The sequence below is a fragment of the Pseudomonas syringae group sp. 26L6 genome, from assembly GCF_032587815.1.
GTDB classification, from domain to species: Bacteria; Pseudomonadota; Gammaproteobacteria; order Pseudomonadales; family Pseudomonadaceae; genus Aquipseudomonas; species Aquipseudomonas amygdali.
This window is the reverse complement of record NZ_JAWHPJ010000030.1, coordinates 57,672-100,474: the sequence shown is the minus strand read 5'-3', so window position 1 is coordinate 100,474 and position 42,803 is coordinate 57,672. Positions and strand designations below refer to the sequence as shown.

General features: G+C 59.9%; 35 protein-coding genes, 2 tRNA genes and 1 pseudogene. 28 read left to right on the top strand and 10 right to left on the bottom strand.

The features are described 5' to 3' along the window. Positions 1–274: 274 nt before the first annotated feature. The gene (gene cytX / locus RYA97_RS15720; protein ID WP_117140133.1) at positions 275–1,564 is read left to right on the top strand and encodes a putative hydroxymethylpyrimidine transporter CytX; all 1,290 of its coding nucleotides are present in this window, start codon (positions 275–277) and stop codon (positions 1,562–1,564) included. Here cytX and RYA97_RS15715 read toward each other — a convergent pair. Then, on the bottom strand, positions 1,533–2,279 hold the full coding sequence (locus tag RYA97_RS15715) for an RsiV family protein (RefSeq protein ID WP_004654549.1): 747 nt from the start codon (positions 2,277–2,279) through the stop codon (positions 1,533–1,535). The two genes, cytX and RYA97_RS15715, sit on opposite strands and share 32 nt — an antisense overlap. A gap of 207 nt (positions 2,280–2,486) precedes the next feature. Here RYA97_RS15715 and RYA97_RS15710 point away from each other — a divergent pair, with 207 nt between their 5' ends. The 10 genes from RYA97_RS15710 (at position 2,487) to RYA97_RS15665 (ending at position 12,348) form a co-directional block, all read left to right on the top strand. Further along, entirely contained in the window at positions 2,487–3,104 is a 618-nt protein-coding gene (locus tag RYA97_RS15710; RefSeq protein WP_005743014.1) for an NUDIX domain-containing protein, read from the top strand. Further along, complete coding sequence (locus RYA97_RS15705) at positions 3,095–3,547, top strand: DUF1249 domain-containing protein (protein WP_002551796.1); 453 nt, start codon at positions 3,095–3,097, stop codon at positions 3,545–3,547. Before RYA97_RS15710 ends, RYA97_RS15705 begins: the two co-directional genes overlap by 10 nt. Positions 3,548–3,743: 196 nt before the next feature. Then, positions 3,744–4,118, top strand: a complete 375-nt coding sequence (locus RYA97_RS15700) for a hypothetical protein (protein ID WP_057401738.1) — start codon at positions 3,744–3,746, stop codon at positions 4,116–4,118. A gap of 87 nt (positions 4,119–4,205) precedes the next feature. Further along, positions 4,206–5,012 carry a 3',5'-cyclic-AMP phosphodiesterase gene (gene cpdA / locus RYA97_RS15695; RefSeq protein WP_032706911.1) on the top strand — a complete coding sequence of 269 codons (807 nt, stop codon included), beginning with the start codon at positions 4,206–4,208 and terminating at the stop codon, positions 5,010–5,012. A gap of 88 nt (positions 5,013–5,100) precedes the next feature. Next, complete coding sequence (locus RYA97_RS15690) at positions 5,101–5,718, top strand: YqiA/YcfP family alpha/beta fold hydrolase (RefSeq protein ID WP_005731105.1); 618 nt, start codon at positions 5,101–5,103, stop codon at positions 5,716–5,718. 76 nt (positions 5,719–5,794) lie between these two features. Beyond that, on the top strand, positions 5,795–7,699 hold the full coding sequence (gene parE, locus RYA97_RS15685) for a DNA topoisomerase IV subunit B (protein ID WP_002551799.1): 1,905 nt from the start codon (positions 5,795–5,797) through the stop codon (positions 7,697–7,699). Further along, on the top strand, positions 7,696–8,673 hold the full coding sequence (locus tag RYA97_RS15680; RefSeq protein ID WP_316892661.1) for an esterase-like activity of phytase family protein: 978 nt from the start codon (positions 7,696–7,698) through the stop codon (positions 8,671–8,673). The genes parE and RYA97_RS15680 overlap by 4 nt, the downstream gene beginning before the upstream one ends. Next, complete coding sequence (locus tag RYA97_RS15675; protein WP_005778866.1) at positions 8,670–9,203, top strand: TIGR02281 family clan AA aspartic protease; 534 nt, start codon at positions 8,670–8,672, stop codon at positions 9,201–9,203. The genes RYA97_RS15680 and RYA97_RS15675 overlap by 4 nt, the downstream gene beginning before the upstream one ends. Positions 9,204–9,213: 10 nt before the next feature. After that, positions 9,214–11,469, top strand: coding sequence for a DNA topoisomerase IV subunit A (gene parC / locus RYA97_RS15670; RefSeq protein WP_005778869.1), 2,256 nt, complete (start codon positions 9,214–9,216; stop codon positions 11,467–11,469). Between the two features lie 183 nt (positions 11,470–11,652). Then, the gene (locus RYA97_RS15665) at positions 11,653–12,348 is read left to right on the top strand and encodes a membrane integrity-associated transporter subunit PqiC (protein ID WP_029241083.1); all 696 of its coding nucleotides are present in this window, start codon (positions 11,653–11,655) and stop codon (positions 12,346–12,348) included. A 397-nt stretch (positions 12,349–12,745) separates the two neighbouring features. Here the strand turns inward: RYA97_RS15665 and RYA97_RS15660 are convergent, their stop codons facing one another. Then, positions 12,746–14,287 (bottom strand): HAMP domain-containing protein, encoded by a 1,542-nt coding sequence (locus tag RYA97_RS15660; RefSeq protein WP_010193646.1) that lies wholly within the window; start codon positions 14,285–14,287, stop codon positions 12,746–12,748. A 130-nt stretch (positions 14,288–14,417) separates the two neighbouring features. Between RYA97_RS15660 and serB the strand changes: the two genes are divergently transcribed. Further along, positions 14,418–15,632 (top strand): phosphoserine phosphatase SerB, encoded by a 1,215-nt coding sequence (serB, locus tag RYA97_RS15655; protein WP_004654576.1) that lies wholly within the window; start codon positions 14,418–14,420, stop codon positions 15,630–15,632. Positions 15,633–15,698: 66 nt separating this feature from the next. Here serB and RYA97_RS15650 read toward each other — a convergent pair whose 3' ends face one another. The 4 genes and pseudogenes from RYA97_RS15650 to RYA97_RS15635 all read right to left on the bottom strand — a co-directional run bounded on the left by RYA97_RS15650 (position 15,699) and on the right by RYA97_RS15635 (position 21,156). Further along, positions 15,699–17,483, bottom strand: coding sequence for a hypothetical protein (locus RYA97_RS15650; RefSeq protein WP_005743003.1), 1,785 nt, complete (start codon positions 17,481–17,483; stop codon positions 15,699–15,701). A gap of 259 nt (positions 17,484–17,742) precedes the next feature. Next, positions 17,743–18,606: an archaetidylserine decarboxylase gene (gene asd / locus RYA97_RS15645; RefSeq protein WP_004654580.1), complete on the bottom strand. Its 864-nt coding sequence runs from the start codon at positions 18,604–18,606 to the stop codon at positions 17,743–17,745. 156 nt (positions 18,607–18,762) lie between these two features. Next, positions 18,763–19,575, bottom strand: a pseudogene (locus RYA97_RS15640) (rhodanese-like domain-containing protein); the annotation flags it as partial. Positions 19,576–19,620: 45 nt separating this feature from the next. Beyond that, complete coding sequence (locus tag RYA97_RS15635; protein WP_044295572.1) at positions 19,621–21,156, bottom strand: HDOD domain-containing protein; 1,536 nt, start codon at positions 21,154–21,156, stop codon at positions 19,621–19,623. Positions 21,157–21,363: 207 nt separating this feature from the next. Between RYA97_RS15635 and motA the strand changes: the two genes are divergently transcribed. Together motA and motB are read left to right on the top strand one after the other, a co-directional pair. Next, positions 21,364–22,215, top strand: a complete 852-nt coding sequence (gene motA / locus RYA97_RS15630) for a flagellar motor stator protein MotA (RefSeq protein ID WP_002551809.1) — start codon at positions 21,364–21,366, stop codon at positions 22,213–22,215. Positions 22,216–22,218: 3 nt separating this feature from the next. Further along, complete coding sequence (motB, locus tag RYA97_RS15625; protein WP_044295570.1) at positions 22,219–23,244, top strand: flagellar motor protein MotB; 1,026 nt, start codon at positions 22,219–22,221, stop codon at positions 23,242–23,244. Between the two features lie 61 nt (positions 23,245–23,305). On the opposite strand, the gene rsgA is transcribed toward motB, so the two are convergent. Beyond that, positions 23,306–24,337: a small ribosomal subunit biogenesis GTPase RsgA gene (rsgA, locus tag RYA97_RS15620; protein WP_002551811.1), complete on the bottom strand. Its 1,032-nt coding sequence runs from the start codon at positions 24,335–24,337 to the stop codon at positions 23,306–23,308. 108 nt (positions 24,338–24,445) lie between these two features. Between rsgA and orn the strand changes: the two genes are divergently transcribed. Both orn and RYA97_RS15610 read left to right on the top strand, forming a co-directional pair. After that, positions 24,446–24,982 (top strand): oligoribonuclease, encoded by a 537-nt coding sequence (orn, locus tag RYA97_RS15615; RefSeq protein ID WP_002551812.1) that lies wholly within the window; start codon positions 24,446–24,448, stop codon positions 24,980–24,982. A gap of 96 nt (positions 24,983–25,078) precedes the next feature. Continuing rightward, positions 25,079–25,690, top strand: a complete 612-nt coding sequence (locus RYA97_RS15610; protein ID WP_005742997.1) for a trimeric intracellular cation channel family protein — start codon at positions 25,079–25,081, stop codon at positions 25,688–25,690. 271 nt (positions 25,691–25,961) lie between these two features. Here the strand turns inward: RYA97_RS15610 and queG are convergent, their stop codons facing one another. Further along, complete coding sequence (queG, locus tag RYA97_RS15605; RefSeq protein WP_044343246.1) at positions 25,962–27,056, bottom strand: tRNA epoxyqueuosine(34) reductase QueG; 1,095 nt, start codon at positions 27,054–27,056, stop codon at positions 25,962–25,964. Positions 27,057–27,119: 63 nt separating this feature from the next. Between queG and RYA97_RS15600 the strand changes: the two genes are divergently transcribed. From RYA97_RS15600 to RYA97_RS15545, 12 genes are all read left to right on the top strand, one after another. Beyond that, the gene (locus RYA97_RS15600) at positions 27,120–28,610 is read left to right on the top strand and encodes a bifunctional ADP-dependent NAD(P)H-hydrate dehydratase/NAD(P)H-hydrate epimerase (RefSeq protein ID WP_005742995.1); all 1,491 of its coding nucleotides are present in this window, start codon (positions 27,120–27,122) and stop codon (positions 28,608–28,610) included. Between the two features lie 29 nt (positions 28,611–28,639). Then, a complete protein-coding gene (gene tsaE, locus RYA97_RS15595; RefSeq protein ID WP_220273530.1) occupies positions 28,640–29,068 on the top strand; it encodes a tRNA (adenosine(37)-N6)-threonylcarbamoyltransferase complex ATPase subunit type 1 TsaE in 429 nt (142 codons plus the stop codon). 2 nt (positions 29,069–29,070) lie between these two features. Next, entirely contained in the window at positions 29,071–30,501 is a 1,431-nt protein-coding gene (locus RYA97_RS15590; protein ID WP_197710600.1) for an N-acetylmuramoyl-L-alanine amidase, read from the top strand. After that, the gene (gene mutL, locus RYA97_RS15585) at positions 30,498–32,444 is read left to right on the top strand and encodes a DNA mismatch repair endonuclease MutL (protein ID WP_005742991.1); all 1,947 of its coding nucleotides are present in this window, start codon (positions 30,498–30,500) and stop codon (positions 32,442–32,444) included. The genes RYA97_RS15590 and mutL overlap by 4 nt, the downstream gene beginning before the upstream one ends. Then, positions 32,445–33,416: a tRNA (adenosine(37)-N6)-dimethylallyltransferase MiaA gene (gene miaA / locus RYA97_RS15580; protein ID WP_011167564.1), complete on the top strand. Its 972-nt coding sequence runs from the start codon at positions 32,445–32,447 to the stop codon at positions 33,414–33,416. Positions 33,417–33,507: 91 nt separating this feature from the next. After that, complete coding sequence (hfq, locus tag RYA97_RS15575; protein ID WP_002551819.1) at positions 33,508–33,768, top strand: RNA chaperone Hfq; 261 nt, start codon at positions 33,508–33,510, stop codon at positions 33,766–33,768. A gap of 12 nt (positions 33,769–33,780) precedes the next feature. Next, entirely contained in the window at positions 33,781–35,082 is a 1,302-nt protein-coding gene (gene hflX, locus RYA97_RS15570) for a ribosome rescue GTPase HflX (RefSeq protein WP_316892660.1), read from the top strand. A gap of 96 nt (positions 35,083–35,178) precedes the next feature. Then, positions 35,179–36,378 carry an FtsH protease activity modulator HflK gene (hflK, locus tag RYA97_RS15565; protein WP_002551821.1) on the top strand — a complete coding sequence of 400 codons (1,200 nt, stop codon included), beginning with the start codon at positions 35,179–35,181 and terminating at the stop codon, positions 36,376–36,378. Continuing rightward, entirely contained in the window at positions 36,378–37,247 is an 870-nt protein-coding gene (gene hflC, locus RYA97_RS15560; RefSeq protein WP_002551822.1) for a protease modulator HflC, read from the top strand. The genes hflK and hflC overlap by 1 nt, the downstream gene beginning before the upstream one ends. 270 nt (positions 37,248–37,517) lie before the next feature. Beyond that, positions 37,518–38,705 carry an ATP phosphoribosyltransferase regulatory subunit gene (locus RYA97_RS15555; RefSeq protein ID WP_005778895.1) on the top strand — a complete coding sequence of 396 codons (1,188 nt, stop codon included), beginning with the start codon at positions 37,518–37,520 and terminating at the stop codon, positions 38,703–38,705. Between the two features lie 54 nt (positions 38,706–38,759). Then, entirely contained in the window at positions 38,760–40,052 is a 1,293-nt protein-coding gene (locus RYA97_RS15550; RefSeq protein WP_002551824.1) for an adenylosuccinate synthase, read from the top strand. Positions 40,053–40,223: 171 nt separating this feature from the next. Then, a complete protein-coding gene (locus RYA97_RS15545) occupies positions 40,224–42,158 on the top strand; it encodes a methyl-accepting chemotaxis protein (RefSeq protein ID WP_316886625.1) in 1,935 nt (644 codons plus the stop codon). 108 nt (positions 42,159–42,266) lie between these two features. Here RYA97_RS15545 and RYA97_RS15540 read toward each other — a convergent pair. Together RYA97_RS15540 and RYA97_RS15535 are read right to left on the bottom strand one after the other, a co-directional pair. After that, a tRNA-Leu gene (locus tag RYA97_RS15540) sits at positions 42,267–42,353 on the bottom strand. Between the two features lie 160 nt (positions 42,354–42,513). Next, positions 42,514–42,600, bottom strand: a tRNA-Leu gene (locus tag RYA97_RS15535). Positions 42,601–42,803: the final 203 nt, after the last annotated feature.

The window sequence follows — 42,803 nt, the reverse complement described above, 5'->3', positions numbered from 1 at the left end:
GCTCTGCGTCGTCAAGAGGACGCGGAGCGTCCAGAAAGGCATGCGACGCAGAGCGTCGCACGATAGTTGCGATTATCGTTCCGCACGCTCCAGCGTGGGAATGCAGTTCTCGACGCTCTGCGTCGTCAAGAGGACGCGGAGCGTCCAGAAAGGCATGCGACGCAGAGCGCCGCACGATAATTGCGATGATCCCACGCTCTGCGTGGTAGCGCTGTTCTGGAAGCTCCGCGTCCGATCCCGAATCACCGATCAACACCCCACACGAGAAAAAAACGTGAACACACCTGGCACCTATTCTCCCGACACCCCCATCCCTGCCAGCCAGCGGGTGTTCGGTGGGCGGGATCTGTTCTCCCTGTGGTTTTCCCTCGGCATCGGTTTGATGGTGCTGCAAACCGGGGCCTTGCTGGCACCGGGGCTGGGCATGTCCGGCTCGCTGCTGGCGATTTTCCTCGGCACGCTGGTGGGCGTTTTACTGCTCGCCAGTGTCGGCGTGATCGGCAGTGACACCGGTTTGTCTTCCATGGCAGCCCTCAAACTCAGCCTGGGCAGCAAAGGCGCGTCGCTGCCTGCAGTGTTGAACCTGCTGCAACTGATCGGTTGGGGGTCGTTCGAGATCATCGTCATGCGCGACGCCGCCAGTCTGTTGGGCGGTCGGGCTTTTTCGCAGGGCAGTCTGTGGACCAGCCCGCTGCTCTGGACGCTGTTTTTTGGAGTGCTGGCCACTCTGCTGGCGGTCAGCGGACCATTAACCTTTGTGCGCCGATTCTTGCGCAAGTGGGGGATCTGGATACTGCTGGCCGCGTGTTCATGGCTGACCTGGAACCTGCTGACCAAGGCTGATCTGGCAGCGCTGTGGTCGACATCCGGGGACGGTTCACTGCCGTTTGCTTCGGGGTTCGACATCGCCATCGCTATGCCGCTGTCCTGGCTGCCGCTCATTGCCGACTACTCGCGCTTCGGCCAACGCGCGAAAAGCGTCTTTGGCGGCACGGCCGCAGGCTTTTTCATCGGTAACTTCTGGCTGATGAGTCTGGGCGTTGCCTATACGTTGGCGTTCGCCCCTGGCGGCGAGGTCAATGCCTTGCTGCTGGCACTGGCCGGCGCAGGTCTGGGTATCCCGCTGCTGCTGATTCTGCTGGATGAGACGGAAAATGCGTTCGCCGATATTCACTCGGCAGCGGTCTCTAGTGCTTTGCTGTCACGTATCAAGGTCGAGCATTTGGCATTGATCATCGGCGTGATCTGCACGCTGATCGCCTGTCTGGCACCGCTGGCCCAATACCAGAACTTCCTGCTGCTGATCGGCTCGGTGTTTGCGCCGCTGTTCGGCGTGGTGCTGGTCGACCATTTCATCCTGCGTCGTCGCAGTGGTCAGGTAGCGGAGGGCGGTTTGCGCTGGATGAGTCTGCTGGCGTGGCTGGGCGGGCTCAGCACCTATCATCTGCTGGCCGGTTTTTACCCGGATGTCGGTGCAACACTGCCAGCGCTCATCGTCGCTGGCGTGCTGCAGCTGTTGATCGGCGGTGCGATCAACCGCGACCGGGGAACAGTTCCGGCTTGAGGATGCCATTGAGCTGAGGGTAAGGAATCTTCAGCTCGATGTGACCCATCGAATACGGCGCGATGGTATCCACCGAGTACTTGAGGATCACCGCGCCGTACGTCAGCGCGATATGTGGCGTGCGCTTGAACGGCCAAGTCTTCATGAACTCGCTGTCTTCATTCATCTTGGTCGAGACCAGCCAACCCTGGTGGGCCAGTTGGGCCTTCTGCCAGAACTCGCTTTCCTTGCCCGGAATGATCATGTCAGCCAGGGTCAGGACTTTCTGCTGCTGACGCGAATAGTTGATGAACGCCCGGCCGGGGTTGCCGTGGGCACCACCGGTATCCAGATAACTGGAAAGTTCGACAACCACGATACCGTCATGCTGCTCACGTACCTTGGCTTGCAGATAACTGCTGTTGCGGCCCTGGGCCTGGCTCAGGAACTGCTCCTGATAGGCTTTAATGGACGCAGGCGGCGAGGCGCTGCTGTCGGCAACGGTCAGTTGCAGCAAGGTCTTCTGGACGATGGCGTCCAATCGCGGCTCATCGGGAAAATGCACGGTATCGATGTTCACCAGCGGGCAGTCCGCCGTGGTGCAGCCTGGCTTGATCAGCTCGGAGGCATCGCGCTGGACTTGCAGCGGTGTGCGCATGTTGGGCGTGAAGAGGCTTTGGCAGGCGCCGAGCAACAGGGCCAGGCAAGCCAGTGAAGTGATCCTCAATAACGACATGTTGATCCTTGGCAGTGTCAGTAAAGGCGGTTGCGTTGTGCGTATGCAGGCTGGTTGGACTGTAAACAACGTCTTCGGTTCGATCATGGCAGATTAGAATTGTTTTAAGTCCCGGCCGTCTACCCTGCATCTTCAAGGGGGCTGCATCTTAACGTCGATGCGCGTTAGGATGGCCCGATGTCAAAAACGGCGGCAAGCGAGAAACCCATGACCCAGACCACACGATCTGCACCAAGCGCTTTTGAAACCATACAGCGCGAAAACTGCTTCAAGGGCTTCTATAGGCTGGACAAGCTGCATGTGCGCCACGAACTGTTCGACGGTGGCATGAGCGAGGAAATCAGCCGCGAGCTTTTCGTTCGCCACGATGCGGTTTGCGTACTGCCTTACGATGCCAAGCGTGACGAAGTGGTGCTCATAGAGCAGTTTCGCGTCGGGGCCATGGAAAAGACCAGCAACCCGTGGCTGATCGAACTGGTCGCCGGGCTGATCGACAAGGATGAGCAGCCGGAAGAAGTTGCTCATCGCGAGGCAGAGGAGGAAGCTGGACTGGTGTTCCGCTCGCTTTGGCCCATCACCAAATACTTTCCTTCTCCGGGTGGCAGTAATGAGTTTGTTCACTTGTACCTGGGGCAGTGCAGCAGTGAGGGGGCAGGCGGAATTCACGGGCTTGAGTCCGAAGGCGAAGACATCCGGGTGACGGTCTGGTCATTCGATGACGCAATGCAGGCGATGAAAGACGGAACAATCAAAAACGCGTCGACGATCATCGCCTTGCAATGGCTGGCGCTGAATCGTGCGGAGATAAGGGGTTTATGGTCGTGAATCTATTGCGCGAGCGCTACCGTGTCGACCTTGCCGGACTGCAGGCTGCGTGTGAGGCCAACTACGCGCGCCTGATGCGCCTGCTGCCCGACATGCGCAACGAACAGCGCTCACGCCGCGTCGCCGTTACACAGGGTGACCAGATGCTGGGCGTACTGGCCGTCGAGGTATTGCTCGACTGCCCGTACACCACCACCCTGCAAGTCCGCCAGGAACACAGCCTGCCGTGGCTGCCGGTGCCGGTGCTCGAAGTACAGGTCTACCATGACGCACGCATGGCCGAAGTCATCGGCGCCGAGCATGCGCGGCGCTTTCGCGGGATTTATCCCTACCCCAACGCCGACATGCACCAGCCAGACGAAAAGGCCCAGCTCAATTTGTTTTTGGGGGAATGGCTGAGTCATTGCCTGGCGTGTGGGCATGAGTTTGAGGCGGTGCGTTAACGCCTCTTCAATTGTTATCGCACTACTGCTCCTTGGCTTCGCCCTGTATTTATCCCACACGGATTGCCCGATAAGTGACGTCAGCTGACAGCGGGCAGGCTCCAGTCTTGTAGGTGGTTTCTGAAAATCCCCCGGCACCTTGGATTTGAAACCACATGCCTTACATTCGACCTGAATTTATTTGCAGGTATAACGAATGAGTGACTTAGGCACCCCACGATGTCTGTTAGCGTGCTTCTCGGGAGTCACCCTCAGCCTTTTCAGCTATCTCGGGTTGATAACCCTGGCAGGCAGCGCTCTGCGTTGGGAACACTTTCTATATACGGCCATTACCGGAGTGGTCATCGGTATTCTGTCTTTGAGGCTCATGCCGTGGATCGTTCATCTGGCTGGACTGGCAGGAATGATCCTTGGCGTTGTCCTGGAGCTTTTGTTGGCGGGATATCTCTGGCCTGGAATGCCTTATGAGCGGGTGCTGAGCTATCTCTTGGGTGCGGGACTGGCGGGCATGGTGTCGGCCGGACTTATTGCTTTAATTGTGCTCAAGCACCGAGCAAATCAGCAAATGTGACCAAATGCTCGTCTGCGCTCACATTCCCGGTTTACCCGCCCGCTGCCACATCACATAATCGCGCTGAATCCTCTCTGGGAGACGGTCTTGCCAAGCGCAGCCCCTTCATCGTCAGTTTTGCTGGTGCAGATATCCGACAGCCACCTGTTCGCCGAGGCGGACGGGGCGTTGTTGGGTATGAGTACCCGCGACAGTCTGGAAAAAGTCGTTGATCTGGTCCTCGCCGAGCAGCCGCAGGTTGATCTTGTGGTTGCAAGCGGGGATATCTCCCAGGATGGCAGTGTCGAGTCTTACGAAGCGTTTCGCCGGATAAGTACGCAGATCGCCGCCCCCGCGCGCTGGTTTGCCGGTAATCATGATGAATTGCCGCAGATGGAGCATGTCGCACAGGCTGAAGGGCTGCTTGAGCCGATCATCAACATCGGCCGGTGGCGGGTGACGCTGCTGGATTCGGCAGTGCCCGGTTCGGTGCCAGGTTTTCTGGCTGCTGGGCAATTGCAGTTGCTGGAGCAGTCGCTGAGCGAAGCGCCTGACCGGCATCATCTGGTCTGCCTGCATCACCACCCGGTGGCCATCGGCTGTGAATGGATGGCACCCATCGGTCTGCGCAATGCTGACGCGTTGTTTGCGGTGCTGGATCGATTCCCGCAGGTTCGGGCCGTATTGTGGGGGCATGTACATCAGGAGTTCGACCAGATGCGTAACGGCGTGCGCCTGCTGGCGTCGCCCTCGACCTGCATTCAGTTCGCGCCGGGCAGTGCCGATTTCAAGGTGGACACCACGGCACCGGGCTATCGCTGGCTGCGACTGCATGACGACGGACGGCTGGAAACCGCTGTTTCCCGAGTGGTCGGCATGCAGTTCGAAGTCGATTACGGCGGCACCGGCTACTGAATGAGCGGGCGGACACGTTTCCAGTGAGGTGTTGTAGCGTAAGTCCCTGTAAACTACACGGCTTTGCCTTGCACTCGGGAGCGACAGCGTGACCAGCGACACACCTTCACTGCTATACATCCATGGCTTGAACAGCTCGGCCCTGTCGAGAAAGGCCTGTCAGTTGGCCGCGCTGATGAAGTCATTGGGTCTGGCTGATCGTCTGCAAGTCCCTGAACTGCATCACCATCCGCGTCAGGCTATGGGGCAGCTTGAAACCGCTATAAAGGAGCTGGGACGGCCATTACTGGTCGGCAGCTCGCTCGGCGGCTACTATGCGACTCATTTGGCGCAGCAGCATGGCCTCAAGGCGGTGCTGATCAACCCGGCAGTCAACCCGCATCAGCTGTTTGACGGGTTTCTCGGCGTGCAGCAGAACCTGTACACCGGCGAGCAGTGGCAGTTGACCGAAGACCATATTCAGGCACTGGCCGAGCTGGAGGTTCCTGCTCCCCAGGACCCGCAGCAGTTTCAGGTGTGGTTGCAGACCGGTGACGAGACCCTTGATTATCGTCGCGCCGAGAAGTTTTACCGGGCCTGTGCCTTGCGCATTCAGGCGGGCGGCGACCACAGTTTTCAGGGTTTTGCCGAGCAAATGCCAGCGTTGTTGAGCTTTGCCGGGTTTGCCCCCGATCTGTTGCAGAAGATCGACCTGTCGGCGCTATAGGCGATCGATGCCCGGCCTACTGAATGCAAGAACATTGAACCCCCGAAATTCCATGAAAGATTGATAACGAGAACCCATGGCCAATCCCAGCGCTAGCTCTTATAACGCAGACGCCATCGAAGTCCTCTCGGGCCTCGATCCGGTTCGCAAACGTCCGGGCATGTACACCGACACCTCGCGGCCCAACCACCTGGCTCAGGAAGTCATCGACAACAGTGTCGACGAAGCTCTGGCTGGTCACGCGCGCTCGGTACAGGTCATCCTTCATGCCGACAACTCGCTTGAGGTGTCCGACGACGGCCGCGGCATGCCGGTGGACATTCACCCGGAAGAAGGTGTGTCCGGCGTCGAGCTGATCCTCACCAAGCTGCATGCGGGTGGCAAGTTCTCCAACAAGAACTACCAGTTCTCCGGCGGCCTGCACGGCGTAGGGATTTCCGTGGTCAACGCGCTTTCCACTCAGGTTCGGGTGCGGGTCAAGCGCGATGGCAACGAATATGAAATGACCTTCGCCGACGGCTACAAGGCCACAGAGCTGGCGGTTATCGGCACTGTCGGCAAACGCAACACCGGGACCAGCGTCTATTTCGCGCCCGATCCGAAGTATTTCGATACCCCGAAGTTCTCCGTCAGTCGTCTCAAGCACGTACTCAAGGCCAAGGCGGTTCTGTGCCCGGGCCTGCTGGTCAGCTTTGAAGACAAGTCCACTAACGAAAAAGTCGAGTGGCATTACGAAGACGGCTTGCGCTCGTATCTACAGGATTCGGTCAGCGACTTCCTGCGACTGCCGGACGAACCGTTCTGCGGCAGCTTCGCCGGTAACAAGGAAGCGGTCGACTGGGCGCTGCTCTGGCTGCCCGAAGGTGGCGACAGCGTTCAGGAAAGCTACGTCAACCTGATCCCTACGGCGCAGGGTGGCACCCATGTGAACGGCTTGCGCCAGGGCTTGCTGGATGCGATGCGCGAGTTCTGCGAGTTCCGCAACCTGTTGCCGCGTGGCGTCAAGCTGGCACCGGAAGATGTCTGGGAGCGAATTGCCTTCGTCCTGTCGATGAAAATGCAGGAGCCGCAGTTCTCCGGGCAGACCAAGGAACGTCTGTCGTCCCGTGAGGCGGCGGCGTTCGTTTCCGGCGTGGTCAAGGACGCTTTCAGTCTGTGGCTCAACACCCACTCGGAGCTGGGCCTGCAACTGGCTGACCTGGCGATCAACAACGCCGGTCGCCGCCTCAAGGCCAGCAAGAAGGTCGAACGCAAGCGCATTACCCAAGGCCCCGCATTGCCGGGCAAGCTGGCTGACTGTGCCGGACAGGATCCGGCGCGCTCCGAGCTGTTTCTGGTCGAAGGTGATTCCGCCGGTGGTTCTGCCAAGCAGGCGCGGGACAAGGAATTTCAGGCCATCCTGCCCCTGCGCGGCAAGATTCTGAATACCTGGGAAGTGGACGGCGGCGAAGTGCTCGCCAGCCAGGAAGTGCACAACATCGCGGTTGCCATCGGGGTTGATCCGGGCGCGGCGGACATCAGCCAGTTGCGTTACGGCAAAATCTGTATTCTCGCCGACGCCGACTCGGATGGTTTGCACATCGCCACCTTGCTGTGTGCGCTGTTCGTCCAGCACTTCCGCCCGCTGGTCGACGCCGGGCATGTGTATGTGGCCATGCCGCCGCTGTACCGGATCGACCTTGGCAAGGAAATCTACTACGCGCTGGACGAAAGCGAGCGCGACGGAATTCTTGACCGTCTGGTGGCTGAAAAGAAACGTGGCAAACCACAGGTCACCCGATTCAAGGGCTTGGGTGAAATGAACCCGCCGCAATTGCGCGAAACCACCATGGACCCGAACACACGGCGTCTGGTGCAGCTCACGCTGGATGATTTCGCTGCTACGTCGGAAATGATGGACATGTTGCTGGCGAAGAAACGTGCAGGTGATCGCAAGTCCTGGCTTGAATCGAAGGGCAACCTCGCCGAGGTCCTGACTTGATACGAGCCTGGCTCGCCGCCCTGACCCTGGTTGCCGCGCCGGTTTTCGCCGCGCCGCTTGAGGTCCTGAAACTGCAATCCGAGCACCCGGTAGACGACATGGTCGGCGGCAATCTGTCGGGTCTGGCCATGTGCAATGGCCAGCTGTGGACAGTTTCCGACCGTGACGACAATGTGCTGTACAGCCTTGATGTGTCGCAAAATACCTGGAAGGCAGAAGCACACCGCATTGACGCACCTGCGCCGCACAGCTATCTGCCGCTCAAGCTGCGTTCGCTGGCAGGCCTTTCCGCGTTGGTGCGTGGTGGTGATCTGGATTTCGAAGGCGTGAGTTGTGATGCAGCCGGTAACCGTTATCTGGTCAGCGAGGCCTATGGCACGGTGCTCAAGGTTCCGGTCAGTGGTGCACCGTTCTGGCTGGACTTGCCGCAGGCACTGATAGAACGGGCGCGCGGCCAGGGCATGTTGCAACACTTCAATGCGATTTTCGAAGGGATTGCCGTGAACGCCTCTGGCGACCGCATCTGGCTCGCCGCCGAGCGCGAGAAGCGCGGGCTGCTGGTTGTGCAGCGCGACAAGGAACAATGGAGCTGCGGGCAAAGCTGCGTGCTGCTGTCCGAAGACGGTAAAGACCTGCTGCCCGCAGAGCAGGGGCACAAGACCGTGTCTACGGACTTTTCCGATCTGTCGCTCTACAACGGCAAGCTGTTCACGCTCGAACGTGCGGCCTATCGCATCTGTCGGCGTGGGCTTGAGACCGGGCAGATCGAACGTTGCTGGTCGTTCGCCAAGGAAGCGATGGTGCCTTCGCGTCGCTATGATCAGCCCTACGGCCTGACCGAGGCGCTGGTCGTGGACGAGAAGGGCGCGTGGATCGGCATCGACAATAACTTCGGTGCGCGCGCCGATGGTGAAAAACGCCCGATTGTCTGGCGGTTCGCTGCGCCTGAAGCGGGCTGGAGCGCCGGTCAGTGAGCCAGCCCGCGAATCAACCGCAACCCGGCAAGCGCGCTGGCAAGATATTAATGATCGTGGCCTGGGCTGCTGGCCTGTTTCTGGCGACGCGCTTTTTCGGCAGTTGGGAAGACAAGCAGCAGAACCCTAATACGGTGGTTGCTTCGCAACACGGTGACGGATACATCGAAGTGCAACTGGCGGGTAATCGTCAGGGGCACTTTGTCATTACCGGCCAGATCAACGGCCGGACGGTAGAGTTCATGATCGACACCGGGGCGACCGACGTGGCGGTACCCGGTGATATGGCTGACAGCCTGGGCCTGAAACGCGGCTTTGCGGTCACAGTCAGCACGGCCAATGGCAACAGCCAGGGTTTTCGGACCACGCTCGACCGCTTGCAACTGGGCGATATTGTCCTGACCAATGTGCGTGCTCTGGTAGCACCCGGTCTGGACGGTGAGCAGGTGCTGCTGGGCATGAGCGCCATGAAACAACTTGAATTCACACAGCGTGGCGGCAACTTGCTGCTGCGCCAGTCAACGAAATAATGAGGCCCGCATGAGCGACTCCCTTGACCTCAGCCTGGATGGTGTAGAACGCCGATCACTGGCTGACTTCACCGAACAGGCCTACCTCAACTACTCCATGTACGTGATCATGGACCGTGCCTTGCCGCATATCGGGGACGGTCTGAAGCCTGTTCAGCGGCGCATCATCTACGCGATGAGCGAACTGGGCCTTGGGGCTGACGCCAAGCACAAGAAATCGGCGCGTACCGTCGGCGACGTACTCGGCAAATTCCACCCGCACGGCGACTCGGCCTGCTACGAAGCGATGGTGCTGATGGCCCAGCCGTTCAGCTACCGCTACACGCTGGTGGACGGGCAGGGTAACTGGGGTGCGCCGGATGATCCCAAGTCCTTCGCGGCCATGCGTTACACCGAAGCGCGCCTATCGCGCTATTCCGAAGTCCTGCTCAGCGAACTGGGCCAGGGCACGGCTGACTGGGTGCCGAACTTTGACGGCACACTGGACGAACCGGCCGTGCTGCCGGCGCGTTTGCCGAACATCCTGCTCAATGGCACCACCGGCATTGCCGTAGGTATGGCCACCGACGTGCCGCCGCATAACCTGCGCGAAGTCGCCAGCGCCTGCGTTCATCTGCTGGACGACCCCAAGGCCACGGTCCCGGAACTGTGCGAGCACATTCTGGGGCCGGACTATCCGACCGAAGCGGAAATCATCACGCCGCGTGCCGACCTGCTGAAAATTTACGAGACCGGGCGCGGTTCGGTGCGCATGCGGGCCGTGTACCGCATTGAAGATGGCGACATTGTCGTGACTTCACTGCCGCATCAGGTTTCCGGCGCCAAGGTGCTGGAGCAGATCGCCGCGCAGATGCAGGCCAAGAAGCTGCCGATGGTTGCTGACCTGCGTGACGAGTCTGACCACGAAAACCCTTGTCGCATCGTGATCATTCCGCGCTCCAACCGGGTTGAGCTGGACGAGCTGATGCAGCATTTGTTCGCGACCACCGAGCTGGAGTCCAGCTATCGGGTGAACATCAACATCATCGGTCTGGATGGCAAGCCGCAGCTCAAGAACCTCAAGACACTGCTCGGCGAATGGCTGACGTTCCGCATCGGTACTGTGCGTCGTCGTCTGCAGTTTCGTCTGGACAAGGTCGAGCATCGTCTGCACCTGTTGGACGGTTTGCTCACGGCTTACCTGAACCTGGATGAAGTGATCCACATTATCCGCACCGCCGAACATCCCAAGGCGGAACTGATTGCACGCTTTGGCCTGTCGGAAATCCAGGCGGACTACATCCTCGATACCCGTCTGCGTCAGTTGGCGCGTCTGGAAGAGATGAAGCTGCGCAGCGAGCAGGAGGCCCTGCGCAAAGAGCAGGCCAAGCTTCTGGCCCTGCTGGGCAGTGAGTCCAAGCTGCGCAAGCTGGTCCGTGCCGAACTGATTGCCGACGCTGAAACCTATGGTGACGACCGTCGTTCGCCGATTGTTGCCCGTGCCGAAGCCAAGGCGCTGTCTGAAAACGAATTGATGCCCACCGAGCCGGTAACTGTCGTGCTTTCGGAAAAAGGCTGGGTGCGTTGCGCGAAAGGCCACGATATTGATGCCACCGGGCTTTCCTACAAAGCAGGGGATGGTTTCAAGACGTCGTCCATCGGCCGCTCGAATCAGTTCGCCGTATTCATCGACTCGACCGGGCGCAGCTATTCGGTGGCAGCACACACCCTGCCATCTGCACGAGGCCAGGGCGAGCCGTTGACCGGTAAACTGCAACCGCCACCGGGTGCGACGTTCGAGTGCGTATTGATGCCTGAAGATGACGCGCTGTATGTGATCGCTTCGGATGCTGGTTATGGGTTTGTCGTCAAAGGCGAAGACCTGCAGGCCAAGAACAAGGCGGGCAAGGCGTTGCTGAGCTTGCCGAACGGGGCAAAAGTCATCTTGCCCCGGCCGGTGCCCGACCGTGAACAGAACTGGCTGGCAGCGGTGACCACCGAAGGCCGCCTGCTGGTGTTCAAGATCAGCGATTTGCCGCAGTTGGGCAAAGGCAAAGGCAACAAGATCATCGGTATTCCAGGTGAGCGGGTAGCCAGCCGAGAAGAATATGTGACCGATCTGGCGGTGATTGCGCAGGGCGCGACGCTGGTACTCCAGGCGGGCAAGCGAACGCTGTCGCTTAAACCTGAAGACCTTGAACATTACAAGGGGGAGCGGGGCCGACGTGGCAATAAATTGCCAAGAGGCTTCCAGCGCGTAGACGCGTTATTGGTGGAAAATAGCTAAAAACATTGATCTGGCACCAGCGTTCTTCGTTTTGCCATGAAGTACGATGCATAATCGCTGGAGTCATGATGCATATTCACGGATGATATGGGGTCTTGGGGTGCATGCGTGGCTCAGTGCCTGCATGGGTCTTGAAAGTACTTATACTGTGGCCTGCCTCGGGGCGGCCACCTGGATGGGATGATGAATTTTCTACGCCTTCCCCTGATCTTGCTGATGACTGGCGTTTTGGGTCTGGCTGGTTGCAGTGTGCGCCAGCCGACCGCGCTTTATCAGCTCGATAGCGGTGAGCCTGGTCAGCCGAAACAGAGTAGTGGTCTGGCAGTATTGCTGGGTCCTGTTTCGGTGGCCGACTATCTGCAACGCGAAACCCTGCTGCAACGCCAGCCTGACGGCACTTTGACCGCATCGCCTGACGGGCGCTGGGCGGGCAATCTGTCTTCGGACATCGACCAGTTGCTCTTGCGTCAGCTGGCCTGGAAGCTGGACAGCCAGCGTGTCGTCATGGCACCTGCGGTTGCCAACTTCACACCGGACGTTCAGGTCGTACTGTCGATCACCCGTCTGGACTCCGGTGCCAAACAGCCTGCCGTTCTGGATGCGCAATGGCGTCTTCTGGACCGTAAAGGTCATGTTCGTGACAGCCGACTGGTGCACCTTGAACAGGTCCATGCCGGCAGCTCCGCCGACCAGGTCAAGGCCCAGGGCATGCTGTTGCAGCGCCTGGCCGATCAGGTCAGTACTGCGATCAAGCCGATTTCCTGGCAGCCGATCGAAGAACCGAAAAAGCCCCCGGTTGCCAAGGCCAAAGAGCCTGACAAACCAAGAATTCCAATGGCCTCGCCCATACGTACCGATCTTGAAGTGTTCCGCTTCTAGGGTTGGCCCAACAAAAAGCCCGCAGCGATGCGGGCTTTTTGTTGGACGCGAATCTTCGCTTCTCACACCTCGACGTTCCTGACGCACCACGCAGTCAGGAGGACGCAGAGCGTCCAGAACGGCATGCCCACGCGGAGCATGGGCACGATGGTGATCTTGTGGACACCTATCGTTCCAAATGCTCCAGTGAGGTCAGGATCGGACGCGGAGCGTCCAGAGCGGCATGCCCACGCGGAGCATGGGCACGATGGTGATCTTGCGGACACCTATCGTTCCGCACGCTCCAGCGTGGGAATGCCTTGGGTGACGCTCTGCGTCACAGGTCTGCGCCGCGCTGCCACAGTCAAGGTCGGGCGCCTCTCGCCCTGTGCTTACGCATGTGAACGAGAGGCGGTGGTCAGGCCTTGTTGGATTCGTGCATGCGCGCCAGCTGGCGTTCGAGCATCGAAGGGTAGGGCTCCATCAGGCGTTCCACACAGCATGCGCCTTCAGGGCTGGCGATAGGACGGATACGGGCGCGCTGGCGTATCAACGGGTCGTCGTTGATACGGCGTTCAACCAGCAGCAGGTTGCGGCTGTGCTGAGACAGCGCCAACGCATCCTGCGCCGTTTCAGTCAGCAGCAGGTCGATCTGGCTCAGACCGCTCAAGCCTTCGCCCAGCGTCAGGCCCAGTTGCAGTTGCAAGGTGATGCCGCTGTCGGCCACCTCGATCTGCAAGGCATGGCTCAGGGCACGCAATAGCTCGCCGCAGCAGATTGCGTTGGTGAGGTAGTCATCACCGCTTTCGTGGCTGTGAAACAGCATCAGGGTGCTGCCATCGTTCAGGGTATGCAGCTCGCTTTCATACAGCGAGGCGGCCTGATCGAGGCAGTCGCGATAACGTTGCAGCAATTCGGTCAGTCGTGCGCGCGGCAGGCGGCGCAATTGGTCCTGCGCGCCCAATTGTACGGCCAGCACGGCGCTGTTGTGCGGCTCGACGGGCGCTACCGGCGCAGCCACAGGGCGTGCAACTGGTGCGGTATTCGAATTGTCACGCAGGTCCACAAACGGATCTTCGTCGTCGTCTTCGTCTTCTTCGGCAACAATGCGACGCTGGACTGGCGGTGCCGGCAGGCGCGGCTTCGGTTCGCTGGTGCGTGCCGAGACCGGTGGTGCAGGTCGCTCTTCCGGCTCCAGGTACGGATCGTCACCGTCGTCCTCGTCGCCGTCATACTCGGGTTCGGGCAGCGGCTCCGGCTCTGGAACCGGTGGTGCGAACGAGGTGCGCAGTTGCCGGGCCAGATCGCCTATTTCATCCTGGCGGTCGGTAGCCGGGGTGTATGGGTCGATGTCGCGCAGCCAGATGCGCATCTGCATCAATGGCGTGGAGATATGGCGACCGAGGCGCAGGCTCAGGGCCAGCGCCAGGGCCAGCAGAATGCCCGCCAGAATGCCCATGCTCTGCAGGCTGATGGTCATCGGCTGCTGGAACTGTGACATGTCGAGGCTGATGCGCAGATGACCCGCCATCACGTCCTGAAACGTGATCTTGATTTCATACAGGCCCTGAGCCTCGCCCAGAAGCCCGTTTTTCGGGCGCTGGCCAGCTTCCGCAAGAATGCGGTTATCCACACTGTAGATAGCGGCATGCGCCACCAGCGGGTTCTTGACCAGATTGCCCAGCAGCACGTTGAGACTGAGGATGTCGTTAGACACCAACAGCTCGGTGGCCGAGGTGGCGGTCTGGGTCGTCAGGGCCTGCCCCAGCGCATCCGCCTGTTCATGCATGGCCTGCTTGAACTGCAGGCCCATGACACCGGCGTAGATCACCAGCGCCAAAGCGACCAGGATCACGTTATGGCTGGCAATGCGCAAAGCGATCGGTACACGGCGATGACGCAGGGCACGAAAGATGAGCAGGAAGAAATTATCGGTTTTAACGGGCGTGGGCCGGTTCACAGAGCACGGCTCTTTCGGTGAAGTTGTCGCGCAGTATAACGAGCGACCCAGTAGCGGCAAAGCGCTGCCTGTGCCCGGTGGTCACTGAATGTGGTTAGAATGCGGTTTTTTTCCACTATGGGGGTGCGCCTTGCGCGAAATCGTCCTGATTAACATCACAGGTGTCGACCGTCCAGGTCTCACTGCTGCCATCACCGGCGTCCTCGCCCAGGGTGGCGTGAACATTCTCGATATTGGTCAGGCGGTTATCCACGACACCCTGTCGTTCGGCATCCTGGTTGAAATTCCGGATACCGTGCAGGGTTCTTCCGTGCTCAAGGACATCCTGTTCACCGCCTACAAACTCGATCAGCAGGTCCGTTTCACGGCAGTGTCCGAAGCGGATTATCAGCACTGGGTTGAAGGTCAGGGCAAGGCCCGTCATATCGTCACACTGCTGACCCGCAAGGTTACGGCCGAGCAATTGCAGTGCGTCAGCGCCATTACGGCTAAATACGGGCTGAATATCGATCAGATCGATCGTCTGTCCGGGCGTATGCCGCTCGACACGCCGGCCGACAAGGGCAAGGGTTGCATCGAGTTCACCGTGCGCGGCGAGCCGGCCGACCCGAAAGCCATGCAGGCCGAGTTCCTCGCAGTTGCCCAGGATCTCAACGTAGATATCGCGTTCCAGCAGGATTCGCTGTTTCGCCGCAACCGGCGTCTGGCTGTGTTCGACATGGATTCGACCCTCATTGAGGCCGAAGTGATCGACGAGTTGGCCAAGGCTGCCGGTGTGGGCGAGCAGGTTTCCGAGATTACCGAGCGTGCGATGCGCGGCGAACTGGATTTCAGCGAAAGCTTCAAGGAGCGTCTGGCTCTGCTCAAGGGGCTGGATGTCAGTGTGCTGGATGAAATCGGCGCTTCTCTACGCTTGACCGAAGGCGCCGAAACGCTATTCTCCGAGCTCAAGCGTCTGGGTTACAAGACCGCGATTCTCTCGGGTGGCTTCACCTACTTCGCCAAGCAGCTGCAAGCAAAACTGGGCATCGATTATGTGTACGCCAACGAGCTGGAAGTGGTCGATGGCAAGGTAACAGGCGTCGCCGTAGAGCCGATCGTCAATGCGCAGCGCAAGGCAGACCTGTTGCGCGAGCTGGCGCACAAGGAAGGCTTGAGCCTGGAGCAGACCATCGCGGTCGGCGACGGTGCCAATGACTTGCCGATGCTGGCGATTGCCGGGCTGGGTGTCGCATTCCGCGCCAAGCCGCTGGTCAAGCAATCGGCAAAGCAGGCGATCTCGACGCTGGGACTGGATGGCGTGCTATATCTGTTGGGTTTCCGCGACCGCGAAGGAAAGCGCTGACGCTCAGGCCGTGGTGGTTTGCCCCTGATGGCGAGGGGCCAATCGCGACGGCTGTCGCAGTGATCGCTACAGCGTGCCCCACAAGGAATCGAATTCCTGATCCGGCCTGGCCTTTTCGGTTTCGGTCGCTTTCGGGGCGTCGTACATCTGATACTCGAACTGGTTGTAACTGGCGCTGCTGACCTGCCGGTTGCTCAGTGACGCGCGGCGTTCTTCACCGGCGACGTTGATCATCACCTTGTTGCCCTCCTGAAAAGGCAGACGGGGTGCGAGCACGGTGGGCGGTTTTTCCATGGCGCGTACTTCCGGCAGCATCAGGGTTCGCAGGTACTGGCTGTTCTGCTGTTCGCGAATCAGCTGCATGCCGCACGGTTGGGCAAACGGGGCGATCAGTTCGATCCCCATCTGTGTGCCGCCGCTGCGTACCTGGCGGATCCAGCGCACGATTGCAATGCTCCAGCCCTGGCCGGCGTCATCCTGAATACCCACCAGTTCGCCAGCCTGCAACTGCTGAGGCACGTCCTTCTGCCACGCCAGGCAGTATCCGCCCGGGCTGTGGTTGACAATATTCAGGTCGAAGGTCGGAAACGTATGCTGGTTGTTGGAAAGCGAGTCGCTGTCGCCGTCGTTTTTCGGGTATTCGATCTCTTCGTAGGGCAGCAGAACGGATGAAGTCTTGCCGCGCTGAGTGTCGAAGGCAGACGCCCACGGATCGTCCGCGTCATCATTGGCCATCTTCAGCGAAAAACTCGCAGCACTGCCTGCGCTGTTGAGTTGCAGGAGTTCGCTGAACGACTTCTGACCAGCCACATAAAAATGCAGTGCGCTCATGCCGATGCACAGCTTCAGGGTGCCCTGGCCTGCCGTGCGCTGAAAGGTGCGTTCGGCCACATCACCCCAGGCGACCGCCAGATGTTGCAGCAGGTCGGTGTTGATACCGGTTGGAATAAGCAACGGCGAAGGGGTGCGCTGGTCATCCGGCAGGGCCAGGTACTGATTGATCGCTTCAGCCAGCGCGTAGGTGTTGATACCCAGCAGCCGAGGAGATTGTTCGTCGCTGAACAGGGTGCGATACAGCGGTGGTTTGTCGACCGTCGGGTCCAGAGCGAAGAGGCTGCTTTCAGTGACCGGCAATTGCAGCTTTACCAGAGGGCTCCAGGCCTCCAGCGCATCGGCCAGTTTGCCGATATTCAACTGACGCATCTGGTTGCAGCGTGAGCAACCCATCAGCAGCGCGATCACGTAGGTTTGCTCCACGCTCAGCACTTTGCTGTGATGGGCCAGGGGCTCTTCGACCGGCGTGTTGTGCAACTGGTACTGACGGGCAATCTGGTAGATCTGATGCAGCTCGAGCCACAGGCCATCCTGAACGGGACAGTAAAGCTGGTTGGCACGTATCAGTGGCCCGTTGAGACCATGCAGTGCGCGTTGCAGCGCAGTGCTGAACAGCCCGGCCTGGTCTCGGGTGTAGCGCGGGGCGACCTGCTGAATGATCTGCTTGTAACCGGTTGCGAGATGGTTTTGCAGCGCCTGGCAGAGGTTGGCCACCTTGCGTGGTCGCTCGTCCAGCACAATGGCCTGATTGAGAAAGTGACGTTCAAGGTGCTTGCAGACGAAGTACACCTCGGGCCGCAGCAATTCAAGCAATTGCAGGCGGTTCTCGCTCGGGGTGATCAACTGGTTGAGCTCGGTCAGCCCTTGATAGAGCTGGCGCGCCATTTCTCCGAGGTTCGCCTTGGGCAATCTGGAAATCCAGCGTTTGAGGTCGCGGGGGTTGGCTTCACTGAATGTCAGGCTCGACTGCGTCGGCGTAGGGGCACGCAATAGCAGAGGGAGGCTAAAATTACTCATGTGACAGGCGAACTCCAACAACTCATTGGCCCGGACGGAGGCTTTAAATGGGTGGCTGACGTCATCGCGGAGCGGGGACATGTCGAGCATACGCCCATGAAAGTGCGAAGTATCCTACAGCACCGATCGGGCGACTTTACCAGTATCGGCATCACTACGCAGTAAATATGGCCTGGAGCCATTACTGTCCGGTTTTAAACTGCATGAGCGCCCCTGTTAATGGGGCGCCCATGCCAGGCACTGTGACTTCAAGTCACGATCATGCCTGTGTCGGAACTGCCAATGCCTGGCCCATCTGTACCTTGGAGCCCGCGGTCAGTTGCTCGGCCCATTTCACCTGATTTGGCCCGAACAGCACAATGGCCGTGGAGCCCAGTTTGAAGCGGCCCATCTCGGCACCTTTTTCCAGATGGATTGGCGCACGCGCTGCTTCGTCGTAGCTGAACGTCTTCAATTCACGCTTGGGCGGCGTGACCAGCCCGGCCCATACCGTCTCGACCGACGCCACGATCATCGCGCCGACCAGCACCACTGCCATTGGTCCGCGCTCGGTGTCGAACAGGCAGACCACTCGCTCGTTACGGGCGAACAGCTCGGGTACGTTTTCAGCCGTGGTCTGGTTGACCGAGAAGATGCGGCCCGGCACGTAGACCATTTCACGCAGCGTGCCAGCCAGTGGCATGTGGACGCGGTGATAGTCCTTTGGCGACAGGTAGACGGTTGCGAACTCGCCGCCCATGAACGGTGCAGACAGCTTGGGATCACCGCCCAGCAGCTCAAGCACGCTGAAGCTGTGCCCCTTGGCCTGGAAGATCCGGCCATGATCAATCGGGCCCAACTGGCTGATGGCGCCGTCGGCTGGCGAAAGAATCGCGCCCGGCGTGGTATCGAGCGGGCGGGCGTCGGCTTTCAATGCGCGGGTGAAGAACGCATTGAAGTGCTCGTAGGACGTCAGGTCTTCGACCAGGGCCTGCGACATGTCCACTTGGTAACGGCGGGCAAACCACGCGGTGAAAGCGTTTTTGAACCAGCGTACGCGGCATTCGGCAACGCAGCCTGCCAGTCGGGACAGCAGGTGGTGTGGCAACAGGTACTGACTGATGATGAACAAGCGGTCTTTCATTGAAGGTCCTGAGGATGAGTGTCCTGAATATTTCTGCGAGGCCTGTCGCGGTTCGCTAGAGCGGACAGGTTCGACGGTTTCGGCTCGTGCTGGCTGCGCAGGCGCGACGGGTTGCGCAACCTCGACTGCCTCGGCGGGCGCGGCGGCCACTTCCGGAAGTTCTACCGGTGTCTCCGGGTGATTGCCCCATTCACCCCACGAGCCGGCATAGGCCTTGACCCTTGGGTAGCCCAGCGCTTTCGCCACCAGATAGGTGAAGCCCGAGCGGTGGTGAGTCTGGCAATGGGTGATCACTTCCTTGTCGGGCGTGATGCCCAGGTCGCGAAGAATCTCTGGCATGTCCTGACGAATACGCAGGTTACGTGCCTTGTCCATGCCCGCAGTCCATTCGAAATTGACCGCGCCGGGTATGTGTCCGCCCTTGGCCGCGACTACTTTTTCGCCCGAATACTCGGTAGGGCCGCGAGCGTCCCAGATTGCCAGGTCGGCGGCACCCAGACGGCTTTGCAGGTATTCGCGTGTGGCGGTAGGGTCGTCGTGCAGCGTCAGCGTGACCGGGCCGCCTGCAACGGGCGCAACCTCTGTGCTCAACGGCAGCGATTGCGCTTCCCAGGCCAGCACGCCGCCATCCAGATAGTGATAACGGTGGTGGCCGATGACATCCAGCAGCCAGATAAAACGCCCGGCCCAGCCACCGCCTTCGTCATCGTAGACAACATAGACTGCATCAGGGTTGTGGCCCAGCTCGCCGAACAGCTGCTGCAGATCGGCAGTGTCGGGCAGTAGGCCTGGTGCAGGAGGCTTGCCCAGTTGCGTACGTTTCGGATCGACAAAGCGTGCGCCGCGAATGTGCCCGGCTTCGTAGCGAGCGCTGCTGGTCAGATCCACGAGGATCAGTTCCGGGGCGTCTAGACGCTCAAGCAGATCGTTGGGTTCGATGACCAGCGACAAGCCAGTGAATGCGGACATTTGCAGCCTCCGATGAAAGGAAAGAGGCGAATTGTACGCCAGGCCTCACGCTTTGCGATGACTAAAGATGCCAAGTGCCCTTTCAATACATTGCGCGGTTTTTCCGAATGCCTGGACGGAAATTTCCGACAAGGCCCCACCACCCTGGTCGGCGACCACCAGCAGCATGACTTTACCGTTGTTGCTCAGCGAGCGAATAAGCCAGTGCTGGCCACTGAACAGGGTTTTCAGTGGCGCGGGCAGCAGGGCGGCAAACTGCGCGTTGTTCGCGGGGGTCATGCGCAACTGCGTCGGCTGGGTCAGCAAGCGTTGCAACACGGTGCTTTCCTTGATGAACAACTGCAAGGAGGCGGTTTCGGCCGGCAGTCCGGCCATCTGATTGACGCGCATTACGGTCGAGGTCTTGTCCAGCATCAGCAGCATGACCCGCTCCATACCGCACGACATGAACGCGTCGCGGGCCGAGGTAGTCAAGTGCATGGCGTTGATGAACGGGCTGGGGTCCTGCAGCAGCTCGGCGCAGTGCTTGCGCCATAGCTGCAGGGCGTCGGCCGATGGCGGTGGCGCTGGTTCGTTGTCGCGCCTTACACGGCGCGCATCCCAAGGCCAGATCAGCGATTCGGCCGGGTGCCAGAGGTCTTTTTCCGCATGAATACGCGCGCTGCTGGCAGCGTTTTGATGCGCCTGCTGCTGCACTTCGCTGATCGACTGTTGCAGGTAAAGGCTGGTCAGCCGTTCCCAGCGCAGGCAATGCGGGCTGTTCCAGGCATGTTGCGCCGCCAGCGCCAGGCCGTTACCCAGCAAAACAGTATTGGCTGGCTGGTTCAGCCAGCGCCGCAAGTTGGGGTCGGCGTCCATGAGTTGTTGCTGTTGCAGCGGGCTGTGTTCTTCGCGGGCGATGCGCAGCACCTTGGCCAGATCGCGTCGCTCGTTGATCAGCAACTTATAACCGCGCGTGACCCAGATTGGCAGGCGCCAGAATTCGGCGAGTGCCAGGCACAGCTCCAGCAGATTGACGCCGAACAGCTCTTTTTCCACTGCAAGGCTGGAATGGCCCTTGTGGATAACCCGCAACTCCAGCTCTTCGAGCAGCTTCGGATAGGCCAGCGCCATCGGCCAAAGGGGGGAGAGGAAAAGCAGGCTGCCCATATGGATGTCTTGCCAGAGTCGTGCAAGGCGACTGGCAAACAACCCGTTGGCCTGTTGTGTGGCGTGCTGGCTGACCAGAATCAATTGGCGATAGGCCGCGGGAATTTCCTCGGGCGGCTTGGCCGGCAAGCGGCCCAGAAGGATTTCGGTACGCGCCAGCCCCAGGCGGTTGATCGCAATCTCGAGGCTCTCGGCCTGCTCGGTCAAACCGTGGGTGTGATGGTTGGCCTCGCGCATCACACTCAATACCAGTGCGGGGCTTTCCTGCATCATTTCAGCGATTTCACGCAGTGAGCGGCGACTGTCGTTCAATGCTGCGCGAACGTGCCCATGATTGACGGCAGGGACCGGTAACGCGATGCCGTCAAGCAGCTTGACCCAGGCATCCAGCGTTTTCGGAACGAGATGATGTGCTGCGTGTGCTGTCGACATTCGATGGCCTGTGCGGCTGATTATCTGAGCTGGGAAACCGCCAGCGTACGGGACGCTGAGGCCATTTTCCTCCTTTTATGGAGGCGGATAAATGGGTTTTTCAAAAGAACCGGCTATAGTCTGGCCCAGTTAGGCCGATAAGGAGAAGAAGAGATTCAAGAACTTCCGGACTGTCCCTGAACCCGACTCAGTAAAGTATTTTTTCCTATGGCTAAAATTATCGGCATCATTGTCGTTATCGCGAGTGTCCTCGGCGGATATGTGCTGTCCCATGGCAAGATCATGGCGCTGTTCCAGCCCTACGAGGTCTTGATCATCGGCGGTGCTGCACTGGGCGCGTTCCTCCAGGCCAACCCTGGCTACATGACCATGCACGTGTTCAAGAAGTCGCTGAAGATGTTCGGTTCGCGCTTCACACACGCCTATTACCTCGAGGTGCTGGGGCTGGTATACGAAATCCTCAACAAGAGCCGCCGTGAAGGCATGATGGCGATTGAAGGGGATATCGAAGACGCCGCCTCCAGCCCGATCTTCGCCAAATACCCTGGTGTGCTGAAAGATGAGCGCATGACCGCGTACATCTGCGACTACCTGCGCATCATGTCGTCCGGCAACATGGCTCCTCACGAGCTGGAAGGCCTGTTCGACATGGAACTGCTGAGCATGAAAGAAGAGCTCGAGCATCCATCCCATGCCATTACCGGTATCGCCGACGGTATGCCCGGCTTCGGTATCGTGGCGGCGGTACTCGGTATCGTGGTGACCATGGCGTCGCTGGGGTCGGGCGACAAGGCTGCAATCGGCATGCACGTAGGTGCTGCGCTGGTAGGTACCTTCTTCGGTATTCTTGCGGCATACGGTTTCTTCGGTCCGTTGGCCACCTGCCTTGCCCATGATGCCAAGGAAGAAATGAACGTCTACGAGAGCATCAAGGCGTCGCTGGTGGCGTCGGCCTCCGGCATGCCGCCTTCGCTGGCCGTCGAATTTGGCCGCAAGGTTCTCTACCCGCTGCATCGCCCCAGCTTCAGCGAGCTGGAACAAGCGGTTCGCGGTCGCTAAGTCATGGAAAATAATCAGCCGATTATCATCAAGCGCGTAAAGCGCTTTGGTGGCGGACATCACGGCGGTGCCTGGAAAATCGCGTTTGCCGACTTCGCGACGGCGATGATGGCGTTCTTCCTGGTGCTGTGGCTGATGTCTTCCGCCACGCCCGAACAGTTGCTCGCGGTGGCCGGTTACTTCAAGGACCCGGTCGGTTTTTCGGACAGCGGTTCGCCGTATGTGATCGACCTGGGCGGCTCGCCCGAGATGTCGCCGAATCAGACGCTGAACCCTGAGGTCAAGACCACACCGTCACCTGACACCGTGCCCCTTGAGGCCGAGACTTCCGAGACCAAAGCTGAAGAGGTCGAGCAGGAGCGTCTGGAGATGCTGTTGCAAGAGCTGCAGAACAAGGTCGAGGAAAACCCGCAACTGCAGAAATTCAAGGACCAGATTCTGTTCGAGATCACCCAGGACGGTTTGCGTATCCAGATCATGGACGCTGACAACCGGCCGATGTTCGACTCGGGCAGTGCACGTCTCAAGCCTTATTTCGAAGACATCCTGCTGGCTATGGCTGACACCATCAAAAGCGTGCCGAACAAGATCAGCATCAGCGGTCATACCGACGCGACACCTTTTGTAGGCAACGGCGGATTCGGTAACTGGGAACTGTCGGCCAACCGCGCCAACGCTGCACGTCGTGCGCTGGTGGCTGGTACCTATCCGGACTCACAGGTGGCCAGAGTGGTGGGTTATGCCTCGTCAGCTCTTTATGATCACGAGAACCCGACCAATCCGGTCAACCGCCGCATCGACATTGTGGTTTTGACCAAAAAGGCTCAGCAGCGTATCGAAGGCGACCAGAACTCCGGTGGTGCGCCTCAGTCCAAACCTGCGCCCGCCGCTCCTGCTACTCCCGCTGCTCCGGGGGCTTCGACAGCGTCGCAGCCAGACCCGCAGGCATATGCCCAGCCTCACGAGATCCGGCAAAAGCTGAACATCTTCGACGATGGCAAGTTACGGGTCGAGCCGGCCCAGAACTGAGCTGCAACCGATACAGAAACGCCGCGATCATCGCGGCGTTTTTGCGTGTTGCGTTCGGTGCTCAGTAACTGTCTTGCGGCAGGCTGGCAATGATCGAACGGTAGCTGTTCATGCGCTGTTGCTGCACGCGGCCATCTTCAAGCCCCTTGAGCAGGGCGCAGCCCGGTTCGCGGTCATGCTTGCAGTCGCGAAAGCGGCACGTGCCGATCAGGTCGTTGAATTCGATGAAGCCAGCTTCTACGTCTGCACGGCTGACATGCCCCAGGCCGAATTCGCGGATACCCGGTGAGTCGATCAGATCGCCGCCACGCGGAAAGTGGAACAGGCGGGCGGTTGTGGTGGTGTGTGTGCCCTGGCCGGAGACTTCGGACAACGGGCCGACCCGGGTATCCGTTTCCGGCAGCAGGCTGTTGACCAACGAAGACTTGCCGACGCCGGACTGGCCAACGAACACACTGATGTGGCCATCAAGCTGGCTTTGCAGTGTCTGCATGCCATCGCCATGATGCGCCGACACTTCCAGCACCGGGTAACCCAGTGTGCGGTAGACCGCCAGCAACGCATTGAGCGCGGGCGCGTTCTGTTCGTCGATCAGGTCAGCCTTGTTGAGCAGCAGCAGCGGACGAATCCCGGCATGCTCGGCGGCCACCAGATAGCGGTCAATCAGGTTGGCATGTGGCTCGGGCATGGGCGCGAACACGATCACGATCAGATCGACGTTGGCAGCCACAGGCTTGAGCTGGCCACGTGAGTCCGGGCGGCGCAGTTCGGTGGTGCGGGGCAGTTGCGCAACGATGACGCCAATGCCCTGATTGCCGGCGCGCCATACAACGCGATCACCCGTGACCAGTGCCGGCAGGTTGGCGCGCAAGTGGCAGCGAAATACCTGACCGCTTGCTTCGCCTTCCTGAGCCTCGACTTCGACCTGAACACCGAAGTGAGCAATTACAAGACCGGTCTGTTCGGGGCCGAGGTCGCCGCCTTCCAGTGTTTCAAGCGTAGCGGACTCGCGTTTTGCCGCGCGGGCAGCACGCTCGCCCTGAATTTTTTCGATGCGCCAGTTCTGACGACGATTGAGTTGGCGTTTGGCCATGGGTGTTCCGATGTGATGTAACCGATGAATTAGGCAGTACGATTGATCGGCAGGAGTCTAGCACGGCAGGGTGAGCTAAACTGCGCGCCTACGCTGAGGAGTCGACACATGCAGAACAAGCAGAACCTGATCTGGATCGATCTGGAAATGACCGGTCTGGACCCTGATACCGATGTCATCATCGAAATGGCCACGATCATCACCGATAGCGAGCTGAACACCCTGGCCGAAGGCCCGGTGATCGCTGTGCATCAGAGCGACGAGACGCTGGCGAAAATGGACGAGTGGAACACCCGCCAGCACGGTGGCTCGGGCCTGACCCAGCGAGTACGCGAAAGCACCATCAGCATGGCTGAAGCCGAGGCGCAGACCCTTGAGTTCATCAAGCTGTGGGTGCCGGAGCGCAGTTCGCCGATCTGCGGCAACAGCATCTGCCAGGATCGCCGCTTCCTGTATCGCCACATGCCGACGCTGGAAAACTGGTTCCACTACCGCAATCTGGATGTCTCGACCCTCAAGGAACTGGCGGCGCGCTGGTCCCCCGAGCTGAAATTCAAGAAAGGCAGCACCCACCTGGCGCTCGATGACATCCGCGAGTCGATTGCCGAGCTGCGCTTTTATCGTGAGCACTTCATCAAGCCTTGATCAAGACTCGCGCGTGCAGTGAATAATCTTCGCTGCACTCTTTCAGTGCGTTGGTCGGCTGGTTAGACTGCGCGCCTTTGTCGCAGAGTCCCCGCCATGTTGCTGATGCTTTATCTGATTGCCATCACTGCTGAAGCCATGACTGGCGCGCTGTCTGCGGGCCGTCGAGGAATGGACTGGTTCGGCGTGGTGCTGATCGCTTGCGTCACAGCGCTGGGCGGCGGCTCGGTGCGCGATGTGCTGATCGGCCATTACCCGCTGACCTGGGTCAAGCACCCGGAATACCTCATATTGACCAGTGTGGCAGCGTTGGTGACGATCTTTATCGCGCCATTGATGCGCCACCTGCGCTCGTTGTTTCTGGTGCTGGATGCGCTGGGGCTGGTGGCCTTCACCCTGATCGGCTGCATGACCGCGCTGGAAGCCGGGCATGGTCTGGTGATCGCGTCAGTGTGCGGTGTCATCACCGGGGTCTTCGGTGGCATCCTGCGCGACATCTTCTGCAACGACATTCCGCTGATCTTCCGTCGCGAACTGTATGCCAGCGTTTCATTTCTGGCCGCGTGGTGTTTTTTGCTGTGCCAGTACCTGCAACTGCCGGATGAACAGGCCGTGCTCATCACCTTGTTCGGCGGCCTGCTGCTGCGCCTGCTGGCGATCCGATTCCGCTGGGAAATGCCCAAGTTCGTCTATAAAGACGAGCCCTGAAGAGGGCGCAGAACGCCCGGAGCTGCATGCCCATACGCAGCACTCTGCTTCATTCACATCCTGAGATGCCCGCAGAGTGGGCTTCTGCCCGAAGGGCGTGGGAGCTTCAGGAGGTCACGACGGCTGCGATGGGCTGCGAAGCGGCCCTTAAACCTGCTGACTCTGTTGTGTCTGATGCACCAAGGCGACCGTTTTTGCTGCCGGTTCCCGACAGTTCGCAGACAAGTCCGCTCCCATGCAAGTTAAGCGTCGCCCGGCCCGCTGAGACGCGTTAGCCCTCTGCGTCTGCCACCCCATGCCTCTGCAGCGCCCATTCCACATGCTCCCTGACCAATTCCGAGGGATAGTCGCGCCGTGCGTGCAGGGCTTCGATCACCGGGATGGTGGAGGGCGCGTTGCCCAGTCCGACAGCCAGGTTGCGTAGCCAGCGTTCGTACCCGGCGCGGCGCAGGGGCGAGCCTTCTGTACTACTGAGGAATTTGTCTTCATCCCATAAAAAAAGCTCGGCCAGCCCAGCGTTGTCCAGGTTATGGCGCGGCTGAAAGTCGCTCTGGTCGGTTGGTCGTGCAAAGCGGTTCCACGGGCAGACAATCTGGCAGTCGTCGCAACCGAACACCCGATTGCCGATCAAGGGCCGCAGCTCTTCTGGAATCGCGGTCTTGAGCTCGATGGTCAGGTAGGAAATGCAGCGCCGTGCGTCCAGCACATAAGGCCCGACAAAGGCCGCCGTCGGGCAGATGTCCAGGCAGGCCGTGCAGCGCCCGCAATGTTCCGTCGCATGCGGCGCATCCACCGGTAGCGGGATGTCGACAAACAGCTCGCCGAGAAAGAAAAAGCTGCCCGCCTTGCGGTTGAGCACCAGCGTGTTCTTGCCGATCCAGCCGAGCCCGGCCTGTTCGGCAATGGCCTTTTCCAGCACTGGCGCGCTGTCCACGAACGCCCGAAAACCAAACGGCCCGATGGCCTGCTGAATGCGCTCGGCCAGTTGCTGCAAGCGCTTGCGGATCAACTTGTGATAGTCACGGCCCAGGGCGTAGCGTGACACATAGGCTTTTTCCGGTTCTGTCAGGCGCTGGGCCATCTCGGTGTCGCCGGGCAGATAGTCCATGCGCAGCGACACCACGCGCAACGTTCCCGGCACCAGCTCGTCCGGATGGGAACGTTTGCTGCCGTGGGCTGCCATATAGTCCATTTCGCCGTGATAGCCTGCATCGAGCCAGCGTTGCAGGTGCTGCTCGTGCTCTGCCAGGTCCAGACCGCTGATCCCCACTTCCTGAAAGCCCAGCTCACGCCCCCATGCCTTGATTGAGACGGCAAGGGCGGCGAGATCATCGGAAGTGGGAAGTACAGCAGTAATAGCGGACATGCGCAGAGAGAAACCGGGGCCAAGGTGCGTATAATTCTGCCAGACATCGGAGCCTATAGACGCATGTTCGACACGAAACCTCATTTACCCGACGCGCTGTACAGCGCTGCGCAGGTCCGCGACCTCGATGCACGGCTGATTGCTGCCGGTACGCCAGGCCTGGAATTGATGCTGCGCGCTGCCCAGGCGCTATGGCGGACGATACTCCGACGCTGGCCGCAGGCCAATGAACTGACCGTGTTGGCCGGGCGTGGCAACAACGCCGGTGACGGGTATCTGGTGGCCGCGCTGGCGCACAAGGCAGGCTGGCAAGTCAGGGTGCTGGCTGTCGGCGACCCGGCTGCATTGACCGGTGATGCCGCTTCGGCGCACGCGGCAGCTTCCGGCATCGACACTCAGGCATGGGCCGGACAACCGCTGAGCGGCGTGGTGCTGGATGCCTTGCTCGGCACCGGGCTCAACGGCGAAGTGCGCGAGCCCTATGTTTCGGCCATCAAGGCGATCAATGCCAGCGGCCTGCCGGTCGCCGCCGTGGACATCCCGTCGGGCTTGAGTGCAGACACCGGCCAAGCGCTGGGCGTGGCGGTGCGTGCCGATGTGACCGTTACCTTCATAGGCCTCAAACTGGGCTTGTTGACGGGCGATGCGGCGGACCTGGTGGGCGAGCTGGTGTTTGATGATTTACGCGCCGACCCTGCGCTGGTTGCGCAGGTGCCGGTCAGCGCGAAGCGTCTGAGCGCATCCAGTCTGCCGACGCTGGCACCGCGTCCGCGTACTGCTCATAAAGGCATGTTCGGCCGAGTGCTGGTCATCGGTGGCGATCACGGTTTTGGCGGTGCTGCCTTGCTCAGCGCCGAAAGCGCCTTGCGCAGCGGGGCGGGCATGCTGACGCTGGCGACCCGCGCCGAACATATTCCGGCCGCCCTGACGCGCATGCCGGAAATCATGAGTGCGGCCATTCGCTCGGCTAACCAGTTGATGGCGTTGATCGAGCCGGCCAGCGTATTGGTGGTCGGGCCCGGCCTGGGGCAGGCGTCCTGGGGGCGCAGCCTGCTGTCGGCTGCTGCCAACGCCGAGCGGCCCCAAGTGTGGGATGCCGATGCTCTGAATATGCTGGCCGCCGGTCTGGTGAGTCTGCCCAAAGGCTGCGTCATCACCCCGCATCCGGGAGAGGCCGCGCGTTTGCTGGGCGTTGGCATCAAGGACGTTCAGGCTGACCGGGCCGCTGCTGTGCGGGCGCTGGCGCGTAAGTTCGATACGGTCTGTGTGCTTAAGGGCTCCGGCAGCCTGATCGCCGATGCGAGCGGGCAACTGGCGTTGTGCGACCGTGGTCATCCGGCCATGGCCACCGCCGGACTGGGTGACGTGTTGGCCGGGTTGATCGGTGCGCTGCTGGCGCAGCATCTAACGCCATTCGATGCGGCCTGTCTGGCGGTGTGGCTGCACGCAAGCGCCGGTCAGAAAGTCGGTGAATACGGTCGCGGGCTGGCGGCCAGCGATATTATTCCTGCCATTCGTCAGTTATTGGAGGAGCTGCAACCGTGTCTGATTTAACGCTGCATGTGGTTGGCGAAGAGGCCATGATGAATTTTGGTGCACGCCTGGCCGCAGTTACCGAAGGCGTGGGCGTCATCTTTCTCGATGGCGATCTGGGCGCTGGAAAAACCACTCTTTCGCGGGGAATGATTCGCGGGTTCGGGCATGCCGGGGCTGTCAAGAGTCCTACTTTCACGCTGGTCGAGCCCTACGAAATAGGTGCCATACGGGTCTTTCACTTTGACCTTTATCGTCTGGTCGATCCCGAAGAGCTTGAGTACATGGGGGTGCGTGATTACTTCGACGGCGATGCACTTTGTCTGATTGAATGGCCCCAGCGTGGTGCAGGCTTTTTGCCAAAGCCTGACCTGACCATTACCATTGGCCCGCACGGAGAAGGTCGGTCCGTGATATTGAGCCCGCTGGGCTCGCGTGGCGAACGCTGGTGTGCCACTTTGGCTTTGGAATTCAAATAGATATGGGGTTAGGTATGCGCATGCGCGCGCTGGTTACTGTAGTTGGTCTGCTGCTGATGGCCCTGGCTGTCGAGGCGGTTGCCGCTACGCAAGTAAAAAGTGTCCGCTTATGGCGAGCACCGGACAACACACGTCTGGTATTCGACCTGTCCGGGCCTGTCCAGCACAGCGTATTCACACTGACTTCACCTGATCGTCTGGTGATCGATATCAATGGCGCGACACTCGGTGGTCCGCTGAATGTATCGACAGCCAATACGCCGATCAGCAGCATGCGCTCTGCCCAGCGCACGCCGACCGATCTGCGCGTGGTCATCGACCTGAAAAAGGCGGTGACGCCCAAAAGCTTTACGCTTGCGCCGAACCAGCAGTATGGCAACCGTCTGGTGGTCGACCTGTTCGATAACGCCGCAGATGCCAACCCGACACCAGTGATCCCGGATACTGCCGCCAATACCGCGCCCGCTGTCCCGGTCAGCCCGGCCAAGCCTGAAATCAAGCTGACCCCGGTGCCCAATGGCAAGCGCGACATTGTCGTGGTGATCGATGCCGGGCACGGCGGTGAAGACCCGGGTGCCTCCGGCGGTGCCGGGCAGAAAGAGAAAAACGTGGTGCTGTCGATCGCCAAGGAACTGCAGCGCCAGGTCAACGCCGAGAAAGGCTACCGCGCTGAACTGACGCGGACCGGTGACTACTTTATTCCGTTGCGCAAACGTACCGAGATCGCCCGCTCCAAGGGGGCCGACCTGTTTGTGTCCATTCACGCCGACGCTGCGCCGTCCACCGCGGCGTTTGGCGCTTCGGTGTTCGCCTTGTCTGATCGCGGTGCGACCTCCGAAACCGCACGCTGGCTGGCGGACAGTGAAAACCGTTCCGACCTGATCGGTGGTGCCGGTGCGGTAAGCCTCGACGACAAGGACCGCATGCTCGCCGGGGTGTTGCTGGACTTGTCCATGACCGCTTCGCTGTCGTCTAGCCTGAACGTAGGCCAGAAAGTGCTGAGCAATATTGGCCGCGTCACCTCGCTGCACAAATCGCGCGTCGAGCAGGCAGGTTTCATGGTGCTCAAGTCGCCGGATATCCCGTCGATTCTGGTGGAAACCGGCTTTATCTCCAACGCCAACGAAGCCAACAAGCTGAGTTCTGCGTCGCACCAGCAGGCGTTGGCGCGTTCGATCAACTCCGGGGTAAAGCAGTTCTTCCAGCAGAACCCGCCACAGGGCACTTATATTGCCTGGCTGCGTGACAACGGCAAGTTGGCTCAAGGGCCACGCAACCATGTGGTCCGCTCCGGCGAAACCCTGGCCATGCTCGCGGCGCGCTATGACATGAACATTGCCACGCTGCGCAGCGCCAACAATCTGAAAACCGATGAATTGAAGATTGGCCAGGATCTGCGAATTCCAAGTTCCGAGGTGGCGACTCAGCAATGACCGATCTTCTGCTCGACGGCACCGAAGCCGATAACGCTCAGACTGTCCTGAACGCTGCGCGCATCGAATTGCTAAGCCCGCGTCTGGCCAACCAGATTGCGGCTGGCGAAGTCGTCGAGCGTCCAGCGTCGGTTATCAAGGAGCTGCTGGAAAACAGCCTTGATTCCGGCGCGCGGCGCATAGATGTCGATGTAGAGCAGGCCGGTATCAAGCTGCTGAAAGTGCGTGACGACGGTGGCGGTATTTCCTCGGATGACCTGCCACTGGCGCTGGCGCGACATGCCACCAGCAAGATTCGCGATCTGGAGGACCTCGAGCGCGTCATGAGCCTAGGGTTTCGCGGCGAGGCCCTGGCTTCGATCAGCTCCGTGGCGCGCCTGACGCTGACCTCGCGCACCCGCGACGCCGATCAGGCCTGGCAGGTGGAGACCGAAGGCCGTGACATGGCACCGCGCGTCCAGCCAGCAGCGCATCCGGTAGGCACCTCCGTTGAAGTGCGCGATCTGTTCTTCAACACGCCTGCCCGGCGCAAGTTTCTCAAGGCCGAAAAAACCGAATTCGATCACCTGCAGGAAGTCATCAAGCGCATGGCGCTGGCACGTTTCGACGTGGCCTTCCATTTGCGTCACAACGGCAAGACCGTGCTGAGCCTGCATGAAGCGCATGACGACACTTCCAGAGCACGACGTGTCTCGGCGATCTGCGGGCCGGGCTTCCTGGAGCAGGCGCTGCCTATCGAGATCGAACGCAACGGCCTTCATCTGTGGGGCTGGGTAGGGCTGCCGACATTTTCGCGCAGCCAGGCCGACCTGCAATATTTCTTCGTAAACGGGCGTGCGGTGCGCGACAAACTGGTCGCTCATGCGGTGCGTCAGGCGTATCGCGACGTGTTGTTCAATGGCCGTCACCCCACGTTCGTGCTGTTTTTCGAGGTCGACCCGGCTGCTGTAGACGTCAACGTTCACCCGACCAAGCATGAAGTACGCTTTCGCGACGGGCGCATGGTGCATGACTTCCTTTATGGCACCCTGCACCGTGCATTGGGTGATGTGCGCCCGGAAAACCAGCTGGGCGGCAGCGTACCGGTCGCCGTCGAGCCTCGGCCTACCGGGCCTGAGGCCGGTGAGTTCGGGCCGCAGGGTGAAATGCGTCTGGCCAATAACGTGCTGGAACAGCCGCAGGGCGAGCCTTTTGCCCGACCTGCTGCCGGTGGCGGCGCTGGCAGCGGTTATCAGTATCAATATACGCCTCGGCCCACCTCTGGCGTGCCGGTGGCCGAAGCGCAAAGTGCCTACCGTGAATTCTTCGCACCGCTGCCCAGCACCGCGCCCTCGTCGCTGCCGGAGTCGCCCGGCGATATCCCGCCGCTGGGTTATGCGCTGGCGCAGCTCAAAGGTATCTACATCCTCGCTGAAAACGCTCACGGGCTGGTGCTGGTGGACATGCACGCCGCCCACGAGCGAATCATGTACGAGCGCCTGAAAATAGCGATGGCCAATGAAGGCCTGAGTGGTCAGCCATTGCTGGTGCCCGAATCTCTCGCGGTCAGCCAGCGTGAAGCGGACTGCGCCGAAGAACATATCGCGACGTTTCAGCGCCTGGGCTTCGAGCTGCAGCGGCTTGGCCCGGAAACCCTGGCGATCCGCCAGATCCCTGCGTTGCTCAAGCAGGCCGAGGCCAATCGGCTGGTCAGCGATGTGCTGGCGGATCTGATGGAGTACGGCACCAGCGACCGGGTGCAGGCACACATGAACGAGTTGCTCGGGACCATGGCCTGTCACGGCGCGATTCGCGCCAATCGGCGGCTGGCCATCCCGGAAATGAACGGCCTGTTGCGTGACATGGAAAACACCGAACGCAGCGGGCAATGTAACCACGGTCGTCCTACCTGGACCCAGATGGGTCTCAATGACCTGGATAAATTATTCCTGCGCGGTCAATGAATGAATGCTTTACCTCCGGCCATCTTTCTCATGGGGCCTACCGCAGCAGGCAAGACCGACCTTGCGATAGAACTGAGCAAAGTGCTGCCTTGCGAGCTGATCAGCGTCGATTCGGCGTTGGTCTATCGCGGCATGGACATCGGCACCGCAAAGCCTTCAAAAGCACAGCTGGCTGAATATCCACACCGTCTGATCGACATCCTCGACCCAGCGCAAAGCTACTCCGCAGCCGATTTTCGCAGTGACGCACTGGCGGCCATGGCGGAAATTACCGCGCGCGGAAATATTCCTTTGCTGGTCGGCGGCACTATGTTGTATTTCAAGGCTCTATTGCACGGGCTGGCGGATATGCCGGCTGCCGATGCGCAGGTAAGGGCACAGCTTGAAGCTGATGCACAGGCCTATGGCTGGCAGTCATTGCACGATCAATTGGCGGTGGTCGACCCCGTTTCGGCGGCGCGCATTCACCCCAATGATCCGCAGCGACTGATCAGGGCGCTCGAGGTGTATCGGGTCAGCGGAATGAGCATGACGGCACACCGCGAGCAACAAACTGCGCAAAGTACCGAAGCGGCGGCATCAGGGCGTCAGCAATTGCCCTATACTGTCGCGAACCTTGCCATCGCTCCGGCTGATCGCAAGGTGCTGCACCAACGCATCGCGCTACGTTTTGAGCAAATGCTGGATCAGGGGTTTCTGGACGAAGTACTGGCATTGCGCTCAAGAGGCGACCTGCATTCCGGGCTGCCCTCGATAAGAGCCGTCGGTTATCGCCAGGTCTGGGATCACCTGGATGGGAAGCTGACGCGGGATGAAATGCAGGAGCGCGGCATTATTGCAACGCGCCAGTTGGCCAAAAGGCAGTTCACCTGGCTACGCAGCTGGGAGGATTTGCACTGGCTGGACAGTCTGGCCAGCGACAATCTGTCGCGCGCCTTGAAATACCTGGGATCGGTCTCCATATTGAGCTGAGTCCCTGCAATAGCCGTCTATCCTTGGGGGGTGGCCGGTAAGCCAATCGAATTCGATTTATTATTTATTGATCCTTAAAGGAGTGCGGCACATGTCAAAAGGGCATTCGCTACAAGACCCTTACTTGAATACCTTGCGAAAAGAGAAGGTCGGGGTATCGATCTACCTGGTCAACGGTATCAAGCTGCAGGGCACGATCGAGTCTTTCGACCAGTTCGTCATTTTGCTGAAGAATACTGTCAGCCAGATGGTCTACAAACACGCCATTTCCACCGTCGTACCGGTTCGCCCGATTCGCCTTCCCAGCGCTACCGACGCTGACGGCGCAGACGCCGAGCCAGGTAACGCCTGATAGGAGTCTGCCTTGTTCTTTGAGCGCCACAGTGGTGGTGAACGTGCAATTCTCGTTCATCTGGATGGTCAGGACCCTGAGGCGCGCGAAGATCCGCAGGAGTTTCAGGAGCTGGCCATATCGGCCGGTGCCGATACCGTTGCGTTTATCAACGTGCCGCGTCATCGGCCATCGGCCAAATACCTGATTGGCTCTGGCAAGGTCGATGAGCTTCGCGACCAGGTCAAGGCCGAACAGGCTGATCTCGTTATCTTCAATCACACCCTCACGCCCAGTCAGGAACGTAACCTCGAACGCGTTTTCGAGTGCCGCGTGCTTGATCGTACGGGTCTGATCCTCGATATCTTTGCGCAGCGCGCACGTACCCACGAAGGCAAGCTTCAGGTCGAACTGGCCCAGCTTGAGCATATGAGTACGCGTCTGGTCCGTGGCTGGACTCACCTTGAGCGTCAGAAAGGTGGTATCGGCCTGCGCGGCCCAGGCGAAACCCAGCTCGAAACCGACCGACGTCTTCTGCGGGTTCGCCTGCGGCAGATCAAAGGGCGGCTGGAGAAGGTTCGCAGCCAGCGCGATCAGGCACGTCGTGGACGCCGTCGCGCCGATATCCCTTCGGTTTCTCTGGTGGGGTATACCAACGCCGGTAAATCGACCCTTTTCAACTCGGTGACCGATTCGGATGTGTTTGCGGCGGACCAGCTGTTCGCCACGCTCGATCCGACCTTGCGTCGTCTGCAGCTCGATGATCTGGGCCCTATCGTGCTGGCCGATACCGTAGGCTTCATTCGCCATCTGCCGCACAAACTGGTAGAAGCCTTTCGAGCGACGCTTGAAGAGTCGAGCAACTCCGATTTACTGCTGCATGTGATCGACTCCCACGAGCCTGAACGCATGTCGCAGATCGAGCAGGTTATGGCCGTGCTCGGTGAGATCGGTGCCGAGGGCTTGCCGATCCTTGAGGTCTATAACAAACTCGATCTGCTTGAAGGCGTGGAGCCTCAGATACAGCGGGATGCCGATGGCAAGCCGCAGCGTGTCTGGGTGTCTGCCCGCGATGGTCGAGGGCTGGATCTGCTCAAGCAGGCCATCGCCGAACTGCTCGGCGACGACCTGTTTGTCGGTACGCTGCTTTTGCCTCAGAGTCTTGCCCGGCTGCGTGCCCAGTTTTTCGAATTGGGTGCGGTGCAGAGCGAAACGCATGACGAGGAAGGTGCCAGCGTGTTGGCCGTACGACTGCCGCGCGTTGAACTCAATCGACTGGTGAGTCGCGAAGGATTGCAGCCGCTGGAGTTCATCGAGCAACACACTTTGCAATAAAAGCACGAGAAAGCCGTTGTACGGCTTTCGCGAGCATTCTGTAGCATTGGTCGGCGCGCCGCGGGCGCGTCTTTGCTTTATCAGATGGAGAGCGCTATGGCTTGGAATGAGCCGGGTGGCAACTCGAATAATCAAGATCCCTGGGGTGGCAAACGCCGTGGCGGCGACCGCAAGGGACCACCTGATCTCGACGAGGCCTTCCGTAAGCTGCAGGAAAGCCTGAAGGGGTTGTTCGGCGGCGGTAACAAACGCGGCAGCGATGGCGGCGGCAGTGGTGGCGGTTCAGGCAAGGGCGGTGGCTTTGGCTTGCTCGGTATCGGCCTGGTCGTGCTCGTCGCTTTCTGGCTCTACAGCGCTATCTATGTTGTTGACGAGCAAGAGCAGGCTGTCGTGCTGCGTTTCGGTCAATACCACGAAACCGTAGGGCCGGGTCTCAACATCTACTTCCCGCCGTTCGATCGCAAGTACATGGAAAACGTGACTCGCGAGCGTGCCTACAGCAAGCAGGGCCAGATGCTCACCGAAGACGAGAACATCGTCGAAGTGCCGCTGACCGTGCAATACAAGATCAGCAACCTGCAGGACTTCGTCCTGAACGTCGATCAGCCTGAAATCAGCCTGCAGCACGCCACTGAAAGTGCGCTGCGCCATGTCGTGGGTTCCACGGCAATGGATCAGGTGCTGACTGAAGGTCGTGAACTGATGGCCAGCGAAATCAAGGAGCGTCTGCAACGCTTCCTCGATACCTACCGCACCGGCATCACCGTCACTCAGGTGAACGTACAGAGCGCCGCGGCACCGCGTGAAGTGCAGGAAGCGTTCGATGACGTGATCCGCGCTCGTGAAGACGAGCAGCGTGCACGCAATCAGGCCGAAAGCTATGCCAATGGCGTGATTCCGGAAGCCCGTGGTCAGGCTCAGCGCATCCTTGAGGATGCCAACGGCTACCGCGATGAAGTGGTTTCGCGCGCCAAGGGTGAGGCGGATCGCTTTACCAAACTGGTTGCCGAGTACCGCAAGGCTCCTGAAGTTACCCGCCAGCGTCTGTATCTGGACACCATGCAGGAAGTCTTCAGCAATACCAGCAAGGTGCTCGTGACCGGCGACAAGGGGCAGAACAATCTGCTTTATCTGCCGCTCGACAAGATGATCGAGAGCAGCCGCAGCAGTAACGGCAATGGCTCCAATTCAGGTACGCCATCGCAGTCGGCTAATGATGCTGCCGCTGCTGCCGCCGCTGCCCGGGCGAATGAGGCTCAGCAGCGTGGTGAAGTACGTACCAGGGAGACTCGCTGATGAGTAACAAATCACTGATCACCCTTATTGTCGGCGTGGTACTGGCAGTCATCGCCTGGAACAGCTTTTACATAGTGTCCCAGACCGAGCGCGCGGTTCTGCTGCAATTCGGTCGTGTGGTCCAGGCGGACGTTCAGCCGGGTCTGCATGTGAAGGTTCCTTATGTGAACCAGGTGCGCAAGTTCGACGGTCGTTTGCTGACCCTCGATGCACCGACCCAGCGTTTCCTGACGCTGGAAAAGAAAGCGGTCATGGTCGATGCCTACGCCAAGTGGCGTGTGAAGGACGCGGAGCGTTTCTACACCGCGACTTCCGGCCTCAAGCAGATTGCCGACGAGCGTCTTTCGCGTCGTCTGGAGTCGGGCCTGCGTGACCAGTTCGGCAAGCGTACCCTGCACGAAGTCGTGTCGGGTGAGCGTGATGCGCTGATGGCTGATATCACCGGTTCGCTGAACCGCATGGCCGAGAAAGAGCTGGGTATCGAAGTTGTCGATGTCCGGGTCAAGGCCATCGACCTGCCGAAGGAAGTGAATCGCAGCGTTTTCGAGCGTATGAGCACCGAGCGTGAGCGTGAAGCTCGCGAACACCGTGCCAAGGGTAACGAGCTGGCTGAAGGCATTCGTGCCGACGCCGATCGTCAGCGTCGTGTATTGCTGGCAGAAGCCTATCGCGAGTCGGAAGAAGCGCGTGGTGATGGTGATGCCCAGGCTGCCGCGATCTACTCCAAGGCATATGGTCAGGACCAGGAGTTCTACGCGTTTTATCGCAGCCTGCGCGCCTACCGTGAAAGCTTTGCGAACAAGAGCGACGTGATGGTGCTCGATCCGAACAGCGAATTCTTTCGCTATCTGGAAAAAGCCAAGCCGTAATTAATCACCCGCCGGGCGGCAAAACCGCCCGGTGGGGTGAACGTACGGTGAAACGTGTGTATCATGCGGCAGCCGGGAAATTCCCGGCTTTTTTGCGTCTGCACGATTGATTGGCCGTATCTGAATCAGAGCACGGCAAGATTTTTCGAGGAAAGTGGTCTGCAAGACCTGTCTCGGGCATTTGTCGTGCCCGTCATACAGCGCACCACTTTCTGCTTCACTCAAGGCTGGCCTGTAGGCTGGCCGCCTGGATCACAGGGGAATGGCGTAATGGCAACGGTCGACCGCTGGCTGCTACCAGATGGCATCGAAGAAGTACTGCCACCGGAAGCGGCGCGCATTGAAGTAGCGCGCCGTCAGGTGTTGGATCTGTTTCAGAGCTGGGGCTATGAGTTTGTCGTCACCCCGCATATCGAGTATCTCGAATCCCTGCTGACTGGCGCGGGTTCGGATCTGGACCTGCGCACCTTCAAGGTTATCGACCCGCAATCGGGCCGGCAGATGGGCTTTCGCGCCGACATCACGCCGCAGGTTGCACGCATCGATGCTCACACCCTCAAGCGTGAAGGCCCGAGCCGTCTGTGCTATGCGGGCAGCGTTCTGCACGCCCAGCCGCGCGCACTGTCCTCCTCGCGCAGCCCCATTCAACTGGGCGCCGAGCTGTACGGCGATGCCAGCCCGAGCAGTGACGTCGAAGTCATCAGCCTGATGCTGGCCATGCTGCAACTGGCCGATGTGCCGGATGTGCACATGGACCTTGGGCATGTCGGCATCTACCGTGGTCTGGCGCGTGCCGCTGGCCTGTCGGGAGAAGTCGAGCAGCAGTTGTTCGATGCACTGCAGCGCAAGGCTATTGATGAAGTGGTTGCCCTGACCGCCGATCTCCCGCAAGAGCTCGCAACAATGCTGCGCGCGCTGGTTGATCTGTGTGGTGGACGTGAGGTGCTGGACGCGGCGCGTGATCGTCTGGCTGGCGCACCTGCGCCGGTGCTGGCCGCGCTGGACGACTTGCTGGCAATAGCCGAGCGTCTGGCTGCGCGTTTCCCGCAGTTGCCGCTGTACTTCGATCTCGGCGAGCTGCGTGGCTATCACTACCACACCGGTGTGGTGTTTGCGGTGTTCGTGCCGGGCGTGGGCCAGTCGATCGCGCAGGGCGGTCGTTACGATGACATCGGCGCCGACTTCGGCCGCGCCCGTCCGGCGACCGGCTTTTCCACCGACCTGAAAACCCTGGTAACCCTGGGGCAGGCAGAAATCGTCTTACCGTCTGGTGGCATCTGGGTGCCGGACAGTACGGATGCGGCACTCTGGCAGATGGTTTGCCAGTTGCGCAGTGAAGGTCAGCGTGTGGTTCAGGCTTTGCCTGGGCAGCAGGCGAGCGCCGCGCGTGAAGCCGACTGTGACCGGCAATTGATTCAGCATGGCGAGCACTGGCAGGTAATGCCGCTGGCTTCTTGAGTATTCCTGCCGGCCGCCGCCGGCACCAAGTTTGCGTGAATGAGGACAAGTGTTATGGGTAAGAATGTCGTAGTCCTGGGCACTCAATGGGGTGATGAGGGCAAAGGCAAGATCGTTGATCTGCTGACCGAACATGCTACCGCCGTAGTTCGCTATCAGGGTGGCCACAACGCTGGTCACACACTGGTGATCGACGGTGAGAAAACCGTATTGCACCTGATTCCGTCCGGTGTACTGCGCGAAGGCGTGCAGTGCCTGATCGGTAACGGTGTAGTGGTTGCTCCCGACGCGCTCCTGCGCGAAATCATCAAGCTGGAAGAGAAAGGCATTCCAGTGCGTGAGCGTCTGCGCATCAGCCCGTCCTGCCCGCTGATCCTGTCGTACCATGTTGCACTGGACCAGGCGCGTGAAAAAGCCCGCGGCGAATTCAAGATCGGCACCACCGGTCGTGGTATCGGCCCGGCTTACGAAGACAAGGTTGCGCGTCGCGGTCTGCGCATTGGCGACCTGTTCCATCGCGAACGCTTCGCGGCCAAGCTGGGCGAGCTGCTCGACTACCACAACTTCGTGCTGGTCAATTACTACAAAGAGCCTGCCATCGACTTCCAGAAGACACTCGACGAGTGCATGGAATACGCCGATCTGCTCAAGCCGCTGATGCTCGACGTCACCGCTGCGCTGCATGAAATGCGTCGCGACGGCAAGGACATCATGTTCGAAGGTGCCCAGGGTTCGTTGCTGGACATCGACCACGGTACTTATCCGTACGTCACCAGCTCCAACACCACTGCTGGCGGTATCGCTACCGGTTCGGGTTTTGGTCCGATGTACCTGGATTACATTCTGGGCATCACCAAGGCCTACACCACGCGTGTGGGTTCGGGTCCGTTCCCGACCGAGCTGTTCGACGATGTCGGTGCTTTCCTGGCCAAGCGTGGCCACGAGTTCGGCGCTACCACCGGTCGCGCTCGTCGTTGCGGCTGGTTCGATGCCGTCATCCTGCGTCGCGCCATCGAAATCAACAGCATCTCGGGCCTGTGCCTGACCAAGCTGGACGTGCTTGACGGTCTTGAGACCATCAACATCTGCGTCGGCTACGAGAACGAAGAAGGCGCGGTCATCGACGCACCTACTGACGCCGACAGCTACCTGGGTCTGCGTCCGGTCTACGAGCAGATGCCTGGCTGGAGCGAATCCACGCTGGGTGCCAAGACCCTGGAAGAGTTGCCTGCAGCCGCTCGCGCCTACATCAAGCGCGTCGAAGAGCTGGTTGGCGCGCCTATCGATATCATTTCGACCGGTCCTGACCGTAACGAAACCATCGTGCTGCGTCACCCGTTCGGCTAATACTTCGCCGCGCTGTATCAAGAGGGCCGCGTTTGCGGCCCTTTTTGTTTTCAGCGTCCGCAGGATTCGAGCGCGGCAAAAGTGAGACTTGTGTCACGGCACGGCGCTTGCTACAAAGATGACAGAAAAGTGCCATCATTTTAATGGCGCTGAGGGTGGAGGGATTCTCCTGTGTCTGCTGTCTTATCTCTATTGCAAAGCCGTCTGCTGCGCCCGGTCTTCATTGCCCTGGGCATTGCCCTTTTGGTGCAGGTCATCGTGGCGGTTGCTCTTACCCGGAGCACAGTCACAGCGCTTGAGGCTGACCTTGCCAATCGCCTTGGGGTAGATTCGCAACATCTTTCCTCCGAGCTGGAGCTGGCGAGTAGCGAAGTGACGTCGAGCCTCGACTCGCTTTCAGCCAGTACGCGTCAGCGCTTGAGCGTCGGACTTTCTACCCGCCTAAAGGAAGAGCAGGCCCAACTGCGTGCCACGCTGGAAAAAGACCTGAGAGAGTCCGCCACTGACATGGCCGAGCTACTGGCTGCGGTTGCCCCGCGCGCCATGTGGGACAACGACACGCCAACCCTTTCCGAATTTGCCCGACGCGCCCAGCGCAATCCCAACGTGTTGTTTGTGGTCTATGACGACGCCGCAGGTGAGCACCTTACGAGGTACATGAACCGCGATAACCCGCTGGTCAAGGCGCTGCTGGCCAAGGGTGAAGGCGAGCGGGCGATGGACAAGATCCTCAATGCCGCGAAAAACGACCCGTCGGTGTATTACGTCGAGGCCTCTATCAGCCCTAACGGTGTCGAGATCGGCAAGGTGCGCATGGGAGTGTCGACGGCAACGGTCGAGGAAAATCTTGCTGCGCTGGACAAGCGTTTCGCCACCCTGATAACCAGTGGCGAGCAACTGGTTTCCGACAGCCTTGCCAGTGCCTCCAAAGACAGTTCGACCGCCTTGCGCACGCGCTTGCAATCCGCTCAGACGGCGGGTGCTGCAATGACCACCAATACACGTGTTGCGGTTCAGGAAGCCGCCGAAACCTTGCGCTGGCGGATCGGCATGGGGCTGGCGCTGGTCGGCCTGGGCGTACTGCTGTTACTGGCGGTGGTGCTCGGGCGTCGAGTCGTCAGCAAGCTGCATCTGCTGATCGCTGCGCTCAATGATCTGGCGGCGGGTGAGGGCGACCTGACCAAGCGCGTCAAGCTGGACAGTAATGACGAAATCGGCGACATGTCGGCGGCGGTCAATCGCTTCATCGACAAGTTGCAGCCTATCGTTCGTGAGGCGGGCGAGGTGGCGCAGCGCACCGGGCAGGAAATCGGCGTGATGAGCCAGCGCAACGCCGGCGCCGATGCTGCAGCCGAACTGCAGCGAGACGAAGTGGCGGCCAGCCTCAAGGCGCTGGAGCAGATGGCCGATGAGGCGCAGTCGGAAAGCCAGGCGATGCAGGCAGCCCTGCGTCAAGTGGTCGATATCAAGCAGGCGACCGATGAAAACACCCGCACGTCCAATCAGGTCGGCGGTTTGATCGAGGCGCTGGCCGGGCAGGTCGAAACCGGTGCGCAGGTCATCGAGCGTCTGGCGCAGCAAAGCCAGCAGATTGAGGTTGTGCTGGAAGTTATTCACGGCATTGCCGAACAAACCAATCTGCTCGCACTCAACGCAGCCATCGAAGCGGCGCGCGCGGGTGAAACGGGCAGGGGCTTCGCCGTGGTAGCAGACGAGGTGCGTGCGCTGGCCAGCAAGACACAAAGCTCGACGGGCGATATCCAGGAACACATCATCGCCTTGCAGCGCGGTGCGAAAGAGGCGGTCGCTGCCATCGGCATCGCTGGCCGACAGGCCAAGGAAGGGTTGGAGGTATTACGTGACAGCGCCAAACGCCAGCAGACCGTGCAGGCGTCCGTCGAGCAGGTGCATGCGGCCATTGGGCTGGCGACTCAGGCTGCCGTTCATCAGGCTGAAGGTGCGCAGGTCGTTCGCGGCCGGGTGGAGGTGATTCACGCACAGGCCGAGAAAGCCGCAAAAGCGGTGGTTGAGACGACTGCTAGCGGCAAAGTGCTAAACGGGCTGGCTGCGCAGTTGAAGGCGAGCCTGGGGCAATTCAGGGCTTGAGGCTTTCGTAGGGCGCCACCTAATGTGGCGCTGTACACACGCAGGGCCATAACACTTTCAGACCCCTGAAAGCACAAAACCGAGCCAGTGGCTCGGTTTTGTTTGAATTGGTGCCCAGAAGAAGACTCGAACTTCCACGACCTTGCGGTCACCAGCACCTGAAGCTGGCGTGTCTACCAATTTCACCATCTGGGCAGCATCAGCAGCGTCTCCGCCGTTGATGGGGCGCACTATACGGTGATCATTTTGCTCTGTAAACCCCTGTTTTGATTTAATAATCAAAACCTGAAAATACAAAAACCCGCTTTCGCGGGTTTTTGTGAGGCTTGAGACTGTTGTAGTCTGTTGCCTGAATTGGTGCCCAGAAGAAGACTCGAACTTCCACGACCTTGCGGTCACCAGCACCTGAAGCTGGCGTGTCTACCAATTTCACCATCTGGGCAGTATCGGAAAGCATCAACCTGCCGATGGCGCGCACTATACGGAGCGCTTTTTAGGCTGTAAACCCCGGCGATGAAAAAAAGTCGAAAAAAATCGCGAGCGGTGTGTTTCGGGTCTTGCAGCGTGGTCAGGGAGGCTTTTTGTCGAGTGGTTTGAGCGTGAAATTTCCCGTTTCATGAGGTCTATGCCAAACTAACCCCTATA

Coding starts and splice junctions, on each gene's coding strand:
- RYA97_RS15715 (WP_004654549.1), bottom strand. CDS start 2,279: ATGTCGTTATTGAGGATCACTTCACTGGCTTGCCTGGCCCTGTTGCTC.
- RYA97_RS15710 (WP_005743014.1), top strand. CDS start 2,487: ATGACCCAGACCACACGATCTGCACCAAGCGCTTTTGAAACCATACAG.
- RYA97_RS15705 (WP_002551796.1), top strand. CDS start 3,095: ATGGTCGTGAATCTATTGCGCGAGCGCTACCGTGTCGACCTTGCCGGA.
- RYA97_RS15700 (WP_057401738.1), top strand. CDS start 3,744: ATGAGTGACTTAGGCACCCCACGATGTCTGTTAGCGTGCTTCTCGGGA.
- parE (WP_002551799.1), top strand. CDS start 5,795: ATGGCCAATCCCAGCGCTAGCTCTTATAACGCAGACGCCATCGAAGTC.
- parC (WP_005778869.1), top strand. CDS start 9,214: ATGAGCGACTCCCTTGACCTCAGCCTGGATGGTGTAGAACGCCGATCA.
- RYA97_RS15665 (WP_029241083.1), top strand. CDS start 11,653: ATGAATTTTCTACGCCTTCCCCTGATCTTGCTGATGACTGGCGTTTTG.
- RYA97_RS15650 (WP_005743003.1), bottom strand. CDS start 17,483: ATGAGTAATTTTAGCCTCCCTCTGCTATTGCGTGCCCCTACGCCGACG.
- asd (WP_004654580.1), bottom strand. CDS start 18,606: ATGAAAGACCGCTTGTTCATCATCAGTCAGTACCTGTTGCCACACCAC.
- RYA97_RS15635 (WP_044295572.1), bottom strand. CDS start 21,156: ATGTCGACAGCACACGCAGCACATCATCTCGTTCCGAAAACGCTGGAT.
- motA (WP_002551809.1), top strand. CDS start 21,364: ATGGCTAAAATTATCGGCATCATTGTCGTTATCGCGAGTGTCCTCGGC.
- motB (WP_044295570.1), top strand. CDS start 22,219: ATGGAAAATAATCAGCCGATTATCATCAAGCGCGTAAAGCGCTTTGGT.
- rsgA (WP_002551811.1), bottom strand. CDS start 24,337: ATGGCCAAACGCCAACTCAATCGTCGTCAGAACTGGCGCATCGAAAAA.
- orn (WP_002551812.1), top strand. CDS start 24,446: ATGCAGAACAAGCAGAACCTGATCTGGATCGATCTGGAAATGACCGGT.
- RYA97_RS15610 (WP_005742997.1), top strand. CDS start 25,079: ATGTTGCTGATGCTTTATCTGATTGCCATCACTGCTGAAGCCATGACT.
- queG (WP_044343246.1), bottom strand. CDS start 27,056: ATGTCCGCTATTACTGCTGTACTTCCCACTTCCGATGATCTCGCCGCC.
- RYA97_RS15600 (WP_005742995.1), top strand. CDS start 27,120: ATGTTCGACACGAAACCTCATTTACCCGACGCGCTGTACAGCGCTGCG.
- tsaE (WP_220273530.1), top strand. CDS start 28,640: ATGAATTTTGGTGCACGCCTGGCCGCAGTTACCGAAGGCGTGGGCGTC.
- RYA97_RS15590 (WP_197710600.1), top strand. CDS start 29,071: ATGGGGTTAGGTATGCGCATGCGCGCGCTGGTTACTGTAGTTGGTCTG.
- mutL (WP_005742991.1), top strand. CDS start 30,498: ATGACCGATCTTCTGCTCGACGGCACCGAAGCCGATAACGCTCAGACT.
- miaA (WP_011167564.1), top strand. CDS start 32,445: ATGAATGCTTTACCTCCGGCCATCTTTCTCATGGGGCCTACCGCAGCA.
- hfq (WP_002551819.1), top strand. CDS start 33,508: ATGTCAAAAGGGCATTCGCTACAAGACCCTTACTTGAATACCTTGCGA.
- hflK (WP_002551821.1), top strand. CDS start 35,179: ATGGCTTGGAATGAGCCGGGTGGCAACTCGAATAATCAAGATCCCTGG.
- hflC (WP_002551822.1), top strand. CDS start 36,378: ATGAGTAACAAATCACTGATCACCCTTATTGTCGGCGTGGTACTGGCA.
- RYA97_RS15555 (WP_005778895.1), top strand. CDS start 37,518: ATGGCAACGGTCGACCGCTGGCTGCTACCAGATGGCATCGAAGAAGTA.
- RYA97_RS15550 (WP_002551824.1), top strand. CDS start 38,760: ATGGGTAAGAATGTCGTAGTCCTGGGCACTCAATGGGGTGATGAGGGC.